Source organism: Gloeotrichia echinulata CP02 (assembly GCA_038087035.1).
Taxonomy (GTDB): domain Bacteria; phylum Cyanobacteriota; class Cyanobacteriia; order Cyanobacteriales; family Nostocaceae; genus Gloeotrichia; species Gloeotrichia echinulata.
Genome location: CP051187.1, coordinates 1,729,553 through 1,787,223, shown reverse-complemented (window position 1 = coordinate 1,787,223; position 57,671 = coordinate 1,729,553). Strand labels below are relative to the sequence as shown.

Below are 57,671 nucleotides of genomic sequence, written 5' to 3'. Positions count from 1 at the left end.
TGTCGGCTGGTTCAAATGAATTTGCCATTATAAATCAAGAAAATAGACTATTTTCATGTCTGTAGGGTGAGCAAATAGCCCACCCTACTAGGAAGAAAAAGACGCGAGATTACAGATTACTTAACAGTGCTGTTAACTGTTTGCAGTACGCGATTTACAACATCACCAGGAATTGAGGTGTAGTTGAGGTCATCATTAAATTTTTGACCATCTTTTAGCGCCCAGTTAACAAATTTCTTGATTGCATCAGCCTTGGCAGGAGTAGCATACTGCTTATTGATCAGTAGCCAGGTTAGACCAACGATAGGATAACCTTGTCCGGGATCGCCAACAAAAACGCGGTAGTTATCTGGGAATTTCACAGTTGATAAAGCTGCGTTTGCACTCTGTAAAGAAGGAGCGACAAATTCTCCTTTTTTGTTTTGAATTTCTGCTGATTTCAGCTTGTTTGCAACAGCGTAACTATATTCAACATAACCAATAGCGCCAGGAGTGCGAGCTACTAAAGCAGCAACGCCTGGATTACCTTTACCTCTGAGGACGTTTGGTAGAGTCCATTTGGGAGCGGTGTTGGCGCCAATTCTCCCCTTAAAATAACCATTGATAGCACTCAAATGGTTGGTGAAAATGAAAGTTGTACCGCTACTATCGGCGCGAACAGCAAATTTAATTGGTTGATCTGGTAGATTTACCCCTGGGTTAACAGCTTTAATTTTAGCGTCGTTCCAGTTGGAAATTTTGCCAGAAAAAATTGCTGGTAGCACTTCACGGGACAATTTGAGGTTGCTAACACCAGGAAGATTGTAAATAACAGAAACCGCACCACCTGCGGTGGGTACGAGAATAACGCCATTCTTGACTTTAGCGATTTCGTCATCTTTCATTGCAGCATCACTAGCACCAAAGTCAACAGTTCCAGCAATGACTTGACGAATACCGCCACCGCTACCAATTGCTTGGTAGTTAATTTTCAAATCGGGAAATTTCTTCTTAATTTCGCGAGCATAACGTTCATACAGCGGAGCGGGAAAAGTCGCGCCTGCGCCATTGAGAGTTTCAGCTTGAGCGATCGCCCCAAACATGGGACCTAGTGCAACAGCAGCTGTTACTACTGAAGTAGTAACTACACGATTCAAGATGGTGGTCGAAAAAATCATGTTACCTCGTATTTAAGGAATCTTGTTCTGCTGTAATCACAGCCTCCAATAAGGTACATGCTGTATAGTTAACGTTACTTTAACAAAAGATGAATTTAAGGTTAAAATGTGCTTAAAAATTTAAATGTGTGTAATAATGGGTAGTTTTGCTATCAAAAATTCTCCGGATTTTTTGTGACAAAAATAAAACTAGCAGGGGCTAGATTATCAGGCCACCTGCCAGGAAAATATCGTATATTCTGGCCATGTTTGATGAGGTTAACGCTTATTTATAATAAATAATGCTTTATCCCTAATTAGAATAACTAATGCGATGGTGTAATGTCGTTAAGAAAACCTCATATCTAGGTTAATTTGAAGTTAATTGTAACAATTGCGATGGCTGTTCTATGGGAATTTCGATAATAAACTCTGTACCTTCGCCTGGTGTTGAATAGCAGGTTAAATGACCTTTATGCTGTTCGACTATAATCGAGTAGCTAATTGATAATCCTAAACCTGTACCGCTACCCACAGGCTTAGTAGTAAAAAAGGGATCAAATATTTTGTTGATAACTGACTGGCTCATCCCCAGACCATTATCAGAAATGCGGATGAGTACTGTGTGAGAACTACTAACCTCTGTACTAATCATAATCTGAGGATGTTTTTGAGCTTTGAATTCTGGCTTTTCTAAAGCCTCTTGCAAAGCGTCTATAGCATTACTTAGCAGATTCATAAATACCTGATTTAGCCCAGATGCATAGCAGTTTACTAAGGGTAATTGACCATAATTTTTAACCAATTCAATTCCCGAATATTGGCCATTTGGTTTCAGTCTGTGCTGTAAAATCAAGATAGTGCTATCAATACCAGAGTGGATATCCACTGGTTTAATGGTGGCTTCATCCAAGCGCGAGAAATTCCGCAGAGATTGAACAATCTGCTGGATTCGCTCAGAACCCACCCTCATCGACTCTAATATTAGTCGCAAGTCTTTAACCAAGAAATCTAGTTCAATATCTTCTATCTTTTCTTTAATTTCTGGTACGGGGTGAGGATAATTTATCTGATATAAATTAATTAAATCGAGCAAGGACTTTATATATTCATTGGCTGGGAAAAGATTACCAAAGATGAAATTTACAGGATTGTTAATTTCGTGAGCGATACCAGCAACTAGCTGTCCCAAACTGGACATTTTTTCTGCTTGAATTAGTTGGGCTTGAGTGGAGTAAAGTTTCTGCAATGTCAATTCTAGCTGATTTGCCTTTTCTCGCTCTCGTGCTTCGGAAAATTTTAATTCTTCTGTGCGTTCTTGTACTTTTATTTCCAGATTATATGAGTAATCTTCTAATTGTTGATTGGCTTGTTTCAATCTGGCTGTTTTTTCTGATAAATCGGTATATAATTTGGCGTTTTCTAAAGAAATAGCCGCTTGCGCCGTGAGTAGCTTTAAGACCTCAACGCGCTCATTTGTAAAAGCTCCTATAGTCAGATTATTTTCTAAGTAGAGGATACCAATAAATTTACCTTGATTAATAATTGGGATACATAATAAACTTTTGGGTTGCTGATGGAGAATATATGTATCTGATAATACAAGATTCTGATGTTGAACATCTTCCATTACTAATGTTTCTGACGTGCGAGACACATATTTAATTAAAGTAATGGGAATATCTTGACTTGACTCTACTGCTATGGATTGACGAATGGTATTGATAGTATCTGTTTTGGTTGCTCCTCCAATACCCGTAGCTTCTATCATTAAATTATTACCTTTGAGTAAAATCAAAGCACATTTATCTGCACCGGCATTCTCCATAATGACTTGCATTAAAATAGAGATTAAATTATCAATCTCTATGGCGCTAGCTAGCGCTTGGGAAGCTTTCATCACCGTTGCTAAGTCTAGAGCATCTGAAATACTTGTAGTATTAGAAATAATTGTTTGAATGGTATTATGCATTGATAGAGAGTTGCTCAAACTCACAGAATTTTTTTCGCTAGAATTGAGGCGGATTGTTTCCCGTTTTAAAATTGGATAAAGTAAGTTCGGATAGCGTTTTTCTAAGTCATTAATTTTGGCTTTTGCTCCCCAGCGAGCATAGGCGTAGTAAGCATCAGTTAGGTAGACTTGGGCAATTTTTTCTTTGCCCCATTCGAGGTAAAATTTAGCTGTCAGTTCGTTGGCTAAAGCTTCTTCGTTGAGATATTCATTTGCTTTGGCTGTAGCAATGGCGGGGTCATAGTAATCCATTGCTGCTAAATTTTGACCAAGTACCCGATGGCGTTCTGCTTCTACCAAATAATACTTGTGTAAATGATTCATAGGAGCATGATGCGCCCATTTTTGCATTTTTTCTTGATTAATAGTCACACGAGTGATGATGCTTTGTTGTTCAGAGATAGGAGCATGAGGATACACTGCTAAATGTGCCAAAGAATCATAGAAATGGAATATAGGAACAACTAATAGTCCAACTACCGCATCTAAATACTGTTGTGCGATGACTGCATTTTCAACAGCTTGATGGTAATCCCCAAATAGATAACTAAGAATGAGTTTATTAAAATAAACGTAGAAAATTGCTGTCTTTTCTCCTGTTGTTTGATGCAGTTTAAGCATAATTTTTTCGTTGTATGCTTGACCAATTAAAGAACAGGTATTTTCAGAAGCACCCAACAAATTTAAAACAGATTGCCAATATATTTGATGCCAATTTAATGCTGTTTTTTGTTTTATTTGACTGATGGCTTCACTGTAGGCGGCCATTTCTCTTTCTAGTAAAACTAATTCCTTGCCTATAAAGTATGAGTGGTAAAAATAAAGGTAGGTACAATAGGCAGCAAATTCTAAATCTCCAGTTTCCAATCCGCTAGCGTAACCATCCATTAATGGTCTTAATGTTTCCTTGGTATGTTGTTGCCAATGTTTGATAAAACCATCAACTATTACAAAAGTCTTAGCTTGTAGCGCTTTGGCATTAAATTTATCTAGTAATCTCAGAGAAAATTGAGCAAATTCAAAACCCGCTGCAATATCTCCTAATATACCACAAAGAATTAATCCATAGGCAGCATAACCATAGATAGATTCACGACAATTGCCATTTTTAATCGATAAAATAACCAGTTGTAACACTATACCTATATATAATTCAGGTACACTGACATAGGCTGCAGCGACTATACTTAACATTATCTTCATGGCTGCTAATTTACTTGGTTCAGTCATGGAAGGTAAGTTAAGTAAATCCTCAACTCGTGTATCGACCAAAGCTAACTGAATTTCCTCTAGCCCTTGGGTAATATCTGCTTGAGAATAATGTTCTGGAAACTCTACATCTAACAGCTTGAGGACTTTTAAACCAGTATTGACGGCTGAATTTAGTTCGTTTTTGGCTACGGCGGCTTGAATTTTTACTTCATATACTTTTATTTTATCTAAAAGTGTTTTTGCTTGGTGTAATACTACCTCAGAGAGTTTTTCCATTCGCGCAAAATCACCACTGAGATATTCTGCTTCTGCTGCTTCTTGATATAATTTTAGGGTGAGGTTATATTGATTTTCCCAACTATTTATTGCTAGCAGATTTATGCCGATTGTTAAATAATCAACCGCCGCACTGTAAGCTGTTGAGTCCTTGGCTTTCTGTCCAGCGATTAAATTTAGCTGTGCTAATTCATTTTGCTCTGTTGCTTCTGAGATTAAGTCGAATCCTATATTTAATTGATTGACAATCTCGAAAATATTTTCTTCCCGTTCCTCTTGGGGAATATTGTTGAATAGTAATCTGCCAATTTTTAAGTGCGTGAATTTTTTCTGACATTCAGGAATTAAACAGTAGGCTGCTTGCTGCACTCGGTCATGCAAAAATCTGTAGGATACTGTCAATTGTTCATAATTACTGGCTGCTGAAGTCTGCTCAATCGCCACAGATTCATCTTGAAAAAACTTATAAACTTCACTCGTCGGAATTACCAATCCTTCTTGGAGTGCAGCCCATAAATCTACTGCCGTCTCAAATTGAGATTTTTCATTTACTATTGCCAAGGTAGCCAAATCAAATTGATTACCAATACAAGCAGCTAGCTTTAATACATCTTGAGTTGATTTGCCTAATTTCTGTAGTTGCAGCGCCATGAATTCTACAATATCATCTGTCAAGGCTTTAGCTTTGAGTTGAGTGATATCGCATTGCCAATAGCCATTATTAATGTTAAAGGCAATTAGACCTTCTTCATATAGAGATTTGAGAAAATGATTGGTAAAGAAAGGATTACCCTGAGTTTTTTGATGGACTAATTGGGTAAACGGTAAGGCTACTGCAGTGGGACAATTTAAAGTATCAACAATCAGATGATTTAAGTCAGATTGATTTAGCGGAGTGAGGGTAATAGTATTTATGATGGACTCAGCCTGACGAATCTCCTCTAAAGTCAACATTAAGGGATGTGTGCTGGAAACTTCATTATCGCGATAAGCTCCAATTAGTAATAGATATTTACTCTCTGTTTCGCTCATCAGCAATTGTATTAACTTCAGAGAAGCCGAATCTACCCATTGCAAATCATCCAAGAATATGACCAAAGGATGCTCTTTACTGGTCAAAAGTTTGATGAATTTTTGAAATAGTAAATTAAAGCGATTTTGGGCAGCAATTCCTGAAAGTTCAGGAACAGGTGGTTGATTACCAATGATTCTTTCTAATTCAGGAATTACATCAATAATGACTTGTGCATTGTCTCCCAATGCAGACAGAATATTGCTTCTCCATTGTTGCAGTTGGGCATCGCTTTCACTTAATATTTGCCCCATCAAATCTCGAAAAGCTTGCACAAAAGCCGAGAAAGGAACATTTCGCTGAAACTGGTCAAACTTCCCTTTGATAAAATAACCCCTAGCGTGAACAATCGGTTTGTGGATTTCATTCAACACTGCAGTTTTACCAATTCCCGAAAACCCAGCTACAAGCATCATTTCTCTCGCGCCTTGACATACCCTCTCAAAAGCTGTCAACAAGGTTTGTACTTCCCCTTCCCGACCATAGAGTTTTTCGGGAATAATTAGGCGATCGCAAATATCTCGTTGTGCTAAACAAAAGGTATGAATTGTTCCCGTTTTTTGCCATTCACGCAAGCACCTTTTTAAGTCATGTCTGAGTCCGTGAGCAGTTTGGTAGCGATCTTCGGCGTTTTTCGCCATCAGTTTACTGATAATAGCCGACAAAACTATGGGTATATCTTTATGAATACTGTCTACGGCTGGGGGATGCTTGGCAATATGGTAATGTACCAACTCCATCGGGTCATTACTGGTGAAGGGAAGTTGTCCAGTCAAAAGCTCAAAAAAAGTCACCCCCAAGGAATAAAAGTCGGTGCGATAGTCTACACCTCGATTAATCCTTCCGGTTTGTTCTGGCGATAGGTAAGCCAAAGTCCCCTCCAAGACGTTAGGACTAGTAAAGCTTTGGGTTTCTCTCTTCAGTAAGGACGCAATACTAAAATCGATAAGTTTAACTTGTTTGGTATTCGGGTTAATTAGAATATTGGCAGGTTTAATATCTTTATGAATCACCCTATGGTGATATAATCCTTCCAAGGCGGCAATAATTTGCACCGCAATCGTGAGAAATTCCCCCAATCCCTCCCTACTTGTCCCCATCCCCCCATCTCCCCACCTCCGCAACTCTTGCTGAAGGGAGATACCGCCAAAATCTTCCATGACTAAGGCATAGCCGTTTTGGTAATTTTCTAGGTTATAGGTTTTAATAATCCCAGGAATGTGGAGATGTTTGGCAATGGTGTATTGATTGCGGAACTGTACCAATTCTTGGAAATTGGGATACTCACGGCGTAAAAATTTGATCACTACTGGTTTTTGGTCTTTTTCTCTTATCCCTCGATACACTAGAGTTCTGCTACCGGAGTAGGTTTCCTCTTGTATCTGGTAACCAGTCAGCTTCACCATAGCCGCTTTCTCCCTGCAAAATTGATTTTTCTTCGGTTTGTAGGATTATTGTTCCCAATTAATAGATGGAGCTAATACTATAATGTATATTCAGATACAATATTTTGGAAATTATTTTAGCGGAAGTTGCGCTTTTTTTCTACAAATTCAAGATTTTTTTAACTAAAAGTCCCCAATCCCCAATCCCCAATCCCCAATCCCCAGTCCCCAGCGATGCACTGAGCGGTCGTTGTGTCCCCAATCTCGCTGATAATAGAAAATAGGGCTTTACAATTCTTAACTATTTAGCGGTTACTAGAAAAATGGCAAGAGATTTACGGGGATTTATCAAAATTCTGGAAGAAAGAGGACAATTAAAGCGAATTTCGGCTTTAGTTGACTCAGATTTAGAAATTGCGGAGATTTCTAACCGAATGCTGCAAAAAGGGGGTCCAGGGTTATTATTTGAAAATGTCAAAGGGACATCCTTCCCGGTGGCGGTGAATTTGATGGGGACCCTGGAAAGGATATGCTGGGCAATGAATATGCAGCATCCAGAGGAGTTGGAAACTTTGGGGAAAAAGCTGAGTATGCTCCAGCAACCAAAGCCACCGAAAAAGATTTCCCAGGCGATAGACTTTGGTAAAGTTTTGTTTGATGTCCTCAAGGCCAAGCCAGGACGGGACTTTTTCCCCGGTTGTCAGCAAGTGGTGATTCAGGGGGATGATTTAGATCTAAATAAGTTGCCTTTAATACGTCCTTATATTGGTGATGCTGGCAAGATTATTACCCTAGGATTGGTAATTACTAAGGATTGTGAGACGGGAACGCCAAATGTCGGCGTGTATCGCTTGCAACTGCAATCTTCAAAGACAATGACCGTCCACTGGTTATCAGTGCGGGGTGGGGCGAGACACTTGCGAAAAGCCGCCGAATGTGGGAAAAAATTAGAAATAGCGATCGCCCTCGGTGTTGACCCGCTAATTATTATGGCAGCGGCTACCCCCATCCCTGTAGACTTATCAGAATGGTTATTTGCTGGACTTTACGGCGGTTCTGGCGTGAACTTAGCCAAGTGTAAAACCGTAGATTTGGAAGTTCCCGCAGATTCGGAATTTGTTTTAGAAGGGACAATTACACCAGGGGAAGTATTACCAGATGGACCCTTTGGCGACCACATGGGTTATTACGGTGGCGTCGAAGATTCGCCGTTGATTCGCTTCCAATGCATGACACACCGCAAAGATCCAATTTACTTAACAACATTTAGCGGTCGTCCACCCAAAGAAGAAGCCATGATGGCGATCGCACTCAATCGGATTTACACCCCCATTTTACGGCAACAAGTCTCAGAAATTGTCGATTTCTTCTTACCAATGGAAGCTTTGAGTTACAAAGCCGCGATTATTTCCATTGATAAAGCCTATCCCGGACAAGCGCGACGGGCGGCTTTAGCATTTTGGAGTGCTTTACCACAATTTACATACACCAAATTTGTCATTGTTGTGGATAAAGATATAAATATTCGTGACCCGCGTCAAGTTGTCTGGGCAATTAGTTCTAAAGTTGACCCCACAAGGGATGTCTTTATATTACCAAATACACCCTTTGATACGTTAGATTTTGCGAGCGAAAAAATCGGTTTAGGTGGTAGAATGGGAATTGATGCAACTACCAAAATTCCCCCAGAAACCGAACATGAATGGGGCGCGCCTTTGGAATCAGATCCAGATGTCGCAGCGATGGTTGATAGGCGATGGGCTGAGTATGGTTTAGCAGATTTGCAGTTAGGGGAAGTTGACCCCAATTTGTTTGGTTACGATGTGAGGTAGAACCCCACCCCCCTCCTCGTCTGCTCTGAGGGGGCTATGAGGTATTTTTTTTGTATTTTTGGGGAAGAAATATCGGGTTTTTCGTAGGGATGCTATGCGCTGATACCGCACCCCCAACCCCCTCAGAGCAAGCGAGGAGGGGGCTAGGGCGTGTTTTCAAACTATTTGTTTAGCCGAATAAATTTTTAGATACCCCTAAATCCACACGATATGATACCAGCTGTAGGGGCACGGCATTGCCGTGCCCCTACGCGAAATCTACATGTGTCAGCGTTTTAGTGGTATTGTATAAGACTTTGAAATCGCGGGACTAGGAATTTTATTTATATTTCAAGTTAAACCATTTTTCTGCAAAAAGTCTTTTAACAAATTTTGACTTATTTCTCAGGCTTTTCTAAAATATTTAACGACTTCCAATAAAGGGCGTTTGTTATTAAAAGATGCTTTCAATATTATCAAATCTTCCTGCAACACAGAATAATCACTATACAAAACGACTACTCCCTTCCCGGTCTAAGATTACCTATAATTTTCCTTCTTCTCTGCGTTCGCGTAGCGTGTCGAAGACAGACGCTGCGCGAATGCGCCTTCTCTGCGTTCGCGTAGCGTGTCGAAGACAGACGCTCCGCGAATGCGCCTTCCCTACGGGACGCTTCGCGAATGCGTGAGCTAAAAATTATTTCCCTACGGGACGCTCCGCGAACGGTAATCTTCCAGCGACAAGGGCGCAATTCGGTAGACCAGATACCCGCCTCGCTCCCATTCAAAAGCATAAAGTAAGCTACAATTCAACCAGAGTAAGCATTTCCCACGCAGTACCCCCCATGTTAGAGACCCTGCAAACCCGAATTTACGAACTAGAACAATTTGCTAATACCCTTGTCTCTCATCAATTGGCACATCTGGGCGTGGTGAGTATTGCCATCATTTTTGCAGCTGGTTTGCTTACCAGCCTCACGCCCTGTATGCTGTCTATGCTGCCTATTACCATTGGCTATATCGGTGGTTATGAAGCTAAAGGCCGCCTACAAGCAGCTGCCCAATCAACCTGGTTTGCCTTGGGATTAGCAACTACATTGGCAGCATTAGGTATTATAGCAGCTTTTGTGGGAAAAGTCTATGGACAAGTGGGCATTGGTTTGCCAATTATCGTCAGCATTATCGCCATTCTGATGGGGTTAAACTTACTAGAAGCATTACCCCTGCAATTTCCCTCTTTTGGCGATACAAATTGGATTCCGCAAAATTTACCGTCAGGAGTCCGTTCCTACTCGATAGGGCTGACTTTTGGTGTAGTGGCATCTCCTTGTAGTACACCGATTTTAGCTAGCTTACTGGGTTGGGTTGCTAATACCCAAGATTTAATTTTAGGCGCTGTTTTGCTACTTTCCTACACAGCCGGACATGTAACTCCATTAATTTTGGCAGGAACCTTTACGGCTTCAATTAAGAAGTTATTAGAGTTGCGTCGTTGGTCTGGTTGGATTAACCCAGTTAGCGGTGTGCTATTGGTAGGATTTGGTGTATTTTCCTTAGTTTCTCGAATTCCCCTTGGCAGTTTTTAAGCAATGACTTCAGAAAATTCAGCCGCCGAAGAGTTAAGTTGGTGGTCAGTACCTGGGCGGTTCTTGCGGCGAGAATTTTTGCCTATACTGACAGATTTACGATTAGCGATCGCACTTTTGCTGTTGATTGCACTTTTTAGCATCAGCGGTACTGTAATTGAGCAAGGTCAGTCACCTGGTTTTTATCAGTCTAACTACCCAGAACACCCAGCCTTATTTGGTTTCTTAACTTGGAAAGTCATTCAAGTCATTGGTTTAGACCATGTATATCGTACTTGGTGGTTTCTAGCATTACTAATTTTGTTTGGAACTAGCCTGACTGCTTGTACTTTTACTCGCCAATTGCCAGCCTTGAAAACCGCCCAACGGTGGAAATATTACGATGAACCTCGGCAATTTCAAAAATTAGCTTTGAGTGCAGAATTAGATACTGCTTCCCTCAGTTCTCTGACTCAAATCTTGCAAAAACAGCGCTATAAAATCTTTCAAGAAAAAGACGATATCCTCTATGCCCGCAAGGGAATAATCGGACGCATTGGACCGATTATAGTTCATGTGGGTATCGTCACCATTCTACTGGGCGGAATTTGGGGGGCAATGACTGGGTTTCTTGCCCAAGAAATGGTAGCCAGTGGTGATACATTTCAAGTCAAAAATATTATCGATGCTGGCCCTTTGGCTGCAGCCCAAATTCCCAAAGATTGGTCTGTGCGCGTCAATCGTTTTTGGATTGACTACACTCCCACTGGTGGAATTGACCAGTTTTACTCGGATATGTCGGTCTTAAATAATCAAGGAATTGAGGTAGACCACAAAAAGATATTTGTCAATGAGCCGCTGCGCTATCATGGCGTTACTTTCTATCAAACTGATTGGGGACTCTCTGCTGTTCGCGTCCAATTCAACAACAGCCCTGTTTTCGAGATCCCAATGGCGCAATTAAACACCAATGGTCAAGGGCGGATTTGGGGTACATGGATTCCGACAAAACCAGACTTAAGTGAGGGTGTATCCCTACTAGCCAAAGACTTGCAAGGCATGTTGTTAATTTATGATGCTACTGGAAAGCTGATTAATACTGTGCGGTCGGGAATGTCTACCCAAGTCAACGGCGTCACCCTGAAAATTTTGGATGTTATTGGTAGTACTGGCTTACAAATTAAAGCCGACCCTGGGATACCAATTGTGTATACAGGATTTGCTTTACTCATGCTAGGTGTGGTCATGAGTTACTTTTCGCACTCACAAATTTGGGCATTGCAAAAAGGCGATCGCTTGTATATTGGCGGTAAAACCAATCGCGCTCAAGTTGCTTTTGAACGGGAGGTTTTGGATATTTTGGCAGGATTGACTTGAAAAACTGATGAGTCTGGCGACCGCTTAGGTTTTGCCTTTTTGGGGCGCAAGGACTTGCGCCCCTACGACAACCGAAAAAATACTTACATCAATTTTCATTTGAACCAAAGGGTAGGGGCGCAAGGCTTTGCGCCCCTATTGTTTGGTCTATTTACCATCAAAATAATGATTAATCACAGCCAGAAGCGACATGTTTGCCTCAAACCATACCATCATTAATTTGCACAGTGCGTAAGTCCTAGTCCTATAAAAATTCCTAGGATAATTGATTTTCTGTAATTTACCCTAGATTAATTCCGCTTGACTTTTTATCAAATGTATTTTTTAAAACCGATAAGGTCAGTAAGTACTTAATATCTCACTATTTTTACGGTGCAACATAAAGAGATTGCTAAATTGGTTTCTAGATCTAGACACGAAAACAGATACTGAGTTAGAAGTTATATAAGAAACGAAAATATATCGGTATAAAGAGTTTCTAGCTTTTATGACGTGAGTCATTTCATTAGGCAATACAGTGCAGTTAGTAGTATTCATTTTGGGAATACTACTCCCAAATCTGTTGAAAAAAACCAGTTTGTTTCTTTAGTGTTCTACCAACCAGAATTTAAGTGCAAATACCATGATTTATATGAATAAGAAAGCTGTTGCTCAATTGATGACTGCGGCTACTTTGAGCGTGACTTTTTCCACAATTGCTTCAGTCAATTACGCAGTTGCAAGTGCTGCACAAGTAACCCCGATTCAAGTAACTATCAAACAGGCCTCAGACGCTGCAAAAAAGGCTAAAGAGGCTACAGTTGCAGTTACGAACGCAGAAAAAGCCCTGACTCAGACTATAAAAGTTACAGACAAAGCTAAACAAAATGCTAAAAACCTTGTCTCTCAGGCTGAACAAAACTTGAGTCAAGCAAACAAAAATTTGACTCAAGCTAAAATATCAGCCGAAAATGCTGCTAAAGCTCAAGCAGATGCTAAAAAAGCGTTAGTGCTAGCAGATGCTCAAGATCTAGTTAACGCACCACTAGCTGTTGCGAATGCTAATAAATTACTAGCTGCTGCTAATAGCGCACTGACTAACGCTAATCAGAGACTAGCTGCTGCTAATAGCGCACTGACTACTGCTAACAGCAACCTGGATACAGCTACTACCAAACTTAGCGTGGCTGAAAACGCTAAAAATCAAGCTATCGCTCAAGCCCAATTAATGGTTGAAAATGCTGACCAGAAAGTCCAAGATGCTACAAGCGCTAGAGATCAAGCCCAATTAAACGCTGAAACCGCTGCTAACCAATCCCTGGACGCACAACAAGCTGTTAAAAAAGCTGCTGATTGGAGTACATTAGAAAGACTCCCTATCAAAGATAAATTCAAGGCTCTTACTCCCCTCAAGTTAACTCCCGATATTCAAAAATTGCTATCAAAAGAAGGTGTAGCAATTTCTGGAGATCAGGTGAACGCACAGAAGCTAGACTTTACCCAACTATTTCTCAAACGAAAACACAATGTTCGTGTTTCTTTCATCAACGAAGGAGCGAACTATAAAAACCAATTAGCTTACGAAGCATTCAAGACAAATTACTACAGCAAAGGAATGATTTTTGAAAATATCTCATGTAACAGCACAAAAAATAAATGTCTACATGGTGAGAAAGATGGTGTTTTGGATATCGGTGATTTTGTAGACTTGGGTACTTTTGAAGCTGGTACACAACTCAATTTCTTACTCAAAGCCGACGGAGATACTACACCATCCAGAAATGGTGATATTTACGGTTCAGATCCATCTCTGAACCCAGATGGGTTACAACACATCATGGCGTGGAACGTTGGAGATTACTTGATAATGGGCTTTGAGGACTTGCGGGGTGGTGGTGACAAAGATTACAACGATATTATTTTCGCTGTAGATTTGGGTAAAAATAATTACAAATCGACCTTGATATCTGAACCTTCTGCTACATTTGCCATCCTGGGTGTAGGCGCAGTTGGTATGCTAAAACTGCGTCGTCGTCGCCAAAATCAAAAGGTTGAGCAATCCCCCAAACAGCCGACAGCTTAAAGTCACTACATCATAGCCCCCTCCTCCCAAGCGCTTAGACGGTTGGGGGTGGGGTTCTGGCCACTCGGCGCCTATATCTGCGTCCACCTGCGGTTCCATTTTTTTATGACTTTTGGTGCCGCACTTCAACCACCGTATGAACATTACCACGGGGAGTAAAATCTGCTTTCACTGTCACTTCTAAAGGATCACAAGCTGCCACAAAATCATCTAAAATTTGATTAGCAGATTCTTCGTGGGAAATATAGCGATCGCGGTAACTATTAATATAAAGCTTCAGGGCTTTCAATTCCACCACTCGCTCATCAGGTATGTAGGTAATGTAAATTGTCGCAAAATCCGGATAGCCAGAAAACGGGCATTTACAGGTAAATTCCGGCAAAGTAATATTAATATCATATCGCCTACCCACACGCGGATTGGGAAATGTAATTAATTTTCCTTCCGCAATTTCACGTTCGCCATACTTCATTTGTTCAGTTAACTCGGATGCTGTTTCAGGTAAATTGTGATTTGTCATTTGTCATTTGTCATTTGTCATTTGTCATTGGTCATTGGTCATTGGTCATTTGTCATTTGTCATTTGTCATTGGTCATTGGTCATTGGTCATTGGTCATTGGTCATTTGTCATTGGTCATTGGTCATTGGTCATTGGTCATTGGTCATTGGTCATTTGTCATTTGTCATTTGTCATTTGTCATTTGTCATTTGTCATTTGTCATTGGTCATTTGTCATTGGTCATTTGTCATTTGTCATTTGTCATTTGTCGCGAAGGATTTTCACCACTCATAACTCATAACTCATAACTCATAACTCATAACTCATAACTCATAACTCATAACTCCTAACTCCTAACTCCTAACTCCTAACTCCTAACTCCTAACTCCTAACTCATAACTCCTAACTCCTAACTCAGAAATTAGAACTGTTTTCCCAGTCTGGACAACTCTGATCATCCCAGCCGTGGGGGTGCATGGCACAAACTAATAAGTTACCACCGTAAACTTGACCATGATAATTATTACAACCAATGCAGGCAGGATTTTTCTCTGGCGTAGCTTCTACTTGATAAGGAAAACCCAGATCTACATCTGCTACCACGTCTTCCAGTTCCCAGTAAACTTCCAAAATTGGTTCCGTCAAATCTTGTAAATACAAGTCTACTTCACTGACGATGGTATTTTGTACTTGCTCAGTAATTTCTTCGGTTAGCTCAAAAAAGGCGTCTACCATGTCGCTCATCCCTAGGAAGAAGTCTTCCACTTCAACAGCCACTGTTTCGATGATGTCGATCAGATCTTTTTGCCACTGTTCCATAAACTTGACGCCCTTAATGGCTATAATCAGGGGACTCAGTGCTACCTGGCTTGAAGCAATAGAGTACACATTAATTCTACTAATTTTCCCGACGTTAAAGCTTGTCATTGAGCAAAGCTAAGGATAGTAACTAACCCAAAACTGAGATGGAAAAATACAAGCTTTTGGGCTTTTGTCCTAATAAGTTTGTTGGTATTGCGCTATTTCTAACGTTTCACTAGCCACTGCTCCAGCTAAAAACTGACTTTTTATGGATCGCGTTGCAGTTTTTTTAACTCTTCTTGCAGTTTTAGTACTTGTTCGCGCAATCCATCTACATTATCGGGCGATGGCTCTTTTACAGTCGCCTCTTCATCTTCTTGTAAAATTTCGATGCGGCGAGGTTCTGTAGGGGGTGTTTTGTTTGTGGCTGGGTCAGATGCTGGTGGTTGTTGAGCTTGCTTCATCATATCTTCAACGAAGCGGCGGGCTTCTTCTGTGGTCATTTCGCCCTTCGCCACCATTTCATCTGCCAGTTTTTGGACTTGCGATCGCAGTTCGGCTAATTTCCCCCCTGCTTTCTCACCCGCATAAGAAGCCAACCCAACACCGAGGTAAAAAGCTTTTTGAACAATATCTCCAAAACCAGGCATCGCTGCTGACCGCTCCTCAAATAGGGCGACCCGGAGACTACGCCTATCACAAGCATCCCGTATTGCTGCTACCTTCCGGTCCTGACAAAGTTTGGGCGTTGCAATCGCATAGGTCCAGGTCTTATATAACTATAACACTAAAACTCATCGATTGTGTATTATTCTATGACAATCCGCCATTCTTGACATCCTCCCACCACTAATTCGGAGTACCGAATATAGTGGGGGATTCCAAAGATCGCTCTTTGGGTTTCCTCTTTCCACGACCCGACTTACTTGGAGGAGTTTCCCCACCCATACAGAGGTCGATGTCTCCAGAGGCGTTAGTTCCGACGTGACCCGCCGTACTCAATCCTTTTGCTAATATGTTCCGCGCTGCGTTCCAGTCCCTATCTTGGGTATACCCACAATGAGGACAAATATGAGTTCTGGTGCTAAGAGTCTTTTTGACAACCTCTCCACAATTAGAGCAATTCTGTGAGGTATAATGTGGTGGAACAGCAACCGTGACAACACCAAACACCTTACCAAAATACTCAACCCATTCACGAAACAGCGACCATGAAGCGTCACTAATCGACTTAGCCAATCGGTGATTTTTCACCATATTCCGCACCATCAAATCTAGCCTTCGGCAACGGCTTCGCCGAACATACGCCACGAGGTCGTTAGACTTCACCACGCACCTTGCTGTCTTAACAGCAAAGTCTTTACGCTGGCGACTTACTTTGAGGTGTTTACGCGCTTGTTTATTTCTCAACTTAATTCTATTTTGAGAACCTTTTCTAGTCTTAGACATCCGCCGTTGCAAACGTCTCAAGGACTTTTCACTTTTACGAAGATGTCTAGGGTTGGCGACTGTTTCTCCGTTGCTATCTGTATAGAAGTGGTTTAACCCCAGGTCAATACCAATAGTTTTACCAGTTGGTTCTCGCTTTTCTACTCGTTCATGGTCAATGCAAAACTGGCAATAATAGCCATCTGCACGACGCACAACCCGCACCCTTTTAAACTGTTTCCTGTGGTAGAAATGCAGGTCACGAGTTCCCCAGAGTTTAAAGGTTCCTGCTTGAAACCCATCGGAGAAAGTGATATACCTGCGGTCTTCAGAAAGCTTCCATCCACAGGTTTTGTACTCAACAGAGCCATGCGTTTGTTCTTTCTTGAACTTTGGAAATCCCTTTTTTCCTGGCTTATTTTTCTTGCAGTTATCAAGGAACCGAGCAATAGCAGACCACGCTCTTACCCTTCGGGAAGGCTTCGCCAACAGCACTAGCTTGACGAGCCATCGAATTAAGCTTGGTAGCATAAGGAAAATCGGGATTAGCAGCAAGCACAGCGCAATATGCGCTCAACTCGTATTTACCAATGCCCTTATTATCCATCCAGTATCGAACACAACTGTTGCGAACAAAACGAGCAGTACGGATAGCTTCATCCAGCTTTCGGTACTGCTCGTTCGTTCCTTCCAGTTTGGCTTCAAATACCAGCATTTTTACGCTCAACTCAATGGCGTAATCATAACATGGATTTGCGAAAAACTCAACTGTTCCCTCTCCCACGCTTGCTTGAAAGCAAGTAATGGTCGTAGAACGTTTCGTTTTTCGCCCTCGATTCATCTCGCCGCCAAATCACAGATTATGGCGGGAGCCTTCTCTCCGAATAAGGTAAACGTTGTAGTTCACGCAGTCGTTCTGTACCAATGGATCAAGAGCCACAATGGCGCGGGCTTGATCCAGTGATTCTGCTTCAAACAGCATCATGCCTCCTCCTCGTTGCGACCAATAGCCTGTTCTGGCTTTGTGTCCTTTGGCAATCAACTCTTGAACGTAGGCTTTATGCAGGGATTCTGGATTCAAACAGCAATAGCAGGCATAGCCCGTCTTACATCACTGAGCAACGACAGACAATGCCCTGCCTGTTGCCACTATTTTACCAAAAAGCCGTCCTAGAAGAACGGCGGCTCTAGACCCAAGCTTTCGGTAAAAAAAGCGCAACAAATATGACAATAGAAGAGCGATCGCCAAGGTCGTGAAATTCATTAGCGCTAATTTGTATGCATACCATTAATAAAAAGTCAACAAAAAAAGCCTGGGCAAGTGCCATCGCTCAACCAGCAACGGAATTTCCGCCCACCCAACTACCAATTCTCTCTGGCAAAATCCCCCAAGGCTTGCGTGGTACACTATACCGCAATGGGCCAGCACGGTTAGAACGGGGTGGTAAGCGTGTGGGACATTGGTTTGATGGCGATGGAGCGATTTTGGCAGTGCATTTTACAGATGCGGGTGCGACGGGAGTGTATCGCTATGTGCAAACCGCGGGCTACCAAGAAGAAGCCGCAGCGGGTAAACTACTTTACGGTAACTATGGCATGACTGCACCGGGGCCAATTTGGAATCAATGGCTCAAACCCACGAAAAATGCAGCGAATACCTCAGTGTTGGCATTACCAGATAAACTCTTAGCACTGTGGGAAGCTGGTAAACCCCACGCCTTGGATTTGCAAACCTTAGAAACTTGGGGTGAAGATGATTTAGGGGGATTAACTCAAGGTTTAAGTTATTCTGCCCATTACAAATATGACTTGCAGACAGGGGAGATTTTTAATTTTGGCATCAGCCCTGGAAAAAATGCGACCCTGAATGTTTACAAAAGTGACTCCACAGGCAAAATTATTCAGAAAGCAGCACACCCATTAAATGGAGTACCACTAGTACATGATTTTGTCTTAGCAGGACAGTATCTGGTATTTTTTGTGCCCCCAGTGCGGCTAAATGTCATTCCCATTCTCCTACGGATTAGCAGCTATAGTGATTGTTTAGAATGGCAACCCCAATTAGGAACTGAGATTTTTATTATTGACCGCGAGACGTTATCTTTGGTAAGTCGTTCAGAAACTGAACCTTGGTATCAGTGGCATTTTGCTAACGGTTATGTAGATGCTAGCGGTGGAGTAATTGTGGATATTGCTCGTTACGAAGACTTCCAAACTAACCAATTTTTTAAAGAAGTAGCTACAGGTGAAACTCACACCGCTGCTAAAAGTACATTTTCGCGAGTAAATCTCAATCCCCAAACTGGCAAAGTGACAGCAATTGTGGAACTATCAGACCAACATTGTGAATTGCCAATTGTACCACAGCAATATGTCGGTCAAGCCTCGCCGTACACATATATGTGTGGATTACGTCGAGAAACAGATATTGGTCAAAAAATAGTAAATGCGATCGCTCGTTTCGACCACAAAACCGACACCCTCACCACAGTAGACTTAGGCGAAAATCGCTATCCTTCAGAACCCATCCCCGTTCAAGGTTGGGTAATCACAGTTGTGTACGATGGTAATTCTGATCATAGTGAAGTTTGGATATTTGAGAGCGATCGCCTCAACGACGAACCCATTTGCAAACTCGGATTACCCAGCGTCATTCCCCACAGCTTCCACGGCACCTGGAAACCAGCTTAATCCAACCTCTGCGAACCTCTGCGGTTCCCTCCGCGCCCCTCTGCGTTACAGCGATTTTCAGGTAAAGTAGGGGCGCAGGGCCTTGCGCCCCTACGAATATCTGTGGTTATTGGGTGAAAATCGCTATAAAAAAAATCCACCATCCGCAACCAGGATCAGCTACAGTCATTGCTAAATTGTGCCATTTGACTGGATAATAAACCTAAATTAGGCACTAATAGCCTATTAGCTACGTCAAATATCATTATCTTGTCTGCATCAGGTTCTCTGATGCAGACAATTTAATGTGCGGACTTGAATGAAGGACTAGCGATTCATCAATTCTCTAGCAAGCAGAAATACTGGAAAGCTATATGACTAGTAGATTACATGACAACAGCCAGCGGTGGCACCGATGGGTAGCTAACGCATCATTCAAGCCTATGATTTCTCAAAGTTGGCAGGGGGTAAGTAAGTTTATTTTCCCATTGCTGTTTGTGATATCATTCATCATGGTATTGGTTTTAGGTAATTTCACAGGAGCGATCGCCCAGTTACCCCGGACAGAAATTCGCGGGGTTTGGATGACCAGTAATGATACAGACATCCTCAGAGAACGCAGCAAAGTCCAGGAAGCAGTCACCCAACTGCGACGTTTGAATCTGAATACAATATACCCCGTGGTATGGAATTCTGGTTATGTCATGTATCCCAGCGCCGTAGCACAACGTACAGGTATTCAACCCTTTGTCTTGCGCGGTGAAGATGGCCATGATATACTTGCGGACATAATTAATCAAGCCCATCGTCAGGGACTACTCGTAATTCCCTGGTTTGAGTTTGGTTTCATGGCTCCCCCAACATCAGAACTAGCTTTAAATTACCCGAATTGGTTTACCAAAAAGCGGGATGGTAGCGAAACTTCCATCAGCGCCGCCGGTGAGGTTGCTTGGCTCAATCCGTTTCATCCACAAGTACAGCAATTTATCACCAGTCTCGTGACAGAAATCGTCACTCAATATGATGTTGATGGCATTCAGTTTGACGATCACATGAGTTTGCCCCGTGAATTTGGCTACGATAAATATACAGTTGCCTTGTACACCCAAGAAACCAAAAAAAGTCCCCCAGCCAATCCTGATGCTCCGGAATGGGTGAGCTGGCGAGCTAATAAAATAACGGATTTTATGTTCCAACTCAACCAAGTTGTCAAGGCGAGAAAACCCCAGGCGATTTTCTCCGTTGCACCCAACTACTATGACTTTGCGTATAAGATGCAACTGCAAGACTGGCTTTCCTGGGTACGGCTAAATATTGTGGATGAGCTAATAGTGCAAGTTTATCGACCTAATATCCAAAGTTTCATCGATAAAATTTCCCGTCCAGAAATGCAAGAAGTGCAACAAATCATACCAACTGGAGTGGGGATTATGGCAGGTTTGCGAAATAGCCCAGTTCCCATGCGACAAATTCAATCCCAGGTACGAGCTGCTCAACAACGGGGTTTAGGTGTAGCCTTTTTCTACTACGAAAGCCTTTGGGACTATGCACCAGAACCACTCAGCGAACGGCTAGCTGGATTTCAAACCCTCTTCCCCGCTCCCGCTCTGCGCGCTAGGGTGGAATAATATTGGGGATTGGGAAGTAATCTCAAGTATCACGCGGTGTAGGGGCACGGCACTGCCGTGCCCGGTGTACCTAACTAGGGCGAGAAACGCTATATCATGCAACTTACAAGCTGATCATGGCGAACAAGGATGTATTCTAGTATAGAGATAAAAAAATATTATGACTATTACAACTACCAGACGCTTTACTCTTGAAGAATATCATCGTTTAACTGAAATCGGATTGTTTCATGAAGATGAGCGAGTAGAATTGATTCGTGGGGAAGTGATGCAGATGGCAGCTAAAGGAACAGCACACACAACTTGTTGTAGAAATTTACTCAGAGAACTGGCAAAATTAGTAGGAAGTCAGGCAGAATTACAATGCCAAGATCCCATTACTTTGCCTTCTGGTAGCGAACCAGAACCGGATTTTGTGATTGCTGGTGCTACAGATGATCATTATTTATTTGCTCATCCCAGCCCAAAGGATATTTTACTAGTAATTGAAATTGCTGATTCTTCTTTGAATTATGACCAAGAGGTGAAAATTCCCCTTTATGCAGAAGCCGGAATTTCCGATTACTGGATATTTAATTTAGTTGCTCAACATTTAGAATGCTATAGCGAACCTTATCAAGAATTAACTCTTAATTTCGCTTATCGTCTCAAGCGAATTTTCTTGCCTAATCAGTCAGTTATTCTCCCTTATTTTGCCGATTTATCTCTAGATTTATCTCGGATTTTTCCACGAATTACTGTTTGAAATCATCAATCTAAAATCTCAGAGGATGTTTGAAAAGTATTTTGGGTAACATTTAAGTCTCAAAAACCTAACCCCCCTTTACCCCCCTGACAAACAAGGGAAGGGGGGTTTCAACGCCTCTCCCCTACAAGGGGAGAGGTTTACCAGAGAGGTTTCTAGTATACTTTGCGACTTTTCAAACAACCTCTCAGCCAAAATAGAAAAAAACACAGGACTTACGCTAGTACTCTGTCAAGATAAAAATGATGGACTGTAGTGCGGGCATCTTGCCCGCGTGAGCGAGACGCTCACACTACCAAAAATCCCTCAAAACAAAATTGACAGACTACTAGTGTCACATTTAAAGAATGGTGCGTGACGCCACAAGTCTTGTGAGTGGGTACAATATTTATCGCAGCGTCACGCACCCTACGATTATTAATGTGCCCCCAGAATAGGTCCTAAGAAGAAAAAATTTTGGATGCCGTGTTCCGTAAGTGTATATCATTCGAGCCTAACTGAACTGTATTGATATATAAGCTACATCACCAAGACCAACAAGGTCTTTTACGGATAAATTCGCAGTAAGCTATTTTAGGGCGTTTTTCATAATCTACTATGGCAACGATTAACGATAATTACCTGAAACTGAAAGCTGGTTACTTGTTTCCCGAAATTGGGCGACGGGTGAATGCCTTTGCCCAAGCCAATCCTGATGCTAAAATCATTCGGTTGGGTATTGGCGATGTCACCGAGCCTCTGCCCTTAGCTTGCCGCACAGCTATGATTAAAGCTGTGGAAGAAATGGGCGATCGCAGTACTTTTAAAGGCTACGGTCCAGAACAAGGCTACGCTTGGTTACGGGAAAAAATTGCGGTTCAAGATTTCCAAGCACGGGGGGCTGACATCGATGCTGAGGAAATATTCATTTCTGATGGTTCCAAATGCGACACTGGTAACATTCTGGAAATCTTTGGACATGACAACACTATTGCTGTCACAGACCCCGTGTATCCTGTCTATGTAGACACCAACGTTATGGCGGGAAATACTGGAAATCCCAACGATAAAGGCGAGTTTGAAGGCTTAGTTTATCTACCAGTGACAGCCCAAAACAACTTTACCGCAGAGATTCCCTCACAGAAAGTGGATTTAATTTATCTCTGCTTTCCCAATAACCCCACCGGTGCCACCGCGACTAAGGAACATCTTCAGGCGTGGGTAGACTATGCTAGAGCTAATGGCTCAATCATCTTCTTTGATGCTGCCTACGAAGCCTACATCACCGATCCCAATATTCCCCACTCTATTTATGAAATTGAAGGTGCAAAGGAAGTAGCGATTGAGTTTCGTTCCTTCTCCAAGAATGCAGGCTTTACAGGAACCCGTTGCGCCTTAACCGTCGTCCCCAAGACCCTGACAGCCAAAGCAGCCGATGGTACTGATATCCAACTGTGGAAGCTGTGGAATCGCCGCCAGTCTACCAAGTTTAACGGTGTTTCCTACATCGTGCAACGGGGTGCCGAGGCGGTTTATTCCCAAGAAGGACAAGCGCAAATCAAGGCGTTAGTTAGCTTCTATCTAGAAAATGCCAAAATCATTCGCGAAGAGCTAACAGCAGCCGGCTTGGCTGTGTATGGCGGTGTAAATGCACCTTACGTCTGGGTGAAAACACTTAATGATTTGTCTAGTTGGGAATTTTTCGATAAACTGCTGGAAACCGTCAATGTGGTGGGAACCCCCGGTTCTGGTTTTGGTGCTGCTGGTGAAGGTTACTTCCGCATTTCCGCTTTTAATAGTCGCGAAAATGTGGAAGCAGCAATGAAGCGAATTACCGAGAAGTTTAAGGTTTAGTTAAATCAGTAGTCAACGAACAGTTATCCCTGATCAAAACTTTTAACTGATAACTGATAAGGTGTAGTGAGTTGTGGTGGGCAATGCCCACCATAGGTATAATTCAAATATCAAACAGTAGTCCTTAAAGTTTAAACATTGGCTCCAGTTTTTTCACCACCTAATCTCTGTTGAATTCTGCTCTTAGCGGCTTTGAAGTCTGTACCTATTTGCTCAGTTTGCTGACTAGTCAAATTATTACGAATTGTCGCAAACATTGTGTTTTCTTCTTCACGAACATGATCCATAAAATTGTCAGCCAATTGTCTGACTTTATTCTTGAATTCAGCCGCAGCGGGATGAATACCTCTAATCTCCTGTAGTAGCCGTTTCTGTTGAGCTTGTTCGTCATACAATTTTTGGGTTTTAGCTTCACCATAGAAAGCACGTACTCTTGGGTACACAACTTCCTCTTCAGCTTCAGCGTGGGCGGTTAGATCCTTGTAAATTTGACCGAAATATTCTTGAATCTTTTGCGGATCATTGCTTTGCTGTAGTTCGGTAAATAGGATATTCACCTTATTATGATCTAGGCGGAGAATATCTTGGATATTCATATCCTGTTTGTCAGAGTTTTGGCTAACAGCACTACCTACAACGCCGCTAAATGAAGCCACAGCATCTTGGACTCGTGCCCAAATCCCTTGATCTGCATCTTGTCCGGTGAGTTCGCGCACACCCAAAATTTCCAAAATTCCTTTGAGTTGCTCTTGGTGAGCGCGGTTTTCAAAGTTAATGGTATTTAAAGGTGCGATCGCCGCCATTACATCTGCACCAACTTTTTGACCAGCCTTGTGAATTATTAACCCACTCATCACCTGTTGATGTTTCAGCAATTCATGCTGAAATACCTTTTCATAAAGGCTTAATTCCGAGCCTTTCATCAGTCCCCGAACCTTTTCTATCAATTGTGTAACAGGTTTTGTCATCCCGCACTGGATGCCATACTGAACAATTACAGTATCTATAATTCCCAGATTTTTTTGGTCATCATTGAGAATATCTTGAAAGCGTTTGGATATTTCTGAATCACTAGATTCTTTCAAAAATGATTGCTCGTTTTCGATAATTAATTGTTGAATTGCTTTTAGATTTGCTAATTTCCCAGCAATTGCATTACGCTTAGTATCATCTAAAGTGACTACCATTGTTAGTTATCCTCAAAAAAGTATTCGTAGTTATTGCCAATCTGATATTGGCATAGGTAATAGTAATATTCCATCTTTCTTTTGAGTGATAGCTGTGTAATTCAGGTTATAAAAAAATGTTATTTCATGTCAAAAATAAAAAAAATTTACTTCTACTTTTAGATAGATTCCTGATAAATCACTGAAAATTTACTCCTCCATCGTTAGAGAGATAAAATTTTCCGGCTAATTTTATAAATTGACTCCAGGACAGTTATCAGTTGTCAACTTTACTAGACTTATTGCCAAAATATTGCTTGATGATTTGTAACCCCAGATAAACACTTCTGGAATTATTAAAAATAGGATATTCATCATAGAATCTACAGACACAACTTCCACACCTTTCCTAAATATCCCACCAATCATTGAAAGCGATGACAGAGAATTTTGTGATCCTGGCGTACCCAGCACAGTTGCAATTGCTGGACATCCCCTACACCCCTTGACAGTCATCTTTCCCATAGCCTTTTTAGCCGCAGCTTTAGGAACTGACTTAGGCTACTGGTTAACTGAAGATTTCTTCTGGGCTAGAGCTTCGTTATGGTTAATCTGACTGGGATTGGCTGGAGGCTTCATAGCAGCCATAACCGGGATGAGTGACTTTTTGCAAATTGAACGAGTCCGCAAGCGTACCGCCGATTGGACACATTTGATTCTCAACGTTTCTATCCTCCTGTTAACAGCCCTAAATTTCATCCTTCGTTTGGGTAGCCCTGAGTCACGAATCTTACCTTGGGGACTCTTCCTCTCGCTTGTTGTCGCTACCCTGACTAGCATTACTGGCTGGTTTGGTGCAGAACTTTCCTATCGCCATAAAATCGGTGTGGTGGGCGCTGGTAGCAAAAGGTATCCATAACCAAACGAGAAAACGGCGGTGTAAAGGCTAAAATTTTCGTTAGTCTTGAGCCTTGAAAAAATGCGCCAAAACCGTAATCAAACAATATTCATTATCCTGTCTATGCTCATCGTAGTAGCGATGGGCTTTTTATTTAAGTACTACCCTGGTCCTGTCCATGAGTGGTTTAATAACTACGGTTCGTCCCTATTTTACGAAATATTTTGGTGTCTGTTTGCATTTTGGTTTTTTCGGAGTCGGTTAGCAGTTAAGCAGATTCCTTTATGGGTTTTTGTCATCACCTGTATATTGGAATTTTTGCAGCTTTGGCACCCGCCACTATTAGAAGCTGCTCGCGTTACATTAATAGGTAAGTTATTATTGGGTACAACCTTTGCTTGGGGGGATTTTCCACATTATTTGTTTGGTTGTATATTAGGTTGGTTGTGGCTGCGACAATTACAGGTAATAGGTAATGCAAAAAAAAGTTAAAGTTAAACCTAATTCCAAACAGCAAAAAATTGCCGAACAATCAGATGGTAGCCTGATTGTACATTTAAAATCTCCGCCAGTAGATGGCAAAGCTAATGAAGAGTTAATTAAACTACTAGCAGAAAATTTTGATGTGCCAAAATCTGATATCAGAATTAAGTCTGGTTTATCCTCCAGGCAAAAGCTAGTAGAAATTGATATCTAGTCATCCTAACTCAGGCGGAAAATATCTCATTGCTCTCTCTGGCTACGAATTACGATTTTACTCCTATAATATATATATTTTTAGTTACCAGGCCAAGCCTGGTAACTAATTAAATCAGTCTCTGGATAGATGACATTATACTATACATCTTGTGTAATGCTGATATATGCTGGTTGGGCTTTAACTCGTTCTATCCAAGCTTGGATATCGGGAAATTGTCTCAAATCAAACCCACCTTCATCAGCTACATGAGTGTAGGCAAATAAGGCTATATCAGCAATAGTATAACGCTCGGCTACAAAAAATTTGCGCGATGATAAATGTTGTTCCATCACCCTAAGTGCTCCATAGCCTGATTCCCGTTTTTGCTTGATGGATTCTTCATATTCCTCAGCCTTACCTAAAATAGATATCCAATATCTGGATGTCCCAATAAAAGGTTCATGGCTATACTGTTCAAAAAATAGCCATTGCAGCACTTGTGCGCGTAAAAAGCGTTCATATGGCAGGAATTCTGTACCTTCACTCAGAAACACTAATATCGCATTTGACTCTGCTAAGTATTTCCCTGGTTCAATTTCCAAAACGGGAATCTTACCGTTAGGGTTTTTACTTAAAAATTCTGGTGTTCGGGTCTCGCCTTGGGTAATGTTAACCTCTACTCTCTCAAATGGCATACCCAGTTGTGTCAATAACAGACGTAACTTATAGCCATTTCCTGAAGGTAAAAAATCGTACAGACGTAGCGTTTCCATGCCAAAAAATATAATGAAGAATAATTGAAAAATCGAGGCTTTAAGATACAATATATTACTAAATGATTTCCTATAAACAGGCTAATTTTTATTTTATATTTAGCATCTTGCTACCAAAGATAATTATTTCAAAAAATAAAAATATGGCGTATTATTTATTTCTGGTATTTCTATCAATAAAAATAAATATCATTTGTCAGCGGTGCTTCTCTGGTAGCGGATTTGAGGAAAAAGTATATCTACGTTTAGTAAATTTGAATTACCAGACAGCCCCCTAGCGACAGCTTGTGTCCAGCCAGTTCCGGATTTGGCAACCGAATACAACATTGCACATAGGCAGCTAGTAGCAACTGTGTTATATAATCCTAAAAGCGCCAAACGTGAATTTCACCAGTTACGCTGGGGGTTGATTCCTGAAAAACCAAAGGGCTTCCACGGTGGGTTCGCGTAGCGTCACGTAAAGCCTGCGGACTACCTCCGCTTACACCTAGAGTCCCGCTCTTAACGCACAGAAGTTAGGACTTTGGTGAACAAAGCTCAAAATAATACTCCAGAGTCGATCATCCCCATCAAAGAGAAGAATTATCCCGCAAATCAGTTAAATTAACTTAAGAGGTGGTCAGTTCCAGAAAGCCAATAGCTGCAATACCATAGAAGCAAATATGCCAAGAACACAGAAAAACGATAACTTTATTGACAAATCTTTTACAGTCATGGCAGATATCATATTGAAGATACTGCCAACCAACAAAAAAGCCAAGGAAGCCTTTGTTTATTACCGAGATGGTATGTCCGCACAAGCGGAAGGTGAATATGCCGAAGCGTTAGACTATTACGAAGAAGCCCTCACACTAGAGGAAGACTCCAATGATCGCGGCTATATTTTCTACAATATGGGGCTGATCTATGCCAGCAACGGAGACCACGAAAAGGCTTTAGAATTGTATCACCAAGCACTTGAGTTGAATCCACGTCTACCCCAAGCCTTAAACAACATCGCCGTGATTTATCATTACAAAGGCGAAAAAGCTAAAGAAGCCGGCGATCACGACGGTGGTGAGGCGCTATTTGATCAAGCAGCAGATTATTGGGTCAGAGCAATTCGTATGGCACCCAATAACTACATCGAAGCCCAAAACTGGCTGAAAACCACTGGGCGAGTCCAAATTGACGTATTCTTTTAGGTCATTAGTCATTAGTCATTAGTCATTGGTCATTGGTCATTGGTCATTGGTCATTGGTCATTTGTCAAATGACAACTGACAAATGACAAATGACAACTGACAAATGACAACTGACAACTGACAACTAACAACTAACAACTTATGATTGATCGTGAACAAGTCCGCAAAGTAGCTCTTCTCGCTCGTTTAGAATTGTCACCAGAAGAAGAGGAGCAATTTACCACCCAGCTAGGAAGTATTCTAGATTATATCGAGCAGCTGAGTGAACTAAATGTTAGCGATGTGCCCCCAACAACACGCGCAATTGATGTTAGCAATGTGACGCGAGAGGATAATTTACAACCCTATCCTGACAGAGAAGCCATCCTCAACAGTGCGCCTGAACAGGAAGGCGAATTTTTCAAAGTACCAAAAATCCTCAATGCTGAGTAGGGATTAAGCTGTCTGTACTTAGCATATTTCATCGTCTTGACCGTTTACTGTTAACTGTTGATTGTCAACATTCAACATTCAACATTCAACGGTCAACAACCCTAATAATTAGATTTTAGATTTTAGATTTTAGATTTTAAATTCACCGTTCAATCCAAAATCCAAAATCCAAAATCTAATACTATCGTTACTTAGCCTGCTTGCTTAGGCGCACGAAAACCAGCTTTTTCGGCTGTGGCTTGATCCTTAAAGCAGATATCTGGCTTAGTTTTGTTATAATCAGGAGACTTGGCGACGTGGTAGATATTACCTCTTTTCTTAGTGATGTTACCCTTAACAGGTGCATCGCTAGGACAAGTAGTTTCCCCTTGAGGTTTAACTCCTAGCTTTTCGGCTTCTGGGGGAATAACAGCTTTAGTTCCAGATTCGCCTGGCTTTTTAGAGGTTGAAGTCGCAGCAGTAGGAGAAGACTTAACCTGAGAAATAGCAGTGGGATTTTCAGGGGTGCTGCTAACAGGTTCTTCAGGCTTTTTACCACAACTGGTAAGCATTAAAACCGCTAATAATGTCAGACTGATACTCCACTGATGATGTTTAAGTTGAGTGTTCATTGAAAATTTACCACAGATAAAAATCACGAGAATTTTGATGGAAAATAGAGGTAACACTTACACAAGAGTGCTACCTGAAAAAATTGGCGTTGAAAACACAAGATACCACTGGAATTTATCATGGTGCTAGCCTGTGTTGGCTAATATAACCCCAAATTACTAAAGACAACTACTCTAGCCAACGGTAACTTCATCTGTCACAACATCCGTAGCACCGTTAACCTCTTTAGCAATCTCAACCAATTGATCCAGAATATCTTGATTGGGGACTTGCCCTTTTAAAACAACTGTACCTCCCAACTGAGCAACATAGACAGAATTAATCTCATCGAAACGCGAGTCAACGTCAAAAGCAAGGGCGACTCTTTTTGCTAGACCACTTTGATCATATTCCCCATTTAGTCCCACCCGTTCAGGAGGAGTAATTTCTCCTTCTGAAGAGTTTTCAGCCACTAAAGTTGCATCAGGGTTAACTTGAGCATCTTCAGGTTTCTCTTGTCCAAAAAGTCTTTCTAACCAACCCATAACTGTAAGTTCTCCAATGCAAAATTACATACGTAGTTTAGCGTGGCTGGTAGTTAGATAATAGTGGACAAAATCACATTTACAAATGTTGCAAAAATACTATTGCTGCTAAAATTATGCCTATGTAACCGTAAAATTACTCAATGTGATAACAAAGAGAACAGTACGAAAAAAAGCGCGGCTAGTTGTTTAATACTTTTTGAAAGTATTTAATTATGCCACCGATCTTTTGATTATAGCTTGTCTAGTTTTTTGGGGATGAAACTATACAATACATATAGGGAAACAAAAACTATGAAATATAGCCTATATATTTATAAATCTTTAAGATTTGCAACCTACAGATACAAAATCACACGGTTGACTGTTCACTCCTCCAACGCAGGGCTACACCAATGACCAATGACCAATGACCAATGACCAATGACCAATGACAAATGACAAATGACCAATGACAAATGACAAATGACAAATGACAAATGACGACTTTAAGCAGTATGGTTTATTTGCGGCGACCTGATTTGAAAATAAGACCCCGCCCCTAGCCCCTAAGCGCAAGCAAGGAGGGAAATAAGAAGTTTTTTTTCGTGTGACACGCAGCTTTAGTCCTATTCTGCTAAATGCCGACATTTAGGATACACTGACTTTTGAACAGCTACTTCTAGGACTTACGCATTGACAAAAAACACAAAATATGTGGCTCCAAAAAACCGGAGATGTCGTAGGGGTAAAGCGCATTGCTAAACCCCGAAAACGCGGGTCTGTTTACCATCAAAGTAATAATTAATCAAAGCCTGAAACAACGTATTTTGGTAAAATCATACCATGCCAAATTTGTACAGTGCGTAAGTCCTAACTTCGTGTATTGGCCCTGTTGACTTACTGAGATCTTTATCTACGTATATTCAGCATAAAATTTGTTTTTTTTAACTTTAGTACATACTTGTTTTCATTTTATTTACGTAGCTTACCAAATCAGCAGATTCAGTTAATATCTAAGGATGTTTTATTATTTAGTTGCTTACCCTGACCTGCTGAATACCCTGGTGTTGATTTCATTTTGTTCAATAGCTTTTAGCCCTTATCGCTCCCATGCTGACCCATCACCGCAAGCCCGTGTGCTTATCACTTATTTCCACTGACCTACCTGTTTGGTCTGTGGTCGAAACTGCCGGTACTTTGTATCAAAAAGATACTGACCGATTTCATTTATTATTGACTGCACCGCCACTAATTAGTTCCAAAATGGCGACTTCCCTAAGTCCAGAGGACAAGGTAGCCCAACAGACCAGCAAAGTTTTCGCCCCCAGTAGCCCCAGAATTTTGTGGCTGGAGATTTCCCCTTACCGCGTTATCATGACCATGCAAGGAAACGGTCAAGTGAGTTACCGCCACTTCTGGGAACAGGGCGTTTATGGTATTAGTCGTTATTGGTTGCCAACGGAATCATTGCAACCAAATGATCCCATTCGCTTACGTAATTTTACTAAAGCTATGACGCTCACCGGAAACCCCTTACCAGAGCATTTGCGGGTGGAATACGAATTGTGGTCAGAAAAAGTCCAACTGGGATGCTACATCCTCAATTTGGAAATCAAGCATTAATTGGGGAATAGGGATTGGGGATTGGGGATTGGGGATTGGGGACACTTCGGCAAGCTCAGTGCATCGCTGGGGATTGGGGACACTTCGGCAAGCTCAGTGCATCGCTGGGGATTGGGGACACTTCGGCAAGCTCAGTGCATCGCTGGGGATTGGGGAAAACTCCTAACTCCTAACTCCTAATTCCTAACTCTTAACTCCCAATCCCCAATCCCTAACTTAACTAAAATAACTGGGTTCGTTCCCAGGTTTCCATTTAATATTGCAGCCAATACTTGGCTTTTGCTCATCAGGTACAGGCTGACCCGCCAGCAACGCCTCAATAGCAGCGCGTAAATCTGCACCGGTTACAGGTTTGCCATTACTGGGACGACTATCATCTAATTGTCCACGATAAACGAGTTGGCGATCGCTATCAAATAGAAAAAAATCTGGTGTGCAAGCTGCTGTATAAGCCTTCGCTGTTTCCTGCGTTTCGTCGTAGCACAAGGGAAATTTAAACCCAAGTTCTGTCGCCATTAATTTCAAAGACTCTGGTGCATCATCGGGGTATTTTTTTGCATCATTGGTGCTGATGGCAACAATTCCTAAATCACTGTTAAAGTAATCTTTTCCTAAGAGCGCCAATTGTTCTTGAATGTGCTTTACAAACGGACAATGCCGACAAATAAACATTACCAATAGCGCTTTTTTATCAGCAAAGGTAGATACTGAAATCGTCTTTTCATTTACCACTTCTGGTAGATGAAAATCTGGCGCTTTAGTGCCTAGCGGCAACATCGTAGAAGCAGTTAAAACCATAGATAGCCTGGTTAATTTAACTTGACATTTTTAAGATACCAATAAATTAGAGACGAAATATATATATCCCGTCTCCACATTTGTTAAAAATTTCGTTATTAAAATCGAAAGCAATTGTTGTTACAAACTTGCCAAAATACCAAATATACCATGTCCCGTAACAACTTCTAATGCAATTAAAGAAACAAAACCTATCATTGCCAAACGACCATTGAGGAGTTCTGCATAGGGTGTAAATCCAGTGCGATCGCCTTGCTCATCTACATACACCTTTGGCTCGATCGCAAAGTTGTTCATTAGACCCTGGTCATCAACAATAGAAGCATTTGTACGCATGGAACTTTCTCGCTTTTTTATTTATGTAACAAAGTGTAACGTATTCATTAACTTTTGTAAAGTAGAAGTTACGTAATTTAGCCACAAAGGAGTGAAAACCCTTGTTGTGGCTAGAACAGAGCCTGCGTAATCTTTATGAGAAACGGTTGACGGTTAACTCTTAGACTATTGCTTGTGAAATTATGGGATAATATTTGGATTTGATTTTAGCCAACCGTCAGGAACCTCAGCCTAAAGGCATGAGGCTTGTAAGAGAAATCAAGCAAGCCGTCCTGACCAGCCTACGTCTTAATTGACTACGTTTTTTGAGTCACGACACCGGAGAATGCGTTCGCCCCTGGCGTTGCCGAAGGCTAGCTAGTTCCTCGCTCTGTCACTAGTGGTTAAACAGTTCTAAGGTCACTGGAACAGTGCTGCTAGTCCAAAAAGCTCTTAAAACATTGGCGTTCGCGCAGCGTCTCCCCTTGGGAGAAGCTAACATTACCCCGAAAGGGAGGGACGAAAGTCCAAACATTATGCGTACAGGATTGGGAGGTTTGAAACGGCAACTGTCCCGTTGAAAGTGCAACACAAAAGCACACCGAACTAACCAATCCCAAGGCGGTAATGGTATCTAAATTCATTCAATATAAAGCCGTCCTATAAGGACGGGGTTTCAGACCCAAAGAGTTCGATGACAGCAACCAGTCAGGCAACCCAATTTCAATACAAGCCACTGCACAAGCCTAACCAACTAATTTATGGTCAAGGACAGACCGCTGTGATTACAGGGTGGACTGTAAAAGGTACGGTGCAAAAACAATTACATCCACATGAGTATGCTGTAATTGGGCAACTCTACTCACCCACACGGGGACTGAATTTACTGCTTCGCAATTTGTTGTATAATCCCCACGTCCGCTACTTAGTGATATTGAACGCCACGAAGGAGGACAGCAATGCTGGTGCATGTGAGTGCTTGAAGGACTTTTTCCGTCACGGTTTTGCAGAAGGTTTAAGCGACACTGGACGCAGATGCTGGGTAATTCGCTCTGCTATTCCTGGTTACATTGATATTGAAATTGATGCCAATGCTCTAGAAACACTGCGAAATTCTATAGAGTACATAGAAGCAAAATCAATCAATGAAGCTTGTACTTTGGTGAAATCTTATGCTCAACGGGAAACTGTTGAACCCTGGGGTTTACCGTTAGAATTCCCCATGTCTACCATTTACCCCGTTGTTTTACCAGGGACACGCTACGGACACAGAATTGAAGGTAAGACAATAGCCGAAACTTGGGTAAAAATTATTCATCGCATTAAGACAACGGGGACAATTCGACCAACTGGGTATGATGGACAATGGCAAGAATTAATTGATTTGATGGCAATTGTTACTGATGAGCCAGAGGATTTTTATTTTCCCGAACCGAATTATTTACCAATTGACCGGAGTTTTCTAGAAGAATATATTTGCCAAATTTTAGATGATGCACCCTATCGAGAAGGGTTGAAATATACATACGGTCAGCGGTTACGTTCCTGGTTTGGACGCGATCAAATTGACCAAGTGATTCAAAAATTAATTGGAGAAATTGATGCTGCTAGTGCAGTAATGACCCTATGGGATGTGAAAGATCATGAAAAAGGCGGTAGTCCTTGTCTAAATCACATTTGGCTGAGAGTTGTAGATAATGAATTATCCTTAACTGCTACTCTCAGAAGTAATGATATGTTTGCTGCATGGCCTGCAAATGCAATGGGATTATTGGCTCTGCAAAAACATATTATAAATCAAATTGCTCAACATTCTGACTATCAATTAAAAAGGGGACCACTGATTACCATAAGTCAGTCTGCTCATATCTATGATGATACGTGGAGTAATGCTGAACAGCTAATTCAAAAACAGTATACCGCCATTTGTAAAAAACTTGATTACTACGACCCAGCCGGAAACTTCTTAATTGAAATTGTAGAAAACAAGATAGTTGTTACACAGACAACTCCAGGGAGTGGTGAGGTTGTAAGTTGCTATTCTAGTAAAGATCCGTTGAAATTGCTCAGAGAAATCTGCTCGTCTTCGCCTTCAATACGTCCAGATCATGCTGGATATTTGGGAATGGAATTACAGAAAGCATCTGAGTGTTTGAAAACTGGTAAAAAATACATTCAGGATAGTAAATAATGGACTTTGATGAGCAAAGACCAACATGGGATGAGTATTTTCTCATGTTGGCTAAACTAGCAGCGACTCGCTCAACCTGTTTAGCATTTCCGGTCGGTGCTGTGATTGTGAAAAATAAGCAGGTGGTGGCAACCGGTTACAATGGTTCACCATCAGGTTCGGCTCACTGTACTGCTCAAGGATATTGCTATCCAGGGTTGAGTAGCTGTGATGCAAGTAAAACCCTACCTTCGAGGGCTGTACATGCAGAAGCAAATGCGATCGCCCAAGCCGCAAAACATGGTATATCTACAGAGGGCGCAAGTATTTATGTGACTCTAGAACCATGTCTATCTTGCTTAAAGTTAATTATCTCAGCGGGAATTAAAGAAATATTCTATGAAACGCCTTTCAACGGTGGAGAAAAAGCCTTAGTAAGAGATTCATTCGTCAATGAAGGTTTAGTTATCCTCAAGCAAGTTAAACTTTCTGAAAGTACAGCGAAAAGGGCAGCTTCATTCTTGCTGTTGTCTACATCTGTTGTCAGTTGTGATGTAGAGCATAATCGGTAATTGTCCTCGATATCCTTGCAAAAATCAACTTTTTTTCAAAACAAGTGTCTAAAGCTTAAAATATAAACAATCTCCTCAGCAAGGAAAGGCTGATACTAAGAATGACCGTTACTATAGCCAAATGGACACTGGACGACTATCACCGAATGATTGAAGTTGGACTGATTTCTGGTCGTCAAGTTGAACTATTAAACGGAGAAATCGTAGAAATGTCCCCGGAAGGACCTGAACACGCGCAACTGAGTACCGACGGTGCAGACTATTTACGATTGCTACTGGGCGACAAGGCACTTGTGCGTGATGCAAAGCCGATTACAATACCAGAAACCAGTTCGGAACCAGAACCAGATTTAGCAATTGTTCAACCATTAAGGGCACTTTATCGCACTCGCCACCCATATCCAGAAAATATTTTTTGGGTAATTGAATATTCAAACAGCAGCTTGAGCAAAGATTTAGATGCAAAACGAAAGGCTTATGCAAAAGCTGGTATTAGGGAATATTGGGTTGTGGATTTAAAGAACCGCCTCGTAATAGTTTTACGCAACCCAATTAATGAAAATTATAGTGATGAAGTAATGTTTTTAGATGGTGAAATTAGCCCACTTGCGTTTCCGGGAATCAAGGTTTTAGTCCGAGAGTTATTGAGCTAAAAACTCCACCCTTAAATCAGTGAACAGTCAACAGTTATCAGTTATCAAAACTTTTAACTGATAACTGATAACTGATAACTGTTAAAAAGGGGGAACTCAAATTTTTGATCCCGACAAGAGGACTTTTCAAACATCCTCTTAAGTAAGTCGGCGCGAAAAAACAAAACTATATTACGAAATATAAATATGTCTCAAATGCTTACCAATGACCAATGACCAATGACAACCAAAGCCAATATAGCGGTTATCGGTTGAGTCCAATACACTCGTAAGGGCACGGCAGTGCCGTGCCCCTACAGGCGATGATATAATTTTGTATTCCATCCAACTGAGAACGGCTATACGGTTTATTTGCGCCGACCTAAGTTCAGGGTGGGGTTTACTAAGGTCTATGACTACGCCGAATTTCTGTAATTTGATCTGCTACATCCAAAAGAGATTTCGGCATCTCCGGTCCTGTGAGAATGATATCGACATGGGGAGGGCGTTGTGCTAAAAACCCCAAAACTTCGCCTTCGGGAATTAAACCAAAATTGATCGCTAAATTTAACTCATCTAAGACCACGAGAGAATACTTACCCTCACAGACCACCTGTTGAGTATGTTGCCACAGTTTTTGTAAAGCTTGGTTTTCTGAATCGTCTAACTGTGGTGTATCAATACAACGAGGCAAATCACAGCGAATCCAATCTAAATTTTGTCCCAGCTGCATGGGTCGTTCCTGTCCTTGACGAATGCCACCTTTGAGGAACTGCACTACTAAAACTGGTGTGCCTTGACCAGCAATTCTCAGTGCTTGAGCCATAACGCTCGTAAAAAAGTTACGATGGGAGCTAGTAAAAACTTGCACTAGTCCTTCCACTGGACATGGTAAGCTAAGGGTCGAATTTACACTTGGGGTCTCTAGTTGGACAACCATAGATTAAAGTTTAAAATATTACAACTAATTGAAGAGTTATTGCTGAACAAGTCGGTCACAAAATCTGTATAATCAATCTGATTTTTACCAGTGTAGTGTATTTGGCAAGCTGCATTCTTAGTGAATCACTAGGTTTGTGCTGAAGTCAAGAGTAGCTGAAATTAACATAGGTGTCTTGTGCATAAAACTAACCATAAACATGAAAACAGACACATAACAGTTTAAATTAAGCTAAAACCTGGGTGTAGGGGCTAAAAATAAACAGATGTTAGATTTACCGTTGGTTTGGGCAAAACAGTGTTAAAGAGTGGTGAGTTTGAGAAAATGAGGAGTGAATTTTTGTGAGATTTGTCATTCTCGGAGGTTCAGGATCGGGGAAAAGTACTCAAGCACAAAGGCTTTGTAGAAATTTCGATATTCCGCAAATTTCTACAGGAGAGATTTTAAGGGAAGCAATTTCTAGCCTGACAAACCTGGGTCGCCACGCACAACCATACGTGGAAAAAGGGGAGCTAGTCCCCGACGAGATGATGATTGCATTAATCAAAATGTGGCTAAAAAAAATTGATCCCAATACTGGTTGGCTATTAGAAGGCTATCCCCGTACAGCCTTCCAAGCTGAGGAATTAGATTTTTTGTTGGACTATTTAGGACAAAAATTAGATTGGGCAATTTATTTACAAGTACCAGAAGCGGTTATGGTTAATCGCTGTTTGGGGCGTTCTTTATCAGATGAGCAACCGGAAATCGTCCAGCGTCGGATAGAATTATTCTACGATCGCACCATTCCCATCCTCGAATATTATGACCGTCGTCGCCTACTATTGACAATCAACGGCGACCAGTTACCACAGATGGTGGAGCAAAATATCATGAATCTACTTTCAGTTGATTGTTGATTGTTGCCTATTGCCTATTGCCCATTGCCTATTGCCGCATTGCGACACTAAGGTACCCTTAAGGCAGTATTATCTATGAAAATTTTGAGGCAATTCCAATGGTTTGGCAGCGTCCAGACGGTCGTCAACCCTATGAACTCCGTCCGACTAGCTTTCACCCCGGATTCACCCGCTTTGCGCCTGGTTCTGTACTCACAAAATGCGGTGACACTCAAGTACTTTGTACCGTCACCGTCACCGAAGGAGTTCCCAAGTTTTTAGCAGGAACTGGCAAAGGTTGGTTAACGGCAGAATATCGCATGTTACCCAGTGCTACACAACAACGAAACGAAAGGGAATTGTTGAAGTTGTCTGGACGGACACAAGAAATTCAACGTTTGATTGGACGCAGCTTACGTGCAGCACTGGATTTTGAGGTCTTGGGAGAACGCACGCTGACGGTGGATGCGGACGTATTACAAGCAGACGCAGGAACGAGAACCACAGCAATTACAGGCTCGTTTGTCGCGTTAGCTTATGCCATTTCTCAATTATTGCAGCAAGGAGTATTAGAGCGATCGCCCCTGTGTGGCCAAGTAGCAGCAGTTTCGGTAGGTTTGTTACAGGGAGAGCCTTTTTTAGACCTGAACTACCTTGAAGACGTAGCCGCCGCAGTAGATTTCAATGTTGTGATGAATCAACACTTGGGGATCATAGAAATCCAGGGAACAGCGGAAGAAGCTAGCTTTAGCCGTACCCAATTGAATCAGTTGCTGGATTTTGCCGAAAAAGGAATACAGCAATTGTTAATCGCCCAGCGAGAGGTGATTCCCGATTGGGAGGTTGTATTTGTCGGCGATTAGGAGAAGGGGATGGGGAGAAGAACTCATGCCCCATGCCCCACAATACTGCGTAGGTTTTGGAATTTCTTGGTTGAGGCAAGCAGGGGGAGAAATGGAGGCAGGCGTTGAGTTTTGCCTCCCATGCTTCCCCTGCCTCCCCTGCCTCCCCTGCAAATCCTACGCAGTATTGCCATGCCCCATGCCCCATGCCCCAATCCCCAATGATGTTAAAAGTTTCAAAAGTTAAACCGGGGAATAGTCAGAAATTCGGTATTGTATTGCTGGAAGCAGGCAATCTGATGGTGAAGCCATGAACAAAACGGTTGAAGTTCTACCGGATCAGGCCGCGCTGGTGGCGCGAGCGCTAAACTTGATCCTGTCTAAGATAGAAACTGCTATTGAGGAGCGGGGGCGGTTTACTATTGCCTTAGCTGGGGGTAGTACACCTAAGCCGTTGTACGAGGCGATTGCTAATCAAAAACTCCCTTGGGATAAAATTCATGTATTCTGGGGGGATGAACGTTATGTCCCGCCGGATCATACCGATAGCAATGAACTGATGGCGCGTCGTGCATGGCTAGATCGCGTTGATATCCCTGGGGCTAATATTCATCCCATACCCACGTTGGAAAGCGATCCAGCCCTAGCAGCGGTTAAGTATGAACAGCATCTGCAAAAATTTTTTCATACGGCACCCGGAGAGTTTCCCGCTCTTGATGTAGTCTTGCTAGGAATGGGAGATGATGCCCATACTGCATCTTTGTTTCCGCAGACAGAGGCGTTAAAAGTTCGCGATCGCCTGATTACTGTAGGTAACAAAGACACCAGCCGCCGCATCACCTTTACATATCCATTCATCAACGCGGCTAGGAGTGTAATTTTTCTGGTTGCAGGTGCTAATAAACGACCCGCTTTAGCTCAAGTCTTCGCACCCGTAGCCGATGAATTTACTTACCCATCTCGCTTCATTCAACCCCAAGGTGAACTTTGGTGGTTACTGGATGGGGCTGCTGGTGCGGAACTCCAACCTTAACTTTCCCATCAGGAGTAATTGTTAGAATTTATTGCTAGAGTCGCTCCTCTGTTGAACTACCGAGCCGCGACTTGCGCTGCTCGGAGTTCTCTCTGCTTGCCAGTACCATTTTACGATGATCTTGTACAAAGGTTTAAATCCATGATCGTCTGTCCTAATTGTAGTCATCCCAACCCAGACGGCGCAGTCCAATGCGAAGCTTGTTATACGCCGTTACCAGCGACTAGTAACTGTCCCAGCTGTGGGGCAACTGTGCAGGCAGATGCGGCTTTCTGTGGTCAGTGTGGTCATAACCTGCACTCCAGTGCCGCTGTTCCTGCAACTGCGGCGCCCGAAGTGCCTGTACAACTACCGCCATTAGTTACGCCTGACCCCTTGCCACTCGCCACCCCCGCCGCTGTTTCACCTTTACCAGCAACAATGGTGGCAACTGCTCCAGTAGCAGCACCAGTAGCGCCTCCTGTAGCGCCTCCTGTAGTACCGCCAACCGTTTTCGCGGTAGCCCCAGAACCAATCGCGCTAGCCCCCGAACCAATCGCGCTAGCCCCCGAACCAATCGCGCTAGCCCCCGAACCAATCGCGCTAGCCCCCGAACCAATCACGGTAGCCCCAGAACCAATCGCGGTAGCCCCCGAACCAATCACGGTAGCCCCAGAACCAATCGCGGTAGCCCCAGAACCAATCGCGGTAGCCCCCGAACCAATGGCAGCCCCTGTCAGTCCTGCGAGAACGCAATTACAGCTAGTGACAGCACGGCTATATCATGTTCAAAGCGACACTGATATTGAATTACCCCAAACCCTCTCTGTGATTCATATCGGCAAGCCTAATGACCGTATTCCACCTGATATTGATGTTTCCGGTTTTCCTAATTCGGAAATTGTTTCCCGGATACATGCTGACATTCGTGTTGAAGCAGACGCCCATTATGTAGAAGATGTAGGCAGTTCCAATGGCACCTACATTAACAATTTGCCCCTATTACCGGGTAACAGGCACCGTCTGCGACCAGGCGATCGCATCAGTTTAGGTAAGGGAGATTTGATGACATTCCTGTTCCAACTCTCTTAAACTTTGGGCATTGGGCACTTGTACTGAGCGAAGCCGAAGTATGGGGCATTGGGCACTTGTACTGAGCGAAGCCGAAGTATGGGGCATTGAGAAAAATAACCTCCCCATCCCCCCAGTCCCCAATCCCCAGTCCCCAATCCCCAATCCCCAGTCCCCAGCGATGCACTGAGCTTGCCGAAGTGTCCCCAGTCCCTATTGTTAAAATAGACTCAACCAGTTGCGGTAATTACTTGCAGGAAAGTGACCTATGAGGGAACCAGGAAAAGATTTTGCCAATTTATTTCCCCAAGAAGCTCCAACAGAAGTAGAAAGGATGGGACTAACCTGGCTGATAGCTGCGGCGATCGCCACTATTGTCCTGTGGCAATTACCAGGAGGCGATTATATTTTATACCCATTTACCATCCTGGCAACTTGGTTCCACGAAATGGGTCACGGCTTAATAGCCCTGGCTTTGGGCGGACAGTTTCAGAAATTAGAGATTTTTGGCAATGGTTCTGGTGTAGCAACTTATGCTATGTCCTTGTCGTTAAGACCAATTGGACCGGCTTTAGTAGCAGCCGCAGGGCCAATGGGACCGCCGATAGCCGGTGCAGCTTTGATTCTGGCTTCCCGCAGCTTTCAAGCAGCTTCCCTGAGTTTGAAAATTTTGGGGAGTATTTTGCTACTTTCAACATTAATTTGGGTACGTTCCTGGTTTGGATTCGTGGCTATTCCCCTGCTGGGTTTAATTATCCTGGGTATCGCCTTGAAAGCGCCTCGTTGGCTTCAGGGGTTTACCATTCAATTTCTCGGTGTCCAAGCTTGTGTGAGTACGTACCATCAAGTTGATTATTTATTCAGTTACAGCGCCGGTCCTCTGGGACTGTCTGATACAGCGCAAATGCAAAACTATTTACTTTTACCTTATTGGTTTTGGGGTGGGTTAATGGCGATCGCCTCTGCGGTAATTTTAGTCCAAAGTCTCCGCGTTGCCTATCGTTCCACTTGATGGGTAAGAAACATCATAAAAAGGCAATTGACTCGTTGACCCAGAGGATTGCTGAACATCAAGAAAAGATTATACTGGAATTAGAGAAGGATTTTCCTGATGAGGGTTTGATTAAGCATTGGGAAAAAGAAATTCGTGCTTTTGAAAAGGCAATCGATCAAGCGCTGAAAAGATTGGGACAATGAATATGCAAATTAGCGATCGCCCTCTTGCTGTAACTAATTCAACTCTTAACACTTTAATTGCTGAATTAGGTGCAGAATGCCTAAAAGTACAAGCTTTAATCAATCAGTTACAGTTACCCAGTTTAACTGCTAACCAACAAGCCCAGATTCTGGCAGAACTGCTAGCTGCTGCGGTTCATCTGCATAGTCACTGTGACGAAGATTTTCAGACGTTAATTGCCGAAGAATTGGAAAAGTTACCTGATGATCAGCAAAATCATAATCTTGAAGAGTTCATAATAGAGTCAACAAAAAACGCTACGTACTCTATTGGACATGTTTTGACAGATACGGCTGAAGTTGATCCCATAATGCCATTAATAGGCACGTTGAGGCTAGAAACTTCTGATTTGGGAGAATGCTAAAGCCAGCATAATTCAGGATTACAACAATTTTCATTTCTTTAAACCACAGACCAAAGTAGGGGCACAGCAGTGCTGTGCCCCTACCACGTTGTCTATTTACCTGAAAAACGCTGTCACTGAACAAAATATTAAAGGGTATAAAAATTTCAGCATATTGTCAAGGTTCATGAAGTGATTCAAGAGGATAATTTTTGGTTGAGCGATCGCTCATACTTAAATCCAATCTTTTATCAGTTGAATATTTTGTATTTTTGGATAAATGGCATTGTACAATTTTGCATCAGCAGTGATAAATTTACAGTTTTCTCTAATGCTTAAAGCTAGGTAAAGGCTATCGTAGACAGTTCTTTGATAATTCACTGCAAACTGATAGGCATCTTTTAATAATTCATCGGCAGGGAATACTTTTAATTGTATTTGTTGAAATAAATCAATTATCATCTCAGCGTCCTGATTTATTAAACCTTGAAATCGCTGTATTTTCCGAACAATATTACCAATTTCTGCATAAATTAAGTCTGGAGCAATCAAGGTAATTTGTTGTGATTGATAAGCATCAAGAATTTTATTTGCCTCTAATGAATAATCTTGAGCAATAAACCATTTAATGGCTACACTACTATCAATGACAACCTTATCTGTGATCATCTGTCTCTATCTTCTCGCAATAATTCTGTCAAATCAGAAAATTCACCATATTTTTGCTTTAAGCTTTCTTGAAAAATATGTATTTTTTTAACAAGTTCAGACTGTTCTATTTTGTTATGTTTAGCGAGATTTATTTGATTAATTTTTTCATCAACAATTCTATTAATTAAGGATTCTAAATCCTGTAAACTCATTTCGGTAATAGACTGGTTTAGCATATTTGATCTACCTCCAGTAGTAATCTCAATTTCTTTTAAGCTAGAATTTAACTAAACTGAGCTTTATTGCAATACTATTGCCAAAACCCTGAAACCCTATTAATATCGTCACGATTTTATTGGGTTTCAGATATATTTGGGAAAATTGGCAATAGTATTGTTATTGTAGCATACATTTGTATTAGGAAAAATTCATAAAAATCGCAGTATCAGTAATGTAGACAATTGAAATTTCCCTAGCAAAGTCCTGATAACGTTTTGAATTTTGATACTAGTGCGATTGCGCTCGGCGCAGTGCCGTAGGCAATCGCTTTTTGCTCTATGATTAACTTACCAAAACCTTAGCGCCAGCTTCTGGTTGAGCGCGGATTTGATTTGGACAAGGACGACTCGCTTCAATATCTGTAATATTCGCCAAAGTTGTTTCAGCAATATTACGTAAAGCTTCTTCCGTAAAGAAGGCTTGATGTCCGGTGATGAGTACGTTGGGGAAGGTTGTCAGACGTTGGAAAACATCATCTTGAATGATTTCACCAGACAAATCCTCAAAAAACAATTCCGATTCCTGTTCGTAGACATCTACACCGAGATAGCCAATTTGACCAGATTTTAAGCCATCGATGACGGCTTGGGTATCAATCAGTCCACCTCGGCTAGTATTAATGATCATCATCCCAGGTTTCATTTGTGCGATCGCCTCGGCGTTGATCAGGTGATGGGTTTCGGGAATCAGGGGACAATGTAGAGAAATAATATCAGAATTAGCAAATAACTCCGGTAATTCGACATACTTCCCACCCAGCGCCTCTAACTCTGGGTTCTGATACACATCATAAGCCAAGAGGTTACAGCCAAACCCCTTCATAATCTGTCCCAAAATTAGACCGATTTTGCCAGTGCCGAGAATCCCCACCGTGCGACCATTCAGGTTAAAGCCCAAGAGTCTATCTAGGGAGAAATTTCCTTCCCGGACACGGTTATAAGCATGATGTATTTTGCGATTGAGGCTCAAAATCAATCCTACAGCATGTTCTGCCACCCCATAGGGTGAGTATGCAGGAACACGCACAACGGTGATTCCTAGGTCTGCTGCGGCTTGTAAGTCCACATTGTTAAACCCCGCACAGCGAAGGGCTACCAGGCGCGTCCCATGTGTGGCGAGAATCTCTAAAGTTGGGGTATCAACCTGGTCATGGACAAATACGCAAACTGCTGCAAACCCAGCGGCTAAGATAGCGGTATCTCGATTCAGACGAGGTTCAAAGTAAACTAACTCATGTTTACTTTGAGAATTTGCAGCTGACAAAAACTGCCGATCGTAGGCTTTAGTACTGAAGACTGCTACTTTCATGCAAAACCTTCGGTTTTATGCTGCATCGTTTTCGAGTACATTATAGCTTGAGTCTGACAGCGGCGATCGCACCTGTAATCATTGCTAATTATAGGCATTCGCCTAGGTTTGGCTATTCCTAAAACTAAAGCAAAAATTTAGAATTCAAATTTCGGGACTTCCAATTTAAAAAATATCCAATTTGTAGGGTGCGTCAGAAAATAACAGGACTTACGCAGCTGGCACATATAGCACTTCCTATTCAGATGAGGTACAAAATTGTATCACGCGATGTAGGGGCACGGCAGTGCCGTGCCCTTACCGATGTACCTCACTAGGGCGAGAAACGCTATATATCTTCTGTCTTGAAGATCAAGAGTCAAGTGTCAAAAGTCCGGATCTTTTTAGGACTTATACCATTTCACCAAAACTATGATACATATAGAAGCCAGTAGGGGCACGGCATTGCCGTGCCCCTACCAACGTATTTGTATCATACTTACAGCGATTTTCATTCATTTGAACCACAGATCTTCGTAGGGGCGCAAGGCCTTGCGCCCCTACCCTGTGGTCTATTTACCTGAAAATGGCTGTAAAGTCCTACTTTTGACACTTGACTCTTGAGAAACTCTCCCAACTGATATTGACTAAATCGTCTGGGTTTCCTTGAATGACATCCGGTTTAAAAGTCAAATTTTTAAGTTTATCTTTTTTTTCTATAGGAACAATTTTTAACAACTTTCCATTTTTGTTAATTTCTAATGGAATACCTGTTTCTAGTATCTCATCCAGTAGACGATCAATATTATTACTCAATTCCGTTGGTGTAATCTTTTTCATATTGTTTTATTTATTAGTTTAGATATCATAGGACTTACTTACGTGTCACATTTAAATAATGGTGCGTGACGCCATAAGTCTTGCGACTGCGTACAATATTTATCGCTGCGTCACGCACCCTACAGTGTCTACAGTGTCAATCCTGCTGCTCCTGAAGTTCTCTGATCAATTCGCGAATTTGACGAGAATATTGTGTGTTGCCTACTGTATAATATAGGTCAGCGGATTTCTCGAAATCGGCAATTGCGCCTTGATAGTCGCCTAAGTTCCGGCGGACATCAGCGCGGACTATATAGGCTGTAGCCCAATCAGGCTGAAGCAGCAAGGCTTGGTTTAAGTCTGTTATGGCTCCTTTTAAGTCTCCCAACCAAGAACGGCTGCGACCTCGGTTGAACCAGTCTTCAGCAAGGCTGGAGTCGATAGCAATTGCTTGATTGTAATCTTCTTTGGCTCCTTGATAGTCTTCTGTGGCATAGCGAGCATTACCGCGAGCGCTGTAAAATGTGGCAGAGTCGGGATTTAGTCGCAAGGCTTGGGTGTAATCGGCGATCGCACCTTGATAATCTTCTATGGTATAGCGGGTAGAACCTCGGTTATAATAGGCTTCAATTAAATCGGGATGAATTTTTAATGCTTGGGTGTAATCGGCGATCGCTCGTCTTTCATCTCCTAAAAGGCGATGGGCGTTACCGCGATTGCAGTAAGCTGCAGAAAAGTTAGGCGCAATCTCGATAGCGAGTGTGTAATCTGCTATTGCTTCTGGGAAATCTTCTAATCCTTCGTGGGCAATACCTCGACCATAGTAAGCTTCGCCTAAATTAGGATTAATTTGCAATGCTGTGCTATAATCTCTAATTGCTCCTTGATAATCTGCTAAACAACGACGAGCTGCAGCGCGATCGCAGTATCCCTGGGCCAGATGAGGATTGAGTTGTAGTAGTCGATTACTGTCTTCAATGGCGCCTTGATAGTCTGCGAGTCGGCGGCGAGCATTTGCGCGAAAGCCGTAGACTAAAGCTAGGGTGGGATTTTCTTGCAATGCCTGATTATAATCTGTAATTGCGCCTTGATAGTCTCCCTGAGCGCTACGAACTAGACCGCGTTCGCAGTATGCTTGGACATCATCAGGATTTAATTGAATTGCTAGATTAAAATCGGCGATAGCGCGGTGATAGTCTTTGAGGTGAGCGAAAACTAGACCGCGATTATAGTATGCTCCCGCAAAATTGGGGTTAATTTCTAGGGTGCGGTTGTAATCGGCAATCGCTCCGTGATAGTCTGCTAAAGCATAGCGGGCATTACCTCGGTTATGATAAGCCTCCGCTAGATGAGGAGCTAACTGCAATGCTTGTTCGTGATCAGCCATCGCTTGGTGATATTCTCCTAAAAGATGGTGAATATTACCGCGATTGCTATAAGCGGCGGCAAAATTAGGATGTAGTTGCAAAGCTTGGTTAAAATCGGCGATCGCTCCCTGATTATCGCCTAAATCGCAACGAGCCACACCGCGATTATGGTAGGCATTGGCAATATCAATTGTGATATAATCAGTTAATTGGCTATTAATCTCGACTGCTTGGTGATAATCGGCAATTGCTTGGTCATAATTTCCCAAAGCAAAGTAAGCATTACCGCGACCGTGATAAGATTCAGCCAGATTGGGATTGATTTGTAAAGCCAGATGATGATCGGCGATCGCACCCTCATAATCTTCTAAAGAGTAACGCGCATTCCCTCGGTTGCAGTAGGCTGTAGCCAAATTGGGATTGATTTCTATTGCCCGTTGAAAATCGGCGATCGCACCGTGATAATCTTTGAGAGTACCACTGCGGATAATACCGCGATTATAGTAAGCTTCTGCATAGTCGGGATTTAGCTCTAGCGCTTGGGTGTAAGCGGCGATCGCTTCTTGATAATCCCCTTGTAAATTTTTGTTTAATCCCTGGTTTAAATAATCTTCAGCATTCATATAACTTTTTTGGGGTTTTGACAGTCCCTAACTGTAAGCATCGGGATTGTTCACGACAAGTTTTGAAATTCATATCTTGCACCATGATCTTATTGCAATACGGTTCAGTTAATTTTTGATCTTTCCCAAACCTCTATCGGGGGTGTGGAGGATCTTCGGAAAATATCACCAATAAAATCGTATTGCATCTTATTGCGAAAATTAAAGTCCATAATCATTATTATTTCGTAGTGTGGGCAGTGCCCACCCTAGTCCCGCGATTTCAAAGTCTTATACAATACCACTAAAACGCTGACACATGTAGGAGCGAGTGGGGGCACGGCAATGCCGTGCCCCGGAAGCTGGTATCATATCGTGTGGATTTAGGGGTATCTAAAAATTTATCCGGCTAAACAAATAGTTTGAAATCGCGGGACTAGCCTTATTGAGAAAATGCAAGATTGAGAAAAATGATTCTAGCACCAAGCTAACAATGCTGGGTAACTTGATTTGTTCGTAGTTGCGCTACCCTGCGGGAAAGCTCCGCTAATAGCGCTCCGATAATTACTCCCGAACCGCTGGAAGATTACCGTTCGCGGAGCGTCCCGTAGGGAAATAATTTTTAGCTCACGCATTCGCGTAGCGTCTCGCAGAGAAGGCGCAAAGGCGCAAAGAAGGAAAATTATAGGTAATCTTAGACCGGGAAGGGAGTAATAGGACTTACGCAGTTGTGACGAAAAATCAGCCTTTGCGATTACTACGCTCCGCTCGTCATGAGGTAAGGTGGTAGCTCCTGCGTAAGTTTTAAATTAGTCTAGTGAAAAACCACCATCTACTTTGATCACACTACCCGTAACATACTGGTTGGACAATAAATAATCCACTGTCTCAATGATTGGCTCAAAACCTCCTTCCCGTCCCAAAGGTATTTGACTTAAAGTTTTCTCTTTCTGAACCTCGTCATGGGTTGACAAAAACTTAGCTAAACCCGGTTGAATAGTATTAACTTTAATCTTGGGTGCAAAGCTTTTGGCGAAAGAAAGGCTTAAATTCTCCAGACCAGCTTTTGTCGAACAGTAAAGGGAAAAATTGGGATCAGGGCGATTGGCATAAATATCAGTAATATGAATAATATCTGCATAAGGTTGCGCCCCTCGTTCCAGATGCGCTTTTAATTCAGTATTAATCAATGCTGGAGCTACCATGTGAACACGATATAAAGCATCATACTGGTTTAACATTGCCTCTATTGTGGTTTCATTAAGACAAAAAGTAGAAGCATTGTGAACAATAGCACGTAATTTATCTGTCTGAAATTTCACTTTTTCAATTAGATTAATGATTTGTTCAGGATAACTAAAATCTGCTTGTAATAAAATTGCGCCTTGGTTCTGTAACCATTCTGTTTCGGCGGATGGAGTGCGATAATGCGCTAAAACAGAAAAACCTCGCGCCAAAAAATGACAACTTAGTAAATAGCCAAGTCTACGATTACATCCTGTAATCAATATTGTATGCTCTGTCATTCCCGTTTAATACCCTGATTTTTCATAAAATAACCCTGTTATTTCTATATTAGACTGATTGCAATAGCGTTTGTTATTGGTCATTTGTCATTGGTTATACCGTTTCACTTTAATCATGATACCAATATGTTGGTAAGGGCACGGCAGTGCCGTGCCCCTACGAGAAATCTATAGGTATCAGGGTTGCTTCTGTGGCTTGAGTTGATTCCCAATGCTAAAGCTTCTGCAAATGCGATAGGATATTTTTGAGTTGGAAGCCCATTGTGCCGATAATTACCAAGCTAGCCTGTCGATATGGTAAATATACCCCATCAAGAGCTGCAAACCTATCTCGAAACTATCGCCGCTGATTATTATGACAGGGCGAATGTATACACTTTAACGGATACGGAAGGCAAGCAGCGCGAAACCTTTGATATGAGGTTGATGGTGCAAAGCTTACAGAATCAAGAAAAACAAGAAAAACAAGAAAAACCTGAGCGCCTACCCGTAATTGAGGCTATACGTAAATATGCGACCAATCATGTATTATTAGTAGGTAAACCAGGCTCCGGAAAATCCACCGCCTTAGAAAGACTGTTATGGGAAGAAGCAAACAAGGGAGTTGAGGGGTTAGTTCACATACCCGTACTGGTGAGATTGCGTGAATATCAAAATTCTGTACTAGCTCTCATTGAGAATTTTTTTGATGAACATGGCTTAACACTGCAGAAAGATGAAATTGAAAGCCTGCTCAAAAGTCAAAAATTATTATTGCTAGTTGATGGCTTGAACGAATTACCCAATGATGATTCCAGAAAAGAGCTAAAAGAATTTCGGCGACAATATAGCCGGACACCGATGATTTTCACCACACGAGATTTGAGTCTTGGGGGAGACTTTGGTATTACCAAACAACTAGAAATGCAACCCCTGACAGAAACTCAAATGCAGAATTTTGTCCGCAGGTATCTGGAGCAAAATTCTGAGCAGATGTTAAAACAATTAAATAATCGCCTGCGGAAATTTGCCGAAACCCCCCTACTATTGTGGATGCTATGCCGAGTTTATGCCCAAGAAAACGGTAAAATTCCTACTAATTTGGGGTCGGCGTTTCAGAACTTTGCCTATATCTATGACACACAACTTAAAGGTGATGTTCCAGCCTCTGAGGCTTATCATAATTGGTGTTCTGACTTATTGCAAAAGTTAGCTTTCCAGATGATGGATAGCGGTGCGCCAACAGAACTGCGCCTGACTATATCCAAGAAAGAAGCTGAGGATATTCTCGGTGAATTTTTAGAGCAGAAAAAGAGACCTGACCCCTACAATTGTGCTAAAAACTGGTTAAACGATTTGCTAAAGCATCACCTCATCCAACCAGTCAGCAATAACAAAATTGAATTCCGCCACCAATTGCTACAAGAATATTACGCCGCCGAATACTTGCTGCGACAATTACCAACACTCAATGATGACCAACTAAAACGGAATTATCTCAATTACTTAAAGTGGACAGAACCCCTGGCGCTAATGTTGGCTTTGGTGGATAGTCTCCAGCAAGCTGAGAAGATTGTGAACTTATCGCTGGAAGTTGATTTGTTGTTAGGAGCCAGGTTGACAGGAGAGGTAAAGCAGGAGTTTCAGAAGCAAACAGTTAGTTTAATCATAGATTTAAACATTCGTGAAATATTAAAGATACATTTTCTCCGCGAGACGCGATCCAATTTCGCTATTGACTTTTTAATTAAAAGCTTACAAGATGCAGATTCATATGTTCGTAGGAGTGCCGCATATGCATTAGGAAAAATCGGCAATGAGCGGGCATTAGATGCGTTAACTAAGGCTTTACAAGATGCAGATTCATCGGTTCGTAATAGTGCCGAATATGCCTTAAAAGAAATCCGCAATGGGTGGGCAGTCTATGAGGTTACAAAAGCTTTACAATATGCAGATTCATCGGTTCGTAATAATAGCGTATACGCATTAGGAAAAATCCCCAATGAGCAGGCAGTAGATGACTTGATTAAGGATTTACAAAATGCAGATTCAGATATTCGTAGGAGTGCCGCATATGCATTAGGAAAAATTGGCAATGAGCGGGCAGTAGATGTGTTGATTGACGCTTTACAAGATGCAGATTCTGATATTCATAGGATTGCCGCATATGCATTAGGAAAAATCGGCAATGAGCGGGCAGTGGATGCGTTGATTGACGCTTTGCAAGATGTAGATTCAGATGTTGGTAGCAGTGCCGCATATGCATTAGGAAAAATCGGCAACGAGCGGGCAGTGGATGCGTTGATTAACGCTTTACAAGCTACAGATTCAAATATTGTTATTAATGCCGTATGTATATTAGGAAAAATTCGCAATGAGCGGGCACTAGATGCGTTAATTAAGGCTTTAAAAGATGCAAATGTAGATGTTCGGAGGAGTGCCGCAGAAGCATTAGAACGAATCGGCGATGAGCGGGCAGTAGATGCGTTAATTAACGCTTTAAAAGATGCAAATTTAGATGTTCGGAGGAGTGCCGCATATGCATTAGAAAAAATCGGCAATGAGCGGGCAGTTGATGTGTTGATTAAGGCTTTACAAGATGCGGATTCAGATGTTCGCATAAGTGTAAGTGCCGCAGAAGCACTAGGACGAATCGGCAATAAGCGGGCAGTAGATGCGTTAATTAATGCTTTACAATATGGAGATTCAAATGTTCGCAGGAGTGCTGCATATGCATTAGGAAATATCGGCGATGAGCGGGCAGTAGATGCGTTTATTAACGCTTTAGAAGATGCAGATTCAACTATTGTTAGCAAAGCCGCATATGCATTAGGAAAAATCGGCAATAAGCGGGCAGTGAATGCGTTGATTAACGCTTTACAAGATGCAAATTTAGATGTTCGTAGGAGTGCCGCATATGCATTAGAACAAGTCGGCAATGAGCGGGCAGTAGATGCGTTTATTAATGCTTTACAATATGGAGATTCAAATGTTCGTAGTAGAGCCGCAGAAGCATTAGGACGAATCGGCAATAAGCGGGCAGTGGATGCGTTAATTAAGGCTTTACAAGATGCAGATTCAGATGTTCGCAGGAGTGCCGCAGAAGCATTAGGAAAAATCGGCAATGAGGGGGCAGTACATGAGTTAATTAATGCTTTACAAGATGCAGATGTATTTGTTTGTATGAGTGCCGAATCTGCCTTAAAAAAAATTGCTGAGGCTAAAAATCTGGCTCAAATATGGAAGTTACTATTAAATGGGATTACTGATAATCACAATATTATTTTAAACATTCAAGAGCGCTGCAAGTTTTATAATTATGACATCACTCAGACTCCTCCAATCGAGGAGAATAAGAGTCATCCGTTGATCAAACCTCTAAACGAACTTACCGAACATTTTAAAACTATGTCAGACCAACCTAAAATTGATTTAAGCGGTGCAACCTTTCACAACATTACAGGTAGCGTTACTGGAAATATTGAAGGTGATAATATTGGTACTCAACATAATTACTCGCAAGCAGATATTGCTGAATTAGAAAAACTGCTTGAGCAATTGCTGGCTCAAATAGAGCAGAATAAACCAACGCCTATTGAGGCGCAGCCAATTGTTGCTCAAGCTGTTGAGAGCCATCCGATACTTAAGAATAAGCAAGCGATTGAGCAAGTCATCCAAAGTCATCCAACACTCAAAATACGGTTGAAAAGAGCGGTGACAGCAGCAGGTATTGAGACGGTAAAGGTTTTATTTGCTCCTGCTGGTATTGTCATAGAAACAATTAGAGCTTGGAATGACGCGGGATAGCAATATTGCGTAGGTTTTGAGCGGGGAAATAAATTAGGAGTTACGCAACTGGCACATTAGTAGGGTGCGTCAGATGCTAAAACTCTGTAGTCTGTGGGGAGTTGGAAAGATCTGATACATATAGATTTCCCGTAAGGGCACGGCAATGCCGTGCCCCTACAGTGTATATCATTCGAGCCTAACTTACCTGTATTGGAGGCGGAGCCTCCTTTAATGCGTTCCCAGTCTGAGACTGGGAACGAGATGGAGTCTGAGACTGGGAACGAGATGGAGTCTGTGACTGGGATAGGACTTACGCATTTACAAAAAACACAAAATATGTGCTGCAAAAAACCGGAGATGTCGTAGGGGTTTAGCATTGCTAAACCCTTACAACGCTCTCCGAGAAGGCTGCGTCTACGTTCTTCAAGTCAACTTACAAATATTCTGAGATTGTATATTCTCAAGTTTCCAGTCTGCAGAATAATCTGTCATTTCACCGCCAACACTCTTGACTTTAGCCAACATCAACTCATCCCGTTGATACCACACTGCAAAGATTTTCTCTCTACCATCATAGAGCATTTCTGGGTCGATTTGATAAACCTGATTGACCTGCACCAGCTTCAAGCCCAATAAATTCAATAGTCGGTTGAGGATTTTGATGGAGGAAATCTGCTCTTTTTCCCGCACTAAGTTAATACCAAGCGCCCGTTTGATGTGTTTACTATTCTGAATCACTACATTTTTTAGGATAACTAAATCAGCATCATTTTCTCGAAATTCTCTGGCTGATTCGATAAATTGCACCATTCCTAAAGCTCTCATCGCTTCAACTTTCAGGGTGTATGTTTTTAAATCTGGCAGAAAAACTTTACCTTCCCCCCAATATAATTGCTGTTGCCATTCTTGCTCATCTCTGATGTGAAAATATTCACTTTCGTGGGTGAGATAATAGTGAGTCAACAATTGAGCATAATATCCTTTATCGTCTTGCAATTTTAGTGTGGGGGTAACTTGAATACCATATCTTTGTCTGATGATATATTTATGGATTTGGTGACGTTCTTCATCAGTTAAGGAATGCTTGGCTAATAGCTGGTCATATTCGACATAATCAATATCCCTAGCATCGGCGACAGCGTTAGCTCCCGCAAGTTGGTTGCGTTGCTTAATGTCTTTGATTTTGCGTTTAATTTCTTTGGCTTTTTGGCGACTTTGTTCCCAATCTTTTTCGACTTTGAAAATTTCTAAAATTAACCGCTTGCGAGTTTCTACATCCTCGGAATCTGTCGCAAATAATGCTAGGCGTAAATCGCGAATAATATTATTGTGAACAGCATTACTGCGCGTCCAGATTTGATGACCGTCAGCAATTAAGCCTTCTTCCATCGATTGACGATAAAGGCGAATAGAAGCATTAACCCTGGCTGACAATTTTGCCCAAGTCCGCAAATGCACTGGGTCATAAACTAAGGGTAAATCTACATCTATTTTATGTAAGGGACTCAGCAAAGCTAAATTATCTTTTTGATTTTCTTGATACCAATCAGACAACAGGCGATAATTGGTACTACCACTGCCAATTAAACCAATACCTCGCTTCGCACACCAGACAATACGCGGCACATTATCGCGGACTCTGGCTAAGGCTTGTCGCGCTTCTGAGTCGGGAATTACGCCTTGAAAAATTCCGTAAACTCGGTCAAAATGTTGGACATCAATACTAATTCCTGTGCCGATACTAGGAGTGACAAAAACGGCGTCATATTCAGAAATTTTTTGATTAATTGCTGCGACAAAATCAACCGCTGCGTGACCGGGTGTATTAGTAGTATGACTGCTAATGACGAGAGTTGTCGGAAATTGTCGCCGTAATTTTTCTAAACGTTCTTTGAGATAACGTTCAATGGTTTCACAACTGTAACGCCCGGTGCGACTATCGGTAGTCACATAACATTTACGTCCGGCGAGTAAATCTAATTCTAACTGATGAATTAGCGGTGTTGGGTTGGGAGAATCATAAAAAGTTACATCCCAGCCGCGCTGGGGTTGCCATTGATTGATAATTAGCCAAGGCGTGATTTTACTTCCGGCTAATCCTTGCAAATATTCTAGAGAAACATTCGATAAATCGGCATCCTGGGCAATCACTAACCCCCCAGTTGCCAAAACTGTTGAAATTAATTGCTGAAATATTTTTAATATTTTAACACGCTTTTGTTTACAAGTATTGCTGTTGAGTAAATGCCATAAAGACTGCTCAACTTCATCTAAAATTATTATCGCCCCTTGCCAATCTTCTGGATTCAATTTCCAAAGAGAATCAACGCATAAACCGAAGGATTTGGGCACTTGTACTGAGCGAAGCCGAAGTATGGGGTATTGGGTATTGGGAATTGCACTTCTCTGCGAGACGCTACGCGAACGGCTCCGCTCAGTGACCAGGGATGGGGGATTGGGAAAAATAACTTTTGCATCTTCCTTATCTCCAAGTCTCGCCATCCCCCACTGGATACCTATTTTATCACACAAAAAGCGTCCTAATTGGATTCTGTGAGTAATTAATAAAATAGGTTGATTTCTGCTTTTGGCTTGTTTAACAACTGCTTGCAGTCCTGTGGTTTTACCAGTCCCTTTTGCTGATTTTACTCCCACTAATCCAGATGTAGGGAAAGGTATATTCTCTAAATAAGGACAGTTGACAGTAAGTGCAGCGGGAATAGTTAACTCGGTATGGGGTTTTGTTTGAGCAAGATAAACTTCTAAATCTACACTTTGGCGATAAATTTTCTCGAAGCTACTAGCACCTTTAGCGACGATAAACTCATCTACGCCTTTTTCTATTCCCGGTAATTCAATAACTTTGACAGGGCAATTTTTCTCTTGAAATAAACTACCAAGTTGTGAAATAGCATTATTAACGGCTGCTATTGTTTTAGGTTGAGTTTCAAAATCAAAGCAAATATAAAAGCTACGCTGTTTAATAGCAAACACTGCTAAATCAGGAATTAGCTGACGACGGGTAACTTTACCAAATTCATCTTTGACAACCCGATAACCACTAGTAATTCCCGGAATTGCAATAGCTGCGTAACCTTGAGTCAACAGCGCTGCTGCTTTTTTCACCCCTTCGCAAATCACCACGGGTATGTTCTGTTCCCTCACCCATTCCCAAAAGCCTACAGCTTCGCCATTGGCATCAATGCTGATATGATTTGGCATGGTGAGATGATAACGCTCGGCGACTTGCTCCCAGACCTGCAGCGGTACCCGCAGACAAAATAGCCGCGTTGGCGTGCTGGGGGGATGCTCATATTTAATCGATTTACCTTTTTGATTCTGTCGGGGTTGGTTTGGCTTAAAGCATCCCCACTCCATCATTTCCCAATCATTCAGGGGATCTAGTCCAGAACACCACCAACCGCCTTCAGTAACGTGATTATAACGCTGTAACCAACCACTTTTTACCATACCGCTGTTGGTGCGCGGGATGAGATCAGAAATCAGCAGATAATCATAGGCATTACTCCCATCGAGAGACATAAAATTGAGTTGGGTTAAGTGTAAATCTATACTACTGTCATTGACTAATTCCTCAAGGTGTTGGGGGTGTAAATAATGCAGATGCATAGGCTAAAGCACGAAGGGAAGACAACGAAATTAAAACATTAACATGCATCTGCTGGTTTTTTATGCCAGGATTTATCAGGGTTTTGTGATGCTTGAGTTAATAAATGGCAAGAGATACATCGGTTAAGAATAAAGTCGGTGATTTTCTCTTTGGTGGTCGTGAAGTAATAAATTTGTATTGTGATATTTATGCGATGTAAATTTTTATTTATCAGTAAATCTATTGGGCAACAAGTTATCTGATGTCCAAAGTCCAACAAAACAGCACTATTTTGGTTTATGATTTTGGCGTTGCTACAAAGGTGTCGAGGATGAAACCTTGGGATTTGGAGCGGCTGCTATTTACACAATTCAACCGCCGACGCTTTATATACGGTGCGGGAATTGTCACAGCAAGCACGCTCGCTCAATCATCTTTCAGTAAAGTTATCGCTCAACCCAAATTTAAATCCGATCCATTCAGCCTTGGTGTTGCATCGGGCGATCCCCTACCATCGAGCGTGCTACTGTGGACGCGGCTGGCTCCCGACCCATTGAATGGGGGTGGAATGCCTTCAGTTAATGTCCCCGTGCAATGGCAAGTTGCGCTGGATGAGAAGATGAGTAAAATTGTACAACGCGGTCAGGCGATCGCCACCCCTGAACTCGCACATTCGGTACATGTTGACGTGCGCGGACTCGAAAGCGGACGATGGTATTGGTATCAATTTAAAACAGGCACTCAAGTAAGTCCAATTGGTCGCACTCGGACAGCACCAGCACCAGGACAAAAAACCGAACGCTTCCGTTTTGCGTTTGCTTCCTGCCAAAATTGGGAAAGCGGATACTATGCGGCTTATAAGCACATGGCACGGGAAGACCTGGATTTAATTATTCACGTTGGCGACTATATATATGAAGGGCAAGCAAGACCCAATACAATTAGGCAGCATAACGGTGCAGAAATTGTAACGTTAGATGAATACCGCAATCGTTATGCTTTATACAAAACTGACCCAAATTTACAAGCAGCCCACGCCCATGCTCCTTGGGCGGTGACTTGGGACGACCACGAAGTAAACAACAATTGGGCTGGTAATATTCCTCAAGACCCAGACAAACAATCACCGCAACAGTTTCTCGCACGGCGGATTGCGGCTTTTCAAGCATATTACGAACATATGCCTTTGCGCTTAGGAGCAAAACCAACTGGAGACAAAATGCAGTTATACCGCCGGCTCACCTTCGGCGATTTGGTAGAATTCAACGTTCTCGATACTCGACAGTATCGCTCCGACCAACCTTGTAACGACGGTATAAAACCCCGCTGCGACGAAGCCCTTTCTCCAAGTGCGACGATGACGGGAAAAAAGCAAGAACAATGGTTGTTTGCTGGACTCACTCGCTCGCAAGCACGCTGGAATGTTATTGCCCAACAGGTGGTTTTTACCCAATATGATTCGACTGAAGGTGAAAAAACATCTTTTAACCTCGATGCTTGGGATGGTTATGTAGCTGCACGCTCGCGGATTCTCAAGTTTTTGCAACAACGCAAACCCAATAATCCA

50 protein-coding genes, 1 other RNA gene and 2 pseudogenes (2 of these 53 running past the window's edge) are annotated in these 57,671 nt (G+C 42.1%); 29 read left to right on the top strand and 24 right to left on the bottom strand.

Going from position 1 to position 57,671, the window contains the following annotated elements; genetic code table 11:
• The 3 genes from pstC to HEQ19_07905 all read right to left on the bottom strand — a co-directional run.
• Positions 1 to 28, bottom strand: the 5' end (the start) of a protein-coding gene (gene pstC, locus HEQ19_07915) for a phosphate ABC transporter permease subunit PstC (protein WYL99466.1). The gene continues 974 nt to the left of window position 1, outside the view; the window shows 28 of its 1,002 coding nt (coding positions 1–28); it begins with the start codon at positions 26 to 28; its stop codon lies beyond the left edge, outside the window.
• A gap of 88 nt (positions 29 to 116) precedes the next feature.
• Positions 117 to 1,157 carry a phosphate ABC transporter substrate-binding protein PstS gene (pstS, locus tag HEQ19_07910; GenBank protein ID WYL99465.1) on the bottom strand — a complete coding sequence of 347 codons (1,041 nt, stop codon included), beginning with the start codon at positions 1,155 to 1,157 and terminating at the stop codon, positions 117 to 119.
• A 349-nt stretch (positions 1,158 to 1,506) separates the two neighbouring features.
• The gene (locus HEQ19_07905) at positions 1,507 to 7,113 is read right to left on the bottom strand and encodes an AAA family ATPase (protein ID WYL99464.1); all 5,607 of its coding nucleotides are present in this window, start codon (positions 7,111 to 7,113) and stop codon (positions 1,507 to 1,509) included.
• A gap of 302 nt (positions 7,114 to 7,415) precedes the next feature.
• Between HEQ19_07905 and HEQ19_07900 the strand changes: the two genes are divergently transcribed.
• The 4 genes from HEQ19_07900 (at position 7,416) to HEQ19_07885 (ending at position 13,907) form a co-directional block, all read left to right on the top strand.
• Positions 7,416 to 8,924 carry a UbiD family decarboxylase gene (locus HEQ19_07900; protein WYL99463.1) on the top strand — a complete coding sequence of 503 codons (1,509 nt, stop codon included), beginning with the start codon at positions 7,416 to 7,418 and terminating at the stop codon, positions 8,922 to 8,924.
• Positions 8,925 to 9,748: 824 nt separating this feature from the next.
• The gene (locus HEQ19_07895; GenBank protein WYL99462.1) at positions 9,749 to 10,489 is read left to right on the top strand and encodes a cytochrome c biogenesis protein CcdA; all 741 of its coding nucleotides are present in this window, start codon (positions 9,749 to 9,751) and stop codon (positions 10,487 to 10,489) included.
• Positions 10,490 to 10,492: 3 nt separating this feature from the next.
• Complete coding sequence (locus HEQ19_07890) at positions 10,493 to 11,845, top strand: cytochrome c biogenesis protein (GenBank protein ID WYL99461.1); 1,353 nt, start codon at positions 10,493 to 10,495, stop codon at positions 11,843 to 11,845.
• Positions 11,846 to 12,476: 631 nt separating this feature from the next.
• A complete protein-coding gene (locus HEQ19_07885; protein ID WYL99460.2) occupies positions 12,477 to 13,907 on the top strand; it encodes a DUF4114 domain-containing protein in 1,431 nt (476 codons plus the stop codon).
• Positions 13,908 to 14,010: 103 nt separating this feature from the next.
• Here HEQ19_07885 and queF read toward each other — a convergent pair whose 3' ends face one another.
• Entirely contained in the window at positions 14,011 to 14,427 is a 417-nt protein-coding gene (queF, locus tag HEQ19_07880; protein WYL99459.1) for a preQ(1) synthase, read from the bottom strand.
• Between queF and HEQ19_07875 the strand changes: the two genes are divergently transcribed.
• Positions 14,421 to 14,708 carry a hypothetical protein gene (locus HEQ19_07875; GenBank protein WZI67136.1) on the top strand — a complete coding sequence of 96 codons (288 nt, stop codon included), beginning with the start codon at positions 14,421 to 14,423 and terminating at the stop codon, positions 14,706 to 14,708. The genes queF and HEQ19_07875 overlap by 7 nt on opposite strands.
• A 113-nt stretch (positions 14,709 to 14,821) precedes the next feature.
• On the opposite strand, the gene HEQ19_07870 is transcribed toward HEQ19_07875, so the two are convergent.
• The 5 genes and pseudogenes from HEQ19_07870 to HEQ19_07850 all read right to left on the bottom strand — a co-directional run bounded on the left by HEQ19_07870 (position 14,822) and on the right by HEQ19_07850 (position 17,717).
• A complete protein-coding gene (locus tag HEQ19_07870; GenBank protein ID WYL99458.1) occupies positions 14,822 to 15,226 on the bottom strand; it encodes a hypothetical protein in 405 nt (134 codons plus the stop codon).
• 248 nt (positions 15,227 to 15,474) lie between these two features.
• Positions 15,475 to 15,858, bottom strand: coding sequence for a phasin family protein (locus tag HEQ19_07865; GenBank protein WYL99457.1), 384 nt, complete (start codon positions 15,856 to 15,858; stop codon positions 15,475 to 15,477).
• Between the two features lie 24 nt (positions 15,859 to 15,882).
• Positions 15,883 to 15,979: signal recognition particle sRNA small type (gene ffs / locus HEQ19_07860), an RNA gene on the bottom strand.
• A 78-nt stretch (positions 15,980 to 16,057) separates the two neighbouring features.
• Positions 16,058 to 17,351, bottom strand: a pseudogene (locus HEQ19_07855) (transposase).
• A 138-nt stretch (positions 17,352 to 17,489) separates the two neighbouring features.
• Positions 17,490 to 17,717 carry a YciI family protein gene (locus HEQ19_07850; GenBank protein WYL99456.1) on the bottom strand — a complete coding sequence of 76 codons (228 nt, stop codon included), beginning with the start codon at positions 17,715 to 17,717 and terminating at the stop codon, positions 17,490 to 17,492.
• Positions 17,718 to 17,914: 197 nt separating this feature from the next.
• Here HEQ19_07850 and HEQ19_07845 point away from each other — a divergent pair, with 197 nt between their 5' ends.
• The 4 genes from HEQ19_07845 (at position 17,915) to HEQ19_07830 (ending at position 23,512) form a co-directional block, all read left to right on the top strand.
• Positions 17,915 to 19,327, top strand: coding sequence for a carotenoid oxygenase family protein (locus HEQ19_07845; GenBank protein ID WYL99455.1), 1,413 nt, complete (start codon positions 17,915 to 17,917; stop codon positions 19,325 to 19,327).
• A 422-nt stretch (positions 19,328 to 19,749) separates the two neighbouring features.
• Positions 19,750 to 20,934, top strand: coding sequence for a glycoside hydrolase family 10 protein (locus tag HEQ19_07840; protein WYL99454.2), 1,185 nt, complete (start codon positions 19,750 to 19,752; stop codon positions 20,932 to 20,934).
• 160 nt (positions 20,935 to 21,094) lie between these two features.
• The gene (locus HEQ19_07835) at positions 21,095 to 21,679 is read left to right on the top strand and encodes a Uma2 family endonuclease (GenBank protein WYL99453.1); all 585 of its coding nucleotides are present in this window, start codon (positions 21,095 to 21,097) and stop codon (positions 21,677 to 21,679) included.
• Between the two features lie 597 nt (positions 21,680 to 22,276).
• Complete coding sequence (locus tag HEQ19_07830) at positions 22,277 to 23,512, top strand: LL-diaminopimelate aminotransferase (protein ID WYL99452.1); 1,236 nt, start codon at positions 22,277 to 22,279, stop codon at positions 23,510 to 23,512.
• A 131-nt stretch (positions 23,513 to 23,643) separates the two neighbouring features.
• On the opposite strand, the gene HEQ19_07825 is transcribed toward HEQ19_07830, so the two are convergent.
• Positions 23,644 to 24,699, bottom strand: a complete 1,056-nt coding sequence (locus HEQ19_07825) for a hemerythrin domain-containing protein (GenBank protein WYL99451.1) — start codon at positions 24,697 to 24,699, stop codon at positions 23,644 to 23,646.
• Between the two features lie 355 nt (positions 24,700 to 25,054).
• Here HEQ19_07825 and HEQ19_07820 point away from each other — a divergent pair.
• From HEQ19_07820 to HEQ19_07810, 3 genes and pseudogenes are all read left to right on the top strand, one after another.
• A pseudogene (locus HEQ19_07820) lies at positions 25,055 to 25,597 on the top strand (DUF2231 domain-containing protein).
• A gap of 60 nt (positions 25,598 to 25,657) precedes the next feature.
• Positions 25,658 to 26,068 (top strand): DUF2809 domain-containing protein, encoded by a 411-nt coding sequence (locus HEQ19_07815; protein ID WYL99450.1) that lies wholly within the window; start codon positions 25,658 to 25,660, stop codon positions 26,066 to 26,068.
• Positions 26,052 to 26,273 (top strand): DUF167 domain-containing protein, encoded by a 222-nt coding sequence (locus HEQ19_07810; protein ID WYL99449.1) that lies wholly within the window; start codon positions 26,052 to 26,054, stop codon positions 26,271 to 26,273. The genes HEQ19_07815 and HEQ19_07810 overlap by 17 nt, the downstream gene beginning before the upstream one ends.
• Before the next feature lie 140 nt (positions 26,274 to 26,413).
• Here HEQ19_07810 and HEQ19_07805 read toward each other — a convergent pair whose 3' ends face one another.
• Positions 26,414 to 27,028 (bottom strand): glutathione S-transferase family protein, encoded by a 615-nt coding sequence (locus HEQ19_07805; protein WYL99448.1) that lies wholly within the window; start codon positions 27,026 to 27,028, stop codon positions 26,414 to 26,416.
• Positions 27,029 to 27,690: 662 nt separating this feature from the next.
• Here HEQ19_07805 and HEQ19_07800 point away from each other — a divergent pair.
• On the top strand, positions 27,691 to 28,212 hold the full coding sequence (locus tag HEQ19_07800; GenBank protein WYL99447.1) for a photosystem I assembly protein Ycf3: 522 nt from the start codon (positions 27,691 to 27,693) through the stop codon (positions 28,210 to 28,212).
• A 141-nt stretch (positions 28,213 to 28,353) separates the two neighbouring features.
• Positions 28,354 to 28,644: an Asp-tRNA(Asn)/Glu-tRNA(Gln) amidotransferase subunit GatC gene (gene gatC, locus HEQ19_07795; GenBank protein WYL99446.1), complete on the top strand. Its 291-nt coding sequence runs from the start codon at positions 28,354 to 28,356 to the stop codon at positions 28,642 to 28,644.
• A gap of 191 nt (positions 28,645 to 28,835) precedes the next feature.
• Here the strand turns inward: gatC and HEQ19_07790 are convergent, their stop codons facing one another.
• Both HEQ19_07790 and HEQ19_07785 read right to left on the bottom strand, forming a co-directional pair.
• The gene (locus HEQ19_07790; protein WYL99445.1) at positions 28,836 to 29,255 is read right to left on the bottom strand and encodes a hypothetical protein; all 420 of its coding nucleotides are present in this window, start codon (positions 29,253 to 29,255) and stop codon (positions 28,836 to 28,838) included.
• Between the two features lie 174 nt (positions 29,256 to 29,429).
• The gene (locus HEQ19_07785; protein WYL99444.1) at positions 29,430 to 29,780 is read right to left on the bottom strand and encodes a BON domain-containing protein; all 351 of its coding nucleotides are present in this window, start codon (positions 29,778 to 29,780) and stop codon (positions 29,430 to 29,432) included.
• Positions 29,781 to 30,872: 1,092 nt separating this feature from the next.
• Here HEQ19_07785 and HEQ19_07780 point away from each other — a divergent pair.
• Together HEQ19_07780 and HEQ19_07775 are read left to right on the top strand one after the other, a co-directional pair.
• Positions 30,873 to 31,385: a hypothetical protein gene (locus HEQ19_07780; GenBank protein ID WYL99443.1), complete on the top strand. Its 513-nt coding sequence runs from the start codon at positions 30,873 to 30,875 to the stop codon at positions 31,383 to 31,385.
• A gap of 14 nt (positions 31,386 to 31,399) precedes the next feature.
• The gene (locus tag HEQ19_07775; protein WYL99442.1) at positions 31,400 to 31,558 is read left to right on the top strand and encodes a hypothetical protein; all 159 of its coding nucleotides are present in this window, start codon (positions 31,400 to 31,402) and stop codon (positions 31,556 to 31,558) included.
• A 43-nt stretch (positions 31,559 to 31,601) separates the two neighbouring features.
• Here HEQ19_07775 and HEQ19_07770 read toward each other — a convergent pair whose 3' ends face one another.
• Positions 31,602 to 32,183 carry a thioredoxin family protein gene (locus HEQ19_07770; GenBank protein WYL99441.1) on the bottom strand — a complete coding sequence of 194 codons (582 nt, stop codon included), beginning with the start codon at positions 32,181 to 32,183 and terminating at the stop codon, positions 31,602 to 31,604.
• Positions 32,184 to 32,303: 120 nt separating this feature from the next.
• Positions 32,304 to 32,519 carry a chlorophyll a/b-binding protein gene (locus HEQ19_07765; GenBank protein WYL99440.1) on the bottom strand — a complete coding sequence of 72 codons (216 nt, stop codon included), beginning with the start codon at positions 32,517 to 32,519 and terminating at the stop codon, positions 32,304 to 32,306.
• A gap of 673 nt (positions 32,520 to 33,192) precedes the next feature.
• On the opposite strand from HEQ19_07765, the gene HEQ19_07760 reads away from it, so the two are divergent.
• The 3 genes from HEQ19_07760 to HEQ19_07750 all read left to right on the top strand — a co-directional run bounded on the left by HEQ19_07760 (position 33,193) and on the right by HEQ19_07750 (position 35,893).
• On the top strand, positions 33,193 to 34,689 hold the full coding sequence (locus tag HEQ19_07760; GenBank protein ID WYL99439.1) for a thymidylate synthase: 1,497 nt from the start codon (positions 33,193 to 33,195) through the stop codon (positions 34,687 to 34,689).
• Entirely contained in the window at positions 34,689 to 35,240 is a 552-nt protein-coding gene (locus HEQ19_07755) for a dCMP deaminase family protein (GenBank protein ID WYL99438.1), read from the top strand. The genes HEQ19_07760 and HEQ19_07755 overlap by 1 nt, the downstream gene beginning before the upstream one ends.
• A 101-nt stretch (positions 35,241 to 35,341) precedes the next feature.
• Positions 35,342 to 35,893 carry a Uma2 family endonuclease gene (locus HEQ19_07750; protein ID WYL99437.1) on the top strand — a complete coding sequence of 184 codons (552 nt, stop codon included), beginning with the start codon at positions 35,342 to 35,344 and terminating at the stop codon, positions 35,891 to 35,893.
• A 171-nt stretch (positions 35,894 to 36,064) separates the two neighbouring features.
• Here HEQ19_07750 and HEQ19_07745 read toward each other — a convergent pair whose 3' ends face one another.
• Together HEQ19_07745 and HEQ19_07740 are read right to left on the bottom strand one after the other, a co-directional pair.
• Positions 36,065 to 36,217, bottom strand: coding sequence for a hypothetical protein (locus HEQ19_07745; protein ID WYL99436.1), 153 nt, complete (start codon positions 36,215 to 36,217; stop codon positions 36,065 to 36,067).
• Positions 36,218 to 36,275: 58 nt separating this feature from the next.
• A complete protein-coding gene (locus HEQ19_07740) occupies positions 36,276 to 36,812 on the bottom strand; it encodes a P-loop NTPase family protein (protein WYL99435.1) in 537 nt (178 codons plus the stop codon).
• Positions 36,813 to 37,153: 341 nt separating this feature from the next.
• On the opposite strand from HEQ19_07740, the gene HEQ19_07735 reads away from it, so the two are divergent.
• The 8 genes from HEQ19_07735 (at position 37,154) to HEQ19_30725 (ending at position 42,216) form a co-directional block, all read left to right on the top strand.
• Positions 37,154 to 37,711 carry a nucleoside monophosphate kinase gene (locus HEQ19_07735; protein WYL99434.1) on the top strand — a complete coding sequence of 186 codons (558 nt, stop codon included), beginning with the start codon at positions 37,154 to 37,156 and terminating at the stop codon, positions 37,709 to 37,711.
• A 98-nt stretch (positions 37,712 to 37,809) separates the two neighbouring features.
• Complete coding sequence (gene rph / locus HEQ19_07730) at positions 37,810 to 38,553, top strand: ribonuclease PH (GenBank protein ID WYL99433.1); 744 nt, start codon at positions 37,810 to 37,812, stop codon at positions 38,551 to 38,553.
• A gap of 289 nt (positions 38,554 to 38,842) precedes the next feature.
• Positions 38,843 to 39,565: a 6-phosphogluconolactonase gene (gene pgl / locus HEQ19_07725; protein WYL99432.1), complete on the top strand. Its 723-nt coding sequence runs from the start codon at positions 38,843 to 38,845 to the stop codon at positions 39,563 to 39,565.
• A gap of 141 nt (positions 39,566 to 39,706) precedes the next feature.
• Positions 39,707 to 40,636 (top strand): FHA domain-containing protein, encoded by a 930-nt coding sequence (locus tag HEQ19_07720; GenBank protein WYM03301.1) that lies wholly within the window; start codon positions 39,707 to 39,709, stop codon positions 40,634 to 40,636.
• 40 nt (positions 40,637 to 40,676) lie between these two features.
• Positions 40,677 to 40,805 carry a hypothetical protein gene (locus tag HEQ19_30730; protein WZI67135.1) on the top strand — a complete coding sequence of 43 codons (129 nt, stop codon included), beginning with the start codon at positions 40,677 to 40,679 and terminating at the stop codon, positions 40,803 to 40,805.
• 78 nt (positions 40,806 to 40,883) lie between these two features.
• A complete protein-coding gene (locus HEQ19_07715) occupies positions 40,884 to 41,627 on the top strand; it encodes a M50 family metallopeptidase (protein ID WYL99431.1) in 744 nt (247 codons plus the stop codon).
• 35 nt (positions 41,628 to 41,662) lie between these two features.
• The gene (locus HEQ19_07710) at positions 41,663 to 41,812 is read left to right on the top strand and encodes a hypothetical protein (protein WYL99430.2); all 150 of its coding nucleotides are present in this window, start codon (positions 41,663 to 41,665) and stop codon (positions 41,810 to 41,812) included.
• Positions 41,809 to 42,216: a hypothetical protein gene (locus HEQ19_30725; GenBank protein ID WZI67134.1), complete on the top strand. Its 408-nt coding sequence runs from the start codon at positions 41,809 to 41,811 to the stop codon at positions 42,214 to 42,216. Before HEQ19_07710 ends, HEQ19_30725 begins: the two co-directional genes overlap by 4 nt.
• Before the next feature lie 213 nt (positions 42,217 to 42,429).
• On the opposite strand, the gene HEQ19_07700 is transcribed toward HEQ19_30725, so the two are convergent.
• From HEQ19_07700 to HEQ19_07675, 6 genes are all read right to left on the bottom strand, one after another.
• Complete coding sequence (locus HEQ19_07700) at positions 42,430 to 42,864, bottom strand: type II toxin-antitoxin system VapC family toxin (GenBank protein ID WYL99429.1); 435 nt, start codon at positions 42,862 to 42,864, stop codon at positions 42,430 to 42,432.
• Positions 42,861 to 43,082, bottom strand: a complete 222-nt coding sequence (locus HEQ19_07695) for a hypothetical protein (protein WYL99428.1) — start codon at positions 43,080 to 43,082, stop codon at positions 42,861 to 42,863. Before HEQ19_07695 ends, HEQ19_07700 begins: the two co-directional genes overlap by 4 nt.
• A 325-nt stretch (positions 43,083 to 43,407) precedes the next feature.
• A complete protein-coding gene (locus HEQ19_07690) occupies positions 43,408 to 44,433 on the bottom strand; it encodes a 2-hydroxyacid dehydrogenase (protein ID WYL99427.1) in 1,026 nt (341 codons plus the stop codon).
• A gap of 579 nt (positions 44,434 to 45,012) precedes the next feature.
• Positions 45,013 to 45,252 carry a type II toxin-antitoxin system Phd/YefM family antitoxin gene (locus HEQ19_07685; protein WYL99426.1) on the bottom strand — a complete coding sequence of 80 codons (240 nt, stop codon included), beginning with the start codon at positions 45,250 to 45,252 and terminating at the stop codon, positions 45,013 to 45,015.
• Between the two features lie 136 nt (positions 45,253 to 45,388).
• Entirely contained in the window at positions 45,389 to 47,221 is a 1,833-nt protein-coding gene (locus HEQ19_07680; protein WYL99425.1) for a tetratricopeptide repeat protein, read from the bottom strand.
• Between the two features lie 788 nt (positions 47,222 to 48,009).
• Positions 48,010 to 48,726, bottom strand: a complete 717-nt coding sequence (locus HEQ19_07675; protein WYL99424.1) for an SDR family oxidoreductase — start codon at positions 48,724 to 48,726, stop codon at positions 48,010 to 48,012.
• A gap of 294 nt (positions 48,727 to 49,020) precedes the next feature.
• Between HEQ19_07675 and HEQ19_07670 the strand changes: the two genes are divergently transcribed.
• Complete coding sequence (locus tag HEQ19_07670; GenBank protein ID WYL99423.1) at positions 49,021 to 52,512, top strand: HEAT repeat domain-containing protein; 3,492 nt, start codon at positions 49,021 to 49,023, stop codon at positions 52,510 to 52,512.
• Positions 52,513 to 52,917: 405 nt separating this feature from the next.
• On the opposite strand, the gene HEQ19_07665 is transcribed toward HEQ19_07670, so the two are convergent.
• Positions 52,918 to 56,124 carry a plasmid replication protein, CyRepA1 family gene (locus HEQ19_07665; protein ID WYL99422.1) on the bottom strand — a complete coding sequence of 1,069 codons (3,207 nt, stop codon included), beginning with the start codon at positions 56,122 to 56,124 and terminating at the stop codon, positions 52,918 to 52,920.
• A gap of 311 nt (positions 56,125 to 56,435) precedes the next feature.
• Here HEQ19_07665 and HEQ19_07660 point away from each other — a divergent pair, with 311 nt between their 5' ends.
• On the top strand, positions 56,436 to 57,671 hold the 5' portion of the coding sequence (locus tag HEQ19_07660) for an alkaline phosphatase D family protein (protein ID WYM03300.1). The gene runs 351 nt beyond the window's last position; the window shows 1,236 of its 1,587 coding nt (coding positions 1–1,236); it begins with the start codon at positions 56,436 to 56,438; the stop codon falls past the right edge of the window.

Excerpts from the sequence above, each read along its gene's own strand:
- HEQ19_07805 (WYL99448.1), bottom strand. The coding sequence starts at position 27,028 with ATGGAAACGCTACGTCTGTACGATTTTTTACCTTCAGGAAATGGCTAT.
- HEQ19_07845 (WYL99455.1), top strand. The coding sequence starts at position 17,915 with ATGCATACCATTAATAAAAAGTCAACAAAAAAAGCCTGGGCAAGTGCC.
- HEQ19_30730 (WZI67135.1), top strand. The coding sequence starts at position 40,677 with ATGGGGCATTGGGCACTTGTACTGAGCGAAGCCGAAGTATGGGGCATT.
- HEQ19_07690 (WYL99427.1), bottom strand. The coding sequence starts at position 44,433 with ATGAAAGTAGCAGTCTTCAGTACTAAAGCCTACGATCGGCAGTTTTTG.
- HEQ19_07750 (WYL99437.1), top strand. The coding sequence starts at position 35,342 with ATGACCGTTACTATAGCCAAATGGACACTGGACGACTATCACCGAATG.
- queF (WYL99459.1), bottom strand. The coding sequence starts at position 14,427 with ATGACAAATCACAATTTACCTGAAACAGCATCCGAGTTAACTGAACAA.
- HEQ19_07900 (WYL99463.1), top strand. The coding sequence starts at position 7,416 with ATGGCAAGAGATTTACGGGGATTTATCAAAATTCTGGAAGAAAGAGGA.
- HEQ19_07785 (WYL99444.1), bottom strand. The coding sequence starts at position 29,780 with ATGGGTTGGTTAGAAAGACTTTTTGGACAAGAGAAACCTGAAGATGCT.
- HEQ19_07695 (WYL99428.1), bottom strand. The coding sequence starts at position 43,082 with ATGCTAAACCAGTCTATTACCGAAATGAGTTTACAGGATTTAGAATCC.
- HEQ19_07670 (WYL99423.1), top strand. The coding sequence starts at position 49,021 with ATGGTAAATATACCCCATCAAGAGCTGCAAACCTATCTCGAAACTATC.
- rph (WYL99433.1), top strand. The coding sequence starts at position 37,810 with ATGGTTTGGCAGCGTCCAGACGGTCGTCAACCCTATGAACTCCGTCCG.
- HEQ19_30725 (WZI67134.1), top strand. The coding sequence starts at position 41,809 with ATGAATATGCAAATTAGCGATCGCCCTCTTGCTGTAACTAATTCAACT.
- HEQ19_07840 (WYL99454.2), top strand. The coding sequence starts at position 19,750 with ATGATTTCTCAAAGTTGGCAGGGGGTAAGTAAGTTTATTTTCCCATTG.
- HEQ19_07895 (WYL99462.1), top strand. The coding sequence starts at position 9,749 with ATGTTAGAGACCCTGCAAACCCGAATTTACGAACTAGAACAATTTGCT.
- HEQ19_07720 (WYM03301.1), top strand. The coding sequence starts at position 39,707 with ATGATCGTCTGTCCTAATTGTAGTCATCCCAACCCAGACGGCGCAGTC.
- HEQ19_07745 (WYL99436.1), bottom strand. The coding sequence starts at position 36,217 with ATGGAATACAAAATTATATCATCGCCTGTAGGGGCACGGCACTGCCGT.
- HEQ19_07675 (WYL99424.1), bottom strand. The coding sequence starts at position 48,726 with ATGACAGAGCATACAATATTGATTACAGGATGTAATCGTAGACTTGGC.
- HEQ19_07715 (WYL99431.1), top strand. The coding sequence starts at position 40,884 with ATGAGGGAACCAGGAAAAGATTTTGCCAATTTATTTCCCCAAGAAGCT.
- HEQ19_07810 (WYL99449.1), top strand. The coding sequence starts at position 26,052 with ATGCAAAAAAAAGTTAAAGTTAAACCTAATTCCAAACAGCAAAAAATT.
- HEQ19_07765 (WYL99440.1), bottom strand. The coding sequence starts at position 32,519 with ATGCGTACAAATGCTTCTATTGTTGATGACCAGGGTCTAATGAACAAC.
- HEQ19_07830 (WYL99452.1), top strand. The coding sequence starts at position 22,277 with ATGGCAACGATTAACGATAATTACCTGAAACTGAAAGCTGGTTACTTG.
- HEQ19_07790 (WYL99445.1), bottom strand. The coding sequence starts at position 29,255 with ATGAACACTCAACTTAAACATCATCAGTGGAGTATCAGTCTGACATTA.
- HEQ19_07835 (WYL99453.1), top strand. The coding sequence starts at position 21,095 with ATGACTATTACAACTACCAGACGCTTTACTCTTGAAGAATATCATCGT.
- HEQ19_07815 (WYL99450.1), top strand. The coding sequence starts at position 25,658 with ATGCGCCAAAACCGTAATCAAACAATATTCATTATCCTGTCTATGCTC.
- HEQ19_07905 (WYL99464.1), bottom strand. The coding sequence starts at position 7,113 with ATGGTGAAGCTGACTGGTTACCAGATACAAGAGGAAACCTACTCCGGT.
- pgl (WYL99432.1), top strand. The coding sequence starts at position 38,843 with ATGAACAAAACGGTTGAAGTTCTACCGGATCAGGCCGCGCTGGTGGCG.
- HEQ19_07800 (WYL99447.1), top strand. The coding sequence starts at position 27,691 with ATGCCAAGAACACAGAAAAACGATAACTTTATTGACAAATCTTTTACA.
- HEQ19_07755 (WYL99438.1), top strand. The coding sequence starts at position 34,689 with ATGGACTTTGATGAGCAAAGACCAACATGGGATGAGTATTTTCTCATG.
- HEQ19_07685 (WYL99426.1), bottom strand. The coding sequence starts at position 45,252 with ATGAAAAAGATTACACCAACGGAATTGAGTAATAATATTGATCGTCTA.
- HEQ19_07825 (WYL99451.1), bottom strand. The coding sequence starts at position 24,699 with ATGGTAGTCACTTTAGATGATACTAAGCGTAATGCAATTGCTGGGAAA.
- HEQ19_07665 (WYL99422.1), bottom strand. The coding sequence starts at position 56,124 with ATGCATCTGCATTATTTACACCCCCAACACCTTGAGGAATTAGTCAAT.
- HEQ19_07770 (WYL99441.1), bottom strand. The coding sequence starts at position 32,183 with ATGGTTTTAACTGCTTCTACGATGTTGCCGCTAGGCACTAAAGCGCCA.
- HEQ19_07870 (WYL99458.1), bottom strand. The coding sequence starts at position 15,226 with ATGGAACAGTGGCAAAAAGATCTGATCGACATCATCGAAACAGTGGCT.
- pstS (WYL99465.1), bottom strand. The coding sequence starts at position 1,157 with ATGATTTTTTCGACCACCATCTTGAATCGTGTAGTTACTACTTCAGTA.
- HEQ19_07680 (WYL99425.1), bottom strand. The coding sequence starts at position 47,221 with ATGAATGCTGAAGATTATTTAAACCAGGGATTAAACAAAAATTTACAA.
- HEQ19_07760 (WYL99439.1), top strand. The coding sequence starts at position 33,193 with ATGACAGCAACCAGTCAGGCAACCCAATTTCAATACAAGCCACTGCAC.
- HEQ19_07780 (WYL99443.1), top strand. The coding sequence starts at position 30,873 with ATGCTGACCCATCACCGCAAGCCCGTGTGCTTATCACTTATTTCCACT.
- HEQ19_07890 (WYL99461.1), top strand. The coding sequence starts at position 10,493 with ATGACTTCAGAAAATTCAGCCGCCGAAGAGTTAAGTTGGTGGTCAGTA.
- gatC (WYL99446.1), top strand. The coding sequence starts at position 28,354 with ATGATTGATCGTGAACAAGTCCGCAAAGTAGCTCTTCTCGCTCGTTTA.
- HEQ19_07740 (WYL99435.1), bottom strand. The coding sequence starts at position 36,812 with ATGGTTGTCCAACTAGAGACCCCAAGTGTAAATTCGACCCTTAGCTTA.
- HEQ19_07700 (WYL99429.1), bottom strand. The coding sequence starts at position 42,864 with ATGATCACAGATAAGGTTGTCATTGATAGTAGTGTAGCCATTAAATGG.
- HEQ19_07885 (WYL99460.2), top strand. The coding sequence starts at position 12,477 with ATGAATAAGAAAGCTGTTGCTCAATTGATGACTGCGGCTACTTTGAGC.
- HEQ19_07865 (WYL99457.1), bottom strand. The coding sequence starts at position 15,858 with ATGCCTGGTTTTGGAGATATTGTTCAAAAAGCTTTTTACCTCGGTGTT.